This window comes from Photobacterium sp. S4TG1, assembly GCF_036040035.1.
GTDB lineage: Bacteria > Pseudomonadota > Gammaproteobacteria > Enterobacterales > Vibrionaceae > Photobacterium.
Genome location: NZ_JAYXUH010000004.1, coordinates 230,687 through 273,187, shown reverse-complemented (window position 1 = coordinate 273,187; position 42,501 = coordinate 230,687). Strand labels below are relative to the sequence as shown.

The 42,501-nt window shown below is 37.3% G+C and carries 42 protein-coding genes and 1 tRNA gene; 27 read left to right on the top strand and 16 right to left on the bottom strand.

What is annotated here, in order from left to right:
• The first annotated feature begins 12 nt into the window (after window positions 1-12).
• The 13 genes from VXS03_RS08200 to VXS03_RS08140 all read left to right on the top strand — a co-directional run bounded on the left by VXS03_RS08200 (window position 13) and on the right by VXS03_RS08140 (window position 11,151).
• A tRNA-Leu gene (locus VXS03_RS08200) sits at window positions 13-97 on the top strand.
• A 413-nt stretch (window positions 98-510) separates the two neighbouring features.
• Window positions 511-1,710, top strand: a complete 1,200-nt coding sequence (locus VXS03_RS08195) for a site-specific integrase (protein WP_327763128.1) — start codon at window positions 511-513, stop codon at window positions 1,708-1,710.
• 75 nt (window positions 1,711-1,785) lie between these two features.
• Window positions 1,786-2,163, top strand: a complete 378-nt coding sequence (locus VXS03_RS08190) for a hypothetical protein (RefSeq protein WP_327763127.1) — start codon at window positions 1,786-1,788, stop codon at window positions 2,161-2,163.
• 11 nt (window positions 2,164-2,174) lie between these two features.
• Window positions 2,175-2,720 carry a hypothetical protein gene (locus VXS03_RS08185; RefSeq protein ID WP_327763125.1) on the top strand — a complete coding sequence of 182 codons (546 nt, stop codon included), beginning with the start codon at window positions 2,175-2,177 and terminating at the stop codon, window positions 2,718-2,720.
• 71 nt (window positions 2,721-2,791) lie between these two features.
• Complete coding sequence (locus tag VXS03_RS08180; RefSeq protein ID WP_327763124.1) at window positions 2,792-3,229, top strand: DUF2787 domain-containing protein; 438 nt, start codon at window positions 2,792-2,794, stop codon at window positions 3,227-3,229.
• Window positions 3,230-3,391: 162 nt separating this feature from the next.
• Entirely contained in the window at window positions 3,392-3,604 is a 213-nt protein-coding gene (locus VXS03_RS08175) for a glycine zipper domain-containing protein (RefSeq protein ID WP_327763122.1), read from the top strand.
• An 898-nt stretch (window positions 3,605-4,502) separates the two neighbouring features.
• A complete protein-coding gene (locus tag VXS03_RS08170; protein ID WP_327763121.1) occupies window positions 4,503-4,703 on the top strand; it encodes a hypothetical protein in 201 nt (66 codons plus the stop codon).
• 170 nt (window positions 4,704-4,873) lie between these two features.
• Window positions 4,874-6,760: a DNA polymerase gene (locus VXS03_RS08165; RefSeq protein WP_327763120.1), complete on the top strand. Its 1,887-nt coding sequence runs from the start codon at window positions 4,874-4,876 to the stop codon at window positions 6,758-6,760.
• Window positions 6,761-6,774: 14 nt separating this feature from the next.
• A complete protein-coding gene (locus tag VXS03_RS08160) occupies window positions 6,775-7,032 on the top strand; it encodes a hypothetical protein (protein ID WP_045044074.1) in 258 nt (85 codons plus the stop codon).
• Complete coding sequence (locus VXS03_RS08155; protein ID WP_258191546.1) at window positions 7,022-7,153, top strand: hypothetical protein; 132 nt, start codon at window positions 7,022-7,024, stop codon at window positions 7,151-7,153. Before VXS03_RS08160 ends, VXS03_RS08155 begins: the two co-directional genes overlap by 11 nt.
• Before the next feature lie 16 nt (window positions 7,154-7,169).
• Entirely contained in the window at window positions 7,170-7,841 is a 672-nt protein-coding gene (locus tag VXS03_RS08150) for a hypothetical protein (protein ID WP_327763118.1), read from the top strand.
• A gap of 393 nt (window positions 7,842-8,234) precedes the next feature.
• The gene (locus VXS03_RS08145) at window positions 8,235-10,124 is read left to right on the top strand and encodes an N-6 DNA methylase (RefSeq protein WP_327763116.1); all 1,890 of its coding nucleotides are present in this window, start codon (window positions 8,235-8,237) and stop codon (window positions 10,122-10,124) included.
• Window positions 10,114-11,151: a hypothetical protein gene (locus tag VXS03_RS08140; protein WP_327763114.1), complete on the top strand. Its 1,038-nt coding sequence runs from the start codon at window positions 10,114-10,116 to the stop codon at window positions 11,149-11,151. Before VXS03_RS08145 ends, VXS03_RS08140 begins: the two co-directional genes overlap by 11 nt.
• A gap of 33 nt (window positions 11,152-11,184) precedes the next feature.
• Here VXS03_RS08140 and VXS03_RS08135 read toward each other — a convergent pair whose 3' ends face one another.
• From VXS03_RS08135 to VXS03_RS08125, 3 genes are all read right to left on the bottom strand, one after another.
• Complete coding sequence (locus tag VXS03_RS08135) at window positions 11,185-11,463, bottom strand: hypothetical protein (RefSeq protein ID WP_327763112.1); 279 nt, start codon at window positions 11,461-11,463, stop codon at window positions 11,185-11,187.
• Window positions 11,464-12,223: 760 nt separating this feature from the next.
• Window positions 12,224-13,276, bottom strand: a complete 1,053-nt coding sequence (locus VXS03_RS08130; protein WP_327763111.1) for a D-cysteine desulfhydrase family protein — start codon at window positions 13,274-13,276, stop codon at window positions 12,224-12,226.
• Between the two features lie 403 nt (window positions 13,277-13,679).
• Window positions 13,680-14,567, bottom strand: a complete 888-nt coding sequence (locus VXS03_RS08125) for a LysR family transcriptional regulator (protein WP_327763110.1) — start codon at window positions 14,565-14,567, stop codon at window positions 13,680-13,682.
• A 271-nt stretch (window positions 14,568-14,838) separates the two neighbouring features.
• Between VXS03_RS08125 and VXS03_RS08120 the strand changes: the two genes are divergently transcribed.
• From VXS03_RS08120 to VXS03_RS08105, 4 genes are all read left to right on the top strand, one after another.
• Window positions 14,839-15,180, top strand: a complete 342-nt coding sequence (locus tag VXS03_RS08120; protein WP_327763109.1) for an ArsR/SmtB family transcription factor — start codon at window positions 14,839-14,841, stop codon at window positions 15,178-15,180.
• A 113-nt stretch (window positions 15,181-15,293) separates the two neighbouring features.
• Window positions 15,294-16,349, top strand: a complete 1,056-nt coding sequence (gene arsB, locus VXS03_RS08115) for an ACR3 family arsenite efflux transporter (protein WP_327763108.1) — start codon at window positions 15,294-15,296, stop codon at window positions 16,347-16,349.
• Window positions 16,350-16,509: 160 nt separating this feature from the next.
• Entirely contained in the window at window positions 16,510-17,007 is a 498-nt protein-coding gene (locus VXS03_RS08110; protein ID WP_327763107.1) for a hypothetical protein, read from the top strand.
• A gap of 213 nt (window positions 17,008-17,220) precedes the next feature.
• The gene (locus VXS03_RS08105; RefSeq protein WP_327763106.1) at window positions 17,221-17,733 is read left to right on the top strand and encodes an RNA methyltransferase; all 513 of its coding nucleotides are present in this window, start codon (window positions 17,221-17,223) and stop codon (window positions 17,731-17,733) included.
• 73 nt (window positions 17,734-17,806) lie between these two features.
• Here VXS03_RS08105 and VXS03_RS08100 read toward each other — a convergent pair whose 3' ends face one another.
• On the bottom strand, window positions 17,807-18,664 hold the full coding sequence (locus VXS03_RS08100) for a DMT family transporter (RefSeq protein ID WP_327763105.1): 858 nt from the start codon (window positions 18,662-18,664) through the stop codon (window positions 17,807-17,809).
• A 261-nt stretch (window positions 18,665-18,925) separates the two neighbouring features.
• Between VXS03_RS08100 and VXS03_RS08095 the strand changes: the two genes are divergently transcribed.
• From VXS03_RS08095 to ald, 9 genes are all read left to right on the top strand, one after another.
• Window positions 18,926-19,534, top strand: coding sequence for a 2OG-Fe(II) oxygenase (locus VXS03_RS08095; RefSeq protein ID WP_327763103.1), 609 nt, complete (start codon window positions 18,926-18,928; stop codon window positions 19,532-19,534).
• A 113-nt stretch (window positions 19,535-19,647) separates the two neighbouring features.
• Window positions 19,648-20,433, top strand: coding sequence for a metalloregulator ArsR/SmtB family transcription factor (locus VXS03_RS08090; RefSeq protein ID WP_327763102.1), 786 nt, complete (start codon window positions 19,648-19,650; stop codon window positions 20,431-20,433).
• A 14-nt stretch (window positions 20,434-20,447) separates the two neighbouring features.
• Window positions 20,448-20,969, top strand: coding sequence for a phosphatase domain-containing putative toxin (locus VXS03_RS08085; RefSeq protein ID WP_327763101.1), 522 nt, complete (start codon window positions 20,448-20,450; stop codon window positions 20,967-20,969).
• Window positions 20,970-21,143: 174 nt separating this feature from the next.
• On the top strand, window positions 21,144-22,142 hold the full coding sequence (locus VXS03_RS08080; protein WP_327763100.1) for an ArsJ-associated glyceraldehyde-3-phosphate dehydrogenase: 999 nt from the start codon (window positions 21,144-21,146) through the stop codon (window positions 22,140-22,142).
• 40 nt (window positions 22,143-22,182) lie between these two features.
• The gene (gene arsJ, locus VXS03_RS08075) at window positions 22,183-23,415 is read left to right on the top strand and encodes an organoarsenical effux MFS transporter ArsJ (RefSeq protein ID WP_327763099.1); all 1,233 of its coding nucleotides are present in this window, start codon (window positions 22,183-22,185) and stop codon (window positions 23,413-23,415) included.
• 183 nt (window positions 23,416-23,598) lie between these two features.
• Window positions 23,599-26,529 carry a bifunctional diguanylate cyclase/phosphodiesterase gene (locus VXS03_RS08070; RefSeq protein WP_327763098.1) on the top strand — a complete coding sequence of 977 codons (2,931 nt, stop codon included), beginning with the start codon at window positions 23,599-23,601 and terminating at the stop codon, window positions 26,527-26,529.
• 96 nt (window positions 26,530-26,625) lie between these two features.
• Complete coding sequence (locus VXS03_RS08065) at window positions 26,626-27,294, top strand: HAD family hydrolase (protein ID WP_327763097.1); 669 nt, start codon at window positions 26,626-26,628, stop codon at window positions 27,292-27,294.
• Between the two features lie 75 nt (window positions 27,295-27,369).
• Complete coding sequence (locus VXS03_RS08060) at window positions 27,370-27,636, top strand: hypothetical protein (RefSeq protein ID WP_327763139.1); 267 nt, start codon at window positions 27,370-27,372, stop codon at window positions 27,634-27,636.
• Window positions 27,637-27,829: 193 nt separating this feature from the next.
• The gene (gene ald, locus VXS03_RS08055; protein WP_327763095.1) at window positions 27,830-28,939 is read left to right on the top strand and encodes an alanine dehydrogenase; all 1,110 of its coding nucleotides are present in this window, start codon (window positions 27,830-27,832) and stop codon (window positions 28,937-28,939) included.
• Here the strand turns inward: ald and VXS03_RS08050 are convergent.
• From VXS03_RS08050 to VXS03_RS08025, 6 genes are all read right to left on the bottom strand, one after another.
• The gene (locus VXS03_RS08050; protein WP_327763094.1) at window positions 28,915-29,484 is read right to left on the bottom strand and encodes a cysteine hydrolase family protein; all 570 of its coding nucleotides are present in this window, start codon (window positions 29,482-29,484) and stop codon (window positions 28,915-28,917) included. The two genes, ald and VXS03_RS08050, sit on opposite strands and share 25 nt — an antisense overlap.
• Window positions 29,485-29,629: 145 nt before the next feature.
• A complete protein-coding gene (locus VXS03_RS08045; protein ID WP_327763093.1) occupies window positions 29,630-30,268 on the bottom strand; it encodes a murein L,D-transpeptidase catalytic domain family protein in 639 nt (212 codons plus the stop codon).
• Window positions 30,269-30,771: 503 nt separating this feature from the next.
• The gene (locus tag VXS03_RS08040) at window positions 30,772-33,927 is read right to left on the bottom strand and encodes a chitinase C-terminal domain-containing protein (RefSeq protein ID WP_327763092.1); all 3,156 of its coding nucleotides are present in this window, start codon (window positions 33,925-33,927) and stop codon (window positions 30,772-30,774) included.
• 414 nt (window positions 33,928-34,341) lie between these two features.
• Entirely contained in the window at window positions 34,342-34,971 is a 630-nt protein-coding gene (locus tag VXS03_RS08035; RefSeq protein ID WP_327763090.1) for a YccT family protein, read from the bottom strand.
• A 180-nt stretch (window positions 34,972-35,151) separates the two neighbouring features.
• Complete coding sequence (locus tag VXS03_RS08030) at window positions 35,152-36,342, bottom strand: class I SAM-dependent methyltransferase (protein ID WP_327763089.1); 1,191 nt, start codon at window positions 36,340-36,342, stop codon at window positions 35,152-35,154.
• Between the two features lie 103 nt (window positions 36,343-36,445).
• Entirely contained in the window at window positions 36,446-36,619 is a 174-nt protein-coding gene (locus VXS03_RS08025; protein WP_327763140.1) for a hypothetical protein, read from the bottom strand.
• Between VXS03_RS08025 and yccX the strand changes: the two genes are divergently transcribed.
• Window positions 36,554-36,826 (top strand): acylphosphatase, encoded by a 273-nt coding sequence (gene yccX, locus VXS03_RS08020; RefSeq protein WP_327763087.1) that lies wholly within the window; start codon window positions 36,554-36,556, stop codon window positions 36,824-36,826. The genes VXS03_RS08025 and yccX overlap by 66 nt on opposite strands.
• 74 nt (window positions 36,827-36,900) lie before the next feature.
• Here the strand turns inward: yccX and tusE are convergent, their stop codons facing one another.
• From tusE to VXS03_RS07990, 6 genes are all read right to left on the bottom strand, one after another.
• On the bottom strand, window positions 36,901-37,230 hold the full coding sequence (gene tusE / locus VXS03_RS08015; protein WP_327763086.1) for a sulfurtransferase TusE: 330 nt from the start codon (window positions 37,228-37,230) through the stop codon (window positions 36,901-36,903).
• A gap of 146 nt (window positions 37,231-37,376) precedes the next feature.
• Window positions 37,377-38,045, bottom strand: coding sequence for a Bax inhibitor-1/YccA family protein (locus tag VXS03_RS08010; RefSeq protein ID WP_327763085.1), 669 nt, complete (start codon window positions 38,043-38,045; stop codon window positions 37,377-37,379).
• 227 nt (window positions 38,046-38,272) lie between these two features.
• The gene (locus tag VXS03_RS08005; protein ID WP_327763084.1) at window positions 38,273-39,046 is read right to left on the bottom strand and encodes an amino acid ABC transporter ATP-binding protein; all 774 of its coding nucleotides are present in this window, start codon (window positions 39,044-39,046) and stop codon (window positions 38,273-38,275) included.
• Between the two features lie 13 nt (window positions 39,047-39,059).
• On the bottom strand, window positions 39,060-40,157 hold the full coding sequence (locus VXS03_RS08000) for an amino acid ABC transporter permease (protein WP_327763082.1): 1,098 nt from the start codon (window positions 40,155-40,157) through the stop codon (window positions 39,060-39,062).
• 2 nt (window positions 40,158-40,159) lie between these two features.
• A complete protein-coding gene (locus VXS03_RS07995) occupies window positions 40,160-41,359 on the bottom strand; it encodes an amino acid ABC transporter permease (RefSeq protein ID WP_327763081.1) in 1,200 nt (399 codons plus the stop codon).
• Between the two features lie 84 nt (window positions 41,360-41,443).
• The gene (locus VXS03_RS07990; RefSeq protein ID WP_327763080.1) at window positions 41,444-42,475 is read right to left on the bottom strand and encodes an amino acid ABC transporter substrate-binding protein; all 1,032 of its coding nucleotides are present in this window, start codon (window positions 42,473-42,475) and stop codon (window positions 41,444-41,446) included.
• Window positions 42,476-42,501: the final 26 nt, after the last annotated feature.

Genomic DNA, 42,501 nt, shown 5'->3' with positions numbered 1-42,501 from the left:
AAGAGAATAAAAGCCCGAGTGGTGAAATTGGTATACACGACGGATTCAAAATCCGTTTCCTTCGGGAGTGACGGTTCAAGTCCGTCCTCGGGCACCAAATTTCAGAAGAAAGCCTTAATCGTAAGATTGAGGCTTTTTTTTTGCTTTATCGTTATTCTAAATTTCTTAAGTTCGCTTTTCACCTTGTCATCAATCAAAGGAAAGCGGGTTTAAGTCCCTTCGTTACATTTATTCCTACTTCATTGCACACCATATTCAACGTCTGGTTCATATCCTGTCTTTAACGGGCGATTTTCTGCACCTGTCATTTACCAAGTGAGTTAAGGCTTTCTGGTACGGCTGAGAAATTAGCTGGCTATCATGTGAGTATTAGCATGAGTGGCTGGTAAGTGGGTTCCTGAACTGCTCTGGTAAATTTGTGGGAAAGTCCTGTTACATTACGTTACCGTCACAACCCCAATTTCAAGCACATATTACTTCTTTGATATTGCTATCGAAATTGGAGTTAGCATGAAGAAGAAATTTAAGTTCACTACTACCAACCTAAAAGCCCTTCCACGTAATCCATCTGATTCACCATCCACTGAGTTAGAATTTTCAGATACCGAAGTCATTGGCTTGAAATGTTTATCAGGTAAAACTGATAGCAAACGCTTCTTACTGCGTTATCAATTTAATGGCAAAAAGAGAAGTATCGCTATTGGTCGCTTTCCAGATGTAGATCTTAGTATTGCAAGGAAGATTGCTCGTCAGTACAAAGTCCAAATTGCACAGGGTCAAGATCCGAAGCAAGAACGAGATATGGTTAAAGCAATGCCAACAGTGGGTGAGTTCTTTGACCAGACCTACTTGCCGTTAGCTAAGAAACGTAAACGTACATGGAAAGATGATATGCAGCGATTTAATGATCACTGCCATAAGATAGTCCACCTCAAGTATACGGATATGAATGCTACTCATGTGCTGCAAATTCAGTTAGCCATGAATAACGACACTACATTGCGAAAAGCCTATGCTCCTGCAACGTGTAACCGAGTAACAGCATTGCTCAAGACAGTTGGGAAACTAGCGGCACAATTATTAGATATACCCAATGTGGCTGAACGTGTTTCATTGCTACCTGAGAACAATGCAAGAACCCGTTATTGTGATGTGGCTGAAACTAAGCGCATCATCAGGGCTGCATTAGCTTATGACTGCAAAAGCATAGGGCCATTTATTGCTTTGCTGTTTCTGATAGGTTGTCGTGAATCTGAATTGCGGCTGCGTAAATGGGATGAGATAGATTTGGTGCAGGGTGTTATGAAAATACCACGGACTAAAAATGGTTCATCGCATACTATTTACTTATCAGAGTACATGATTGAAATCTTCAAACATATCCCTCGCATCATCACTAATCCTTATGTATTTGCTGGCAATATTATTGGCAAGCCCATAAGCCGTCCTAAATATGCTTATGAAATTATCAAACAACGCGCCAATATTAAAAATCCTGATGAAGTAGTGTTACATACGGCTCGACATTCTGTAGCCAGTAACTTGATTTCTAATGGTGCTGACATAAGTGCAGTGCAGAAATTGTTAAACCATCGTTGCATCGAAAGCACCTTACGTTATGCCAAGCTAAGTGAGGGTAAACAACGTGAAACAACCCAACAATTATCAAGTTTAATCACCAATTACAATCCATTAGATATTGATAAATAGCACAACCCATCAACTTAAATATTGCCCCATGTTCATAGCGAGCATGGGGCATTTTTATATCTGGAGAATCTGAAAATGAAACTAATTAATAACCTGCAAGACATTGCTCAACTGGGTTTAGCACCTGATATTGAGCAAGCGTTAATGCACAATCTTACTGAGCCGTTTGATTTTGATATTGAAGCAACACAAGCAACATGGGATGAAATCAATACCACGCTCTACTATATCGAGCCAAGTGATAGCGATGAGTCATTAAGCAAGGAAGATGAAGCTGAACAATCAATGCTGCGTTTTGTAAAAAACTATCCTGAGTTTGTTGATGCTATTAGTAATAGTCACTTGCTTGCACTCGCCATTATCACCAGTGATGGCGGTGGCTGTTATGTCTTTGCACCACTATCAAGCCAAACCCATATCGTTACTGAATTAAAAAACCACCTAAATAATTAAGGAGAATTACCATGCCGACCAAGAAGAAAAATGATGTAGTACAGGAAAATAACGTGACTGAAATTGATGCGCCAGAAATGGAAGCCACACAAGATGAAGTTGAGATTGATGAAACCGTATCAAAGGACGTTAAACCTGAAGTACCTGCTATTGATAAACATCTATTGGGTTACTCATTAATTGTTGAAAATGGTAAAGCATTAAAGTTAAGCCCTAAGACGCAAAACCATGTGTTTTACCAGATTGCTACTCAAGATGATGATGAGTCACTTCACATTCGTTTAAGTGGTAATGAGGGAGGTGGTTTGCACTCTAAAGAATGGATTTCAGTGAATGCCATTATTGAAGTGCTTGATGCAATGAAAGATCAACCCGTTAAAAGCACCATCTTAAAATCAGTCTTTAAAGGTGGTAGTACAAATAATGCTGCGTTCCTTGCTGCCGTGTTACGAAGTGATGAAATTGGCTTGCTTACACAATCTGAAAAGAGTGTATTCATCCATAAATTATCGGCCGATTATGAGGAGCGAAAAACCACACTGCTTAATCTGAAGTAACCACATCATCACTATTCATACCACTCACGTTCGCTGAGTACCTTCCACCCCAAAATCAAAAGAGAAAATGTATGCACTTAACTTTTAACGTTGAGCGATTGCTGCTGCCTGTAACAGCAAATTTGCAGCAGAAATTACAAACCATCGCTACCCAACATAATTTACCTACCACATCAACGTCAGCATTAACCTTTAACTTTCGTGACACTGGATACAGTGCTGAAAGTGGTGGCTGGCATCCTGTTGAAATCCGTATCGAGCAGGAAAATGGTCAATGGCATTTCAGCTACATCACTGACTTTAGCTATGTAGGCTACCCATATCCTGAGCTGGCTAAGGAAGTTGATTTTGACTTTGATAACGGTATTGCTTCATTTCTGTTTATGAATCAAGTACCCATTAGTTGTGATGATGTAATGGGCTTCTATCAGGTGTGGGAAATGAATTTCTTGGCTTATGTAGACATGGCGGTGTTTGACGAAATCAAAGTAACAGTAGAAAACCAATGAGAAAGTAAAAGACCAGAGCATGACAGGAGTAACAGTCATGGTCGATACCATAATTTGCGCCAGTTCATTAGCCCACAAGTTACAAGGGTTAATGGGCTGGCGTTTTTAGTTTTAAGGCAAACTCCCACGGATACGTCACCCGTGAGTAACAAGAGGTAAGTAATGAATAATTTAGGACGCTCATTAACGGCTGCGGTCATTATTAATAAAAATGAGGGGGAAACGCGTTATGAAGTTAAGCCATCACGTAAAGGTGCTATGAAAGGGGCTGCAACAGGAATGGTAATTGGTCGATTCTTTGGCCCAGTCGGAATGGCGACTGGTGCATTGGTCGGTGGAACATTGGGCTATGTGTTGGGGAGTGATGAAGATTAAGTAATACAGCTATTAATAATATTCATTTATTGGAGGAAGAAGATGGCAACGTCTTCTTTTTTTTTCGATGATGTAGTCAGGTTTGTAGCAGCACAATGATGAATACTAAATAGTTGCGCATAAATTTGGCTAGCAAAATGAAGCGCAGGAAGCAGCATATAAAGATGGAGAAATTAATATTAATAGGTGTGGGATAATATTCATTATCCATTACGGTGAAGTTACTCCTATTGAAAATAATGGTGAAGGTGATAAATGATATCAAATGACCCGAAGGTGTATTTTTCAGGGTATGGGTATGTAACTTGGTATACCCACCTATATCGATTTCAAAATTTAGCAGTGTGATTTTGTGCTGCAACATGATGGGCATGAAATAAACAGGTTAATTGAAGGTGTAAGTAGAGGGTATACACCCGAACGATATAAATTGCACTTTTGGGCCTGATCGTTATTGGTGTACTTTTGTGATATTAGGTGTGTTGAAGAATGTCACACCCCTTATCTAGCTAATCTTATCCAATTTATTTCATCGCCTCAATGTTCAGGCACCTCATGTTTGCGCATTTATGATGTGCTGATTATGTCTGGCTCGATATTAATGAGCTTGAAATTCTTCGTAATGACTATTTACTGGGTCTGTTTAGTTGATCTATATCAAATTAACGCATGTTTAAAATGTTTTTTTAAGCCCATTATTTTCTTGACAAAACGTAGAAACGTTTATATTCCCGATTAGAGCCTGAGAGGCATATTATAGATTTATCAAGCTTTTTCTATTAAATATGTGCTTTTTTTATGGGGTTTCAATTGTCAGAATCTTGAACTAGATTATGCACATCCCAGTCGCGACGGGTATTAATAACTTAATCTTATTACCTCATCTGGAGTGTTCGTAATGTCTACGAAAACAAATTTTGTAAAAGTTTCAACTGGTGATGTTATTGCTAAAGCCCTTATTGGCGCATGTAGTCACTATCCTGATCATGGAATAATGGTCCTCAACATTAAAGGGGATAAATTACTCTGGATCTCAGAACCAAGTAACGAGAAAGCTCGTGTGATTCGTGACGAGATTAACGCACAGATAATGGCTTAATAGTCTCTACTTAGTTCCTACTTTTTTACTAGAAATGTAAAGCGCTCTGCTAATAGGGCGGGACGCTTTACACCCTATTAAACCTGAAAATATAAAACGAATCACCCTCACTATTTTGTGTTGTTGGTGAGGGTGCTTCACACCTTAAATTCATGCTGGAATCTGAATAAATGAGTGAAGTAAAGCTCTTTAATAATATGGTGGCTATTGATGGTGAGCCTGATTTAAGTGCATTTATGCGCAATATGACAGCATCTACCATAATACCAGACACCCAAATGTCGAACGATGTTTCTGACGATATTAAGTCTGATTTAATGACGTTGGAAAATGATATTCCCGTTGCGTTCAACCCAATAACGGAGGCTATGGGTTATCAACCTATAACTCTGGAATGGGCGAGTGGTGAGACACTGTATGCAGGTTTCGATACTGAGTATCAGCATAACGCCATTACAGGTCAAAACGAGATAATCAGCTATCAAGTTGTTGGTCAAACTCAGCGTGGGCAATGTTCAGTCATTGTTTACCCTAAGAGTGGGGCTAAACATCATCGCTGGACATTTGAAGCCTTGGTTGGTCATTTGATTGCTGAGATGTTCGAGCAAGAACTACTCGATGAAGTGCCTAAGCAGGTTGTTGTTTTTGGTCACTTCTTGCGTGCTGACTTAACTACGTTCAGTGACTTCTGGAAGAACCAGAAGACAACGTTACGTGGTGTTAGTCGTACTGTGACATCTGCGATGCAGGATTATGGCGTTGATGTTCAAGCGCTTGGTAAACGTAAAGCAGGTAAAGATCCGCATGTTGTAGAAGCACCATCTGGTGAGAAATATCGCACTAAAGTTCGCTTTGTTGACACGTTAGCACTCAGTCCAAATGGGTCAGGTCTAGCTGTTATTGGTGAGCTTATTGGATTGCCGAAATTAGAGCTTCCTGATGGTTATGCCAAGGATGAAATGCGCCGATTTAAGGATGAACAACCTGATTTGTTCTATTCGTATGCAATGCGGGATGCTGAGATTGCTTTAGCTTATGGTTTGCGCATGTTTAAGTTCGCTACGGTTGATCTTGGGCTATCTAAATGCCCAATAACACTTGGTGCAATGGGCGTTGCTGTGTTCCAGAAGATGCTAAAAGACTCTGGTACTGATAAGCGTGATGTTTTTGGTGAGCGTGAAATTACGACTCAACATTGGAATGCCAAGTTAGGGCGACCTCATACTAAGAAGGAATTAGTGCCTACTGATGCTCGCGAGTTATTTGAGCATCTAACTATTCGTTGTTATATGGGCGGGCGCAATGAGTGCTTTTCATGTGGGCCGTCTGATGTTGGTACGTTCTATGACTTTGACTTATCAGGTGCTTATACGACTGGCATGGTTGATATCCGTCCTTTGGATTATGACAAAGCGTATATGACAACCAACATTGATGCTTTCTGTGGTCATGTTTGTGGTTTTGCTCGTGTCCGCTTTTCTTTTCCTGACGGTATTCGCTTTCCATGTATTGCTGTTCATCACGACTTATATGGGCTGTATTTTCCACTTACTGGTGAAACCTACACTACTGCGCCTGAGATTGAGGTCGCTCGTAATATGGGCGCAACAATCGAGATTTTGCAAGGGGTTGTGATCCCATGGCAGCCTGACAGTAAAGCTTTATTTCTATCATTCGTGCAGTTGATTCGTGAAAAGCGAACTTCTTATCCGAAGAAAAGCTATGAAGAGTCAATGTGGAAGGAGATCGGCAACTCACTTTATGGCAAGACAGCTCAGGGCTTGAGATCGAAGACGGCTTTTGAGTTGGCTAGTGGGTTGAGTAAAGACATTCCACGCTCTGCTGTAACTAACCCTTATTTCGCTGCTCATACGACAGGGTTCATTCGTGCAGTGATAGGTGAGTTACTCGCATCAGTACCTACAAACCGACAAGTGATTAGTGTCACTACAGACGGTTTCTTGACTGATGCACCAATGAACGAATTAGACCTAACAGGTCCATTATGTGCCCGCTTCAAGGCTCACAATGAGCTTGTCACTAACTATTTAAATTAAGACTGGAGAATATTATGAACTTTTTAACATCTAAAAAACTAGTGCAAATCTTTACCGAGATTGCAGGGAAAAAAATGTGTTACGGTGCGAAAGAAGCACCAAAACTGTTATTACAAGCATTTGAATCGATGGAGGGTGCTATTGATGATTCCACCATGCAGCGTATCTATAGCCGATTCTGTATCAAACTGAATGATAAGCCTGGTTGGGGATACAAACAATTAGCCACCATGTTGTCAGGTATCTTAGAGGAATCGATGAATGTTGGTTGAAAAACACCGTATATCGCAGGTGATAGCGATGAAGACACGAGGACAGATAACAGCTCAATCTATTGATGGACATCCAGCATTGTTGGCTAAAGCAGGTATTAAACCACCATGTCCGCCCTGACGGGCATAATCGTTACATGATCGATTTGTACTTGGATCGACAACCGAACCAAATGACAGACAATAGCCACCTAATATCAACGTCAGAGCAATGGCTTGCTGAATCTGATTTGGTGATGTTAAAGAAAGAAAGGCGGCTGAATCTGGAGTTTGATTTTAAGCGCAAGCTAGTAAACCCAAGAATGGTTGAAGTTGATGGTAAAGAACACATTAGCTTTGATTCAGTGCCGTGGCGAAGTGCGGAAGAAGCTCAGCAGGCTCGTGTTTTATTCGATGGATGGCGACCTGATAATTGTTTGAAGACAATGGCTGATTGGGAGTCTTGGGAAGATTACTACGAGTCAGCTATAACTACTAAAGGGACTGGAATTAAAGTTACTGCTGAAGGTTCTGTTGGGGTATTACGGCGAATATTCATACGGGCAGCAGTTCACAAGCAATGGGGGTGTGACTGTGGTTTAACCTACAAACTATTGTCTGAGCAATTGACTGGGCTTGGTTATGCAACCACTGTTGATGAGTGCAAGAATGCTAAGCGTGCCAAGTTACCTGAACATGCTGTGCCTGTGACTGTGGGAACTATTACGTTCGTTAAGATGTTGCTGGAACATTATCCTGCAATGGACTTGTTCAAGTTATTTCCATTCGGTCGCATGGATGAAATAATGCAACGGTTAACTAAGGTGTAAGATGGCTGTTTTGGATATGGTGTTAGTTCCTAACACCATATCACCATTCTTGCTATTACCATGACAGTGCGCTAATCCTTCTGTGATGTTCGTGCTGCTAATTAGCTGGCTATTCAAATTAAATGGGTTAGGTGTCTTCGTGATGCCTTGCCCATTTTTTTTTAGTTGGGCATGGTGTTTCACCCTGACAGGGTTGAAGTAGTATTGATATTAGAAGACTACAACCTGAAACGTACTGAAAAACTTACTGCTTAGTATGTGATAAACAAAATGGAAGCCTGATTCTGTTAAGGAGCAGGATTTTATCTTAAATGAGATGACAATTCAGCTTACGAACGGAGGGAGTACCTGTTAAAATGAGAAAAGACGTCCCCGTCACTTTTGGAGTTAATAGTGTTAATAACGATAGAAAATGATAATCAAATCAAACATCTGGTATCTAAATTACACGATTGTATTTGGAACTTAGAATCTAATAGTAATATCGTTGATAGGTTTGATGAGTTGGTTAAAGTAATACTTATTTCCAGTGAGATATCAAAAGAAGGTAACAACCTAGGTGTTGACTCTGTTAGAAACTACTATGAAGCTTATGTTGAAGGTTTAGAGTTTATTGTTCCTGATAATTTTAAACTAATTAAACTTAAAGATAATACAATAAATGAAGTTGTAAAAATAATCAGAAATTATGATCTAAGAAATTTAGTGACTGATTTTAAAGGTATGATGTATGAAGAAATAATAAAAAATACCTTTGAAAAGGGTGATAATCAACAGTTCTTTACGCCTCCTAGTATTGTCAAGTTTATGTGCGATATATTGAGCGTGGTTTCTAGTGGTGACGTGTGCGATCCTGCCTCTGGAACAGGAGGCTTCCTTATTGAGCTAATAAAGAGAAAAGGACATTTCAATTCTTATACTGCAATGGAAATTGATGATCGTTTAGCATGGGTTTCTGGCGTAAATATGCTTTCTCATGGTGCGTCTAATTTCTCAACGTTATATCACCCTGATGGCGGTTCTTTAGGGCTAGAAGCAGAAAAATATTTTGATACGTTTGATGCAATAGTAACTAACCCTCCGTTTGGTAGTGAATATAGTGATTCAGAACAACTTGATAAGTATGAATTAGGTAAAGGCAAGAGCTCGAGAAGAAGAGGTGTTCTTTTTATTGAAAGATGTCTTAAGTTTCTAAAAGAAAACGGACATCTGGCAATTATTATCGATAATAGTGTATTAAATGGTAAAGCTAATAGTGATGTTCGAGATTTAATTATTAGTAACTGTGAAATCGTTTCCATCATTAATTTGCCAGAAGAAACCTTTAAACCCTATGCATCGGTTCAGTCTTCTATTTTACTATTAAGAAAGACAAAGCGACCAAGTCGTGACGCTAAGACGTTTTTTGCATCTCCAGAAAAAGTTGGTAAAAAAGGTAATGGTGATGCTGACTATACCTTTGATGATAAAGGTAATGAAGTTCTAAATAGTGATTTAGAGCAGATATTAAATGCTTTTAAAGAGTTTTTTGTCTTAAATAAAACTAATGATAGTGAACTTTTTTATTCCACTAGCGTAATTGATACATTTAAAGTGAGTGACGGGGATAACCGACTTGACTTTATGTATCATCATTACTCTAGAGCTGTTGTTTCAGATTTACTTAAGATCCATTCAGATAACCTGTATAAACTTTCAGATGTGTGCGATGAAATTACATATTCAGTAAATCCTTCACAAGACTTGCAAGGTGATTATATAAAATATACAGGATTATCTAATATTGAAGCGAATAGTGATATTTTCTACCAATCAACAACTCACGCCAATTCAGTCAAGAGTTCTGTTAAAAAATACACTTATGGTGATGTCTTGTACTCAAAGTTAAGGCCTGAGCTTAGAAAGAGTGTAGCAAGTAAATTTGAAGACGGGGTATGTTCATCTGAGTGTTTTGTTTTCAGGATCAAAGACGAGTTTTCTAACCTTACACCTGAGCTTTTAGCTGCGATCTTACGTTCTGATTTCGTATACGGTCAGATTGTTCACAAAATAACAGGAACAGGAAGACCCAGAATTGGTAAAAAAGACATTATGAATGTTCTAATTCCATATGATGGTAAGTTAGAAAAAACTATTGTTGAATATACATACCTTAAAGATATGAACGAAATAAAACGCTTAAAGTTAGAAATAGCAAGCATGCTGCGTAAAGTCGAAACATTGAAAGGTGATGCAACATTAAAGGTTGTAAATAAGCTGCTAGGTGTAAATTATGATAAATAAAGAACAGATTTCAGAGATTCTATCCGTTGCTATAAACAACATCAATCAAGGGATTTCTAAAAAAATCACTATTAGAAAGTCAGATGAAAATCCACCAAGAGACACTCGTCATTTAACTGATACAAGAACTCGAGTCTCAACATTATTAGAATACTCTTTGACGTATGAAGTAAATAAAGTTTTTCAAGAGAGAGGGACATCAAATTCTTTATCTACAGTTTTATGGAATGTTTTCCCTGATCTTATTGTTCGTGATGGCAATATGAATAATATAGCCGGGTTAGAAGTTAAAGCTCTGGATTTGGCTGCTGAAGAAAAGTCGGCAAATTTACATACACCGATATCATATATAAGAAAAGGTAAAGACTTTTTGGTTATATTGTCATGGGGTTGGGTAAGAGAAGTAACAGATAATTACGATATATATTATCCTCATGTTTATGATGTTGGTATTTTTGATGCTTGGTTAATTGCAAAAATTAGGGATACTACATGGTTGATTAATAATAATGAACGCTGTAAAGGCTTTGATATTAACACACCAATTATCAGTGATGGCAGTGCCTTTGACTCCTTTAAAGCAGAAGAGGGTAACTTAGGTAAGGTTATGCGCATAAAAATGAGCAATGCCACTAGTGATAATGTCTCTTATTATGCTGAAATGGTTGCGGAAGCTGAAGATTATAGTCAATTTACAAATCTAGTTTTGGGGCGTAGTATTGTAGAAACTGCAAGAGAAGTTATAAACTTTTTAGATTCTGAAGTTAGTATTAATATTGATCTTACTGAGTATCCCGAAACTGCAACCGTAGTTGCCGAAACAACGTATGATGATCGTAATATTTTGTTTGTTGCTGGTAACAAACAAACTGCACAGCTTCGAGAGAGTTTTAATGAGTTAGATACTTATATTTTTATTGGTTCTAAATTGAACTGGAAAGTATTTAATTACAATAATGGTTGGAAAGAAATTGCAAATGGTAAGAAGCCATCTATTGAACTTGATAATATAAAGAGCTGTTTGTAATAAAAATGCACTCATTAAAGAGTGCTTTTTTATTTATTGTTCAAGACCTATTTCGTTTCTCACTCTATAAAATTCAGTGTGTATATCTTCATTATATGCTATTCCTGATGAGTGACGAATTATTTGAAATAATTGTTCCAGACTTTTATCTCTAAAAAGAGTTATTTCTTTTATATCCTTTATTAAGAAAAGTTCATCGATGCGATTTATTAAGAAAACATAACCTACATTTTCATTAGGTGTACCGACAGGTGTTATACATATTGAGAAAGTATCATCACCATCAGGAATAGATCGTTCTAGTTCTTCCATTGTAAAAGACGAACAGGTGAATGCTATTCGCGTAGCAGGCAGATCTTTGTGACCAGAAAAGTATTTAGGCAAAGCAAAGTTCCTAGTTGATAAAAGTTCATATAGTATATCTTTACGTTGAAGTTTCTAGCAATTTATCCCAGAATCTAGATGTGGTGTTAGTTGGTTAGTGATTCTCGATACGACTTGTCGATGAAATTCCGTGGTAAAATATGGTAAAACGGGATAGGACTATGCGAGCCTGCTTACGCTATAGGGTAGTTACCATGTATTCAGGTATGGATATAACTTCTAGTGATTGTCCATACGCTGAATTAGCCCGGCGTTAAGGGATTCAAAATCCGTGAAGGATCATAACCGCACTGAGTTAGCCATAATGTGATTTTCTGGCTGCAATAATGGTTGAGAAATAGCTGCTGGCTAACATGGTTGATGTTATGAGTGTGAGTGCGTATTACTGGTAAGGTATACACGTTTTTTGAGCGAAGCGTTAAGGGATTCAAAATCCGTTTCCTTCGGGAGTGACGGTTCAAGTCCGTCCTCGGGCACCAACTAAAATAATAAAGCCTCAGCTCACGCTGGGGCTTTATTGCATCTATCTTAATCAAAAACTTAGCTCTGTTTTTTTCTGGTCAACTTCCTGTTCCATTCTGTTAAAGCCCCTCTGTAAAACTGTTGCTCTTGTTCTATTTGATACGGTAAGAACCTCGTTGGTCGAGTTGTGATTGATAGGGTGTAATCAGATAAGATAATTACTGCTTTAAAATAAATCGCCCAAGATATCTTTCTCAGCGAATAAAGCGGTCGCACCGCCTGTATGTAAAAATATAACATTACTTCCTGATTTTATTTTACCGGTATGGATATCATTAAGTAATCCAGCAAATGCTTTACCTGTATACACGGGATCTAATAATATTCCTTCTTGCTTCGCCAGCAATTTAATAGCAGCTGAAGAAGCTTCACTTGGACATTCATAGCCTGGCCCTAAAAAATTTCTATTTAGATCAAAATCACTTTCTATGACAATGGGTTCTGCGCCTATATATTCAAGAGCACTATTTGCATTTTTTACATTGCTGGAAATATAATTATCACTTTCACTTAGGGTGATAACGGATTGAACATTAATATTTGAACTGATGAGTTTTTTACCGGCTACTAGTCCAGCCATCGTCCCGCCAGATCCTGATGCATGATATAAATAGTCGAAATCAATGTTCATTTTCTCTGCTTGTTCTTCAATTTCAACAAATCCAGAAATATAGCCAACGGTCCCAATTTCATTTGCTCCACCAACAGGAATATTCATACATTTCTTTCCTGTAGCTTCCAGTCTTCTAATATGTTCAGATCCTAATTTAATTGCTCTTTTAGTCGCATCACCAAATGATTCGTTCTCTTTTAGATCAACAATATGAAGTTCAGCATCAAATATTTTATCGAGTAACAAGTTAGATTTAATATCATTCTCATCAGGGTCAACAACCGCAGCAAGGTATAATACGCTCTTAAGGTTACTTGCTGCTGCCGTCCATGCTGTCTGCATAGCGTGGTTTGATTGTGTAGCACCATAGGTAAAGACATATTCACACTTATCCTCAATAGCTTTGCCTATTAGAAATTCTAATTTTCTTGTTTTATTGCCTCCAAATAAGTTTTTTCCAGTAAAGTCATCACGTTTAATATAAAGATTAATGCCAAGTGCCTTTGATAAACGTTCAAGCTTATGCATTGGTGTTGGAAGAAAACATAATTCAACTCTAGGAACCAGAGATATGAGTTGCTTTGCTTTCTTAATATTTAATGACATTTAATTTCTCCGTTTCATATTCTGTATTAAGTGGATCTATTTACAGAAAATTTATTAAGGGGTTATAAGCAGCTTTGTATCATAATGTTTACTCTAGCATTGCTACTTATAGCAGTAAAATTCATATTTTATCGTGTTAATAATTCCAATATGGAATAATTTAAGTGTTAATACTGAGTAAAACTTATTCGCTAAATAATAGATAGAACTAATACTGTATTTAAGCTCATAATTTTAAAGCAGGAATTCTAAATTGATGGAATGATAAAAATATAATGTACTTCAGTAATAAGTTGGCTTTTAGTACTTTCAGACTAGGGGAGAAGATAGATAATTTACCTTATATCTTATTATTATGTTTTGTGCCGATGTAAAGTAGAAGAGGTATTGTTATATCTAGGCATTAATATGCTTTTATATTTGAATCTGACGATAACGTTTCTTTTATTGTAGAGAGTAAATCATCGATTAAAACATTAGCGTTGTTTGCCTTTACTGCATAATATATTAATCTTTTAGGGGGCTCATTTTTTAATGGGATAATTGAAATATCGTTATTTTTGGAAATATATTCTGCAACTGAATATGGAACAATCGACCATAATTCAAGTTTATTTACATACCTTTCAACTTGAGATATAAGATCACATTGAATTAGTGGTCTTTCGTTATTAAATGTTAATTTAAACCAAGAAGAAAATTCCGTAGAATAAGCTGAATAGACAGATTTAGATACATCAAGACTATTTAGGTCAATAACTGAACCATATTTATTCTTGTTATGGCATATAAAGACCATTTTTTCCTCATATAAAGGATATGTATTTATGTGTTGTCGGTAAATATTATTGCCAACAAATGCAATATCAATAATATTAGCCTCAAGTGCGTCAAAGCATTCTTTATAAGAAATGTTTTTTATTTTGAATATAACATTATTATTTTTTGAATATAATTTTTCTATTGCATCATCAATCGCAAGTGTATATGGGCCATCAGATGAGGCTATTTTTATTAAAGATTGAGATGAAGTGTGTTTTACTTCTAAAGCATCTTTATTTAATTGTTTTATTTGATGGAGAATGGGAATTAGTTGGTGCGCTTTTTCACTTAGCTCAATAGATTTTATTCCTCTATTGCGCATGAAAATTTTATAACCTAATTTATTTTCAATATCTCTTACTTTTTTACTTAATGCTGGTTGTCCTATATATAAGATTTTTGCTGCTTTTGTGAAATTACGATAATCGCAGATCGTTAAAATAGTAACAACTTCATCATAGTTTAACATTCCCTCTCCTGTCATCATGATCATAAAGAATTATTATCTGTATTAAATCTCAATTTTACAACAAAAAATCCTGTTGATTGTCTGAGTTTGGATATAGTTAATTAATAAAAACCAAAATAAATCATAAAAAACAACAACATTAATAATTTATTTAGTGATGACTCATGAAAATAAGTATTACGGTGAAGGATTGTCATATTATAAATTGATAATTGCGCTGTACGTAGAGATGTAGTATCGTTAATCGACGATTAACGAGAGGAGCAATAAAATGACAACTAAATGTCCTGATTCTTGCCAAATATCTTTTGCGGCAACAGAACAACAATTGGCAACAGAACAAACATTAGCGCTACAGGCTAAAGCATTGTCACATCCTGCGCGTTTACGTATTCTCTATATTCTTCATACCTTAGATGCTATGGATAGCTGTTTAAACAGTGAGCTAGTGTCTGAGTTAGGATTAGCACAATCAACAGTTTCTGAGCATTTACGGATTCTAAAGCAAGCTAATTTTATCAAAGCAGAGCCAAACCCTCCTAAAGTGTGTTATCGCATTAATCGTGAAGCACTAAATAAATTTAACGCTAAATTTTCAGATTTCTTGTCTTAATATTTTGTTAAGCATCTTATAGGTTATAGGCAAGATTAACTTTTTTCATCATTATTAATCGCAATTCGACGATTAACGATTATGTTATAAATAATAAAAATTGGAAGATTATCATGACAACAAAGGTTTTAAACAGCCCGAACAGCAAAATGCAGTTTCTTGATCGCTACTTAACGGTATGGATTTTCGCTGCAATGATCATTGGAGTGGGGATCGGCGCTATTTTTCCTCAGGTGTCTCAGTGGAACCAAGCTATGTCGGTTGGAACGACCAATATTCCGCTAGCGATTGGTTTGATTTTAATGATGTATCCACCACTTGCAAAAGTAAATTATGGCTTAATGGGAAAAGTAACCAAAGATAAACAAGCCCTTACGTTATCTTTGGCTATGAATTGGATCGTTGGTCCTATTTTAATGTTTGTTTTAGCATTAACCTTCCTTGGTGATCACCCTGGATATATGGTGGGGATTATTCTTATAGGCTTAGCTCGTTGTATTGCTATGGTATTAGTCTGGAATGATATTGGAGGCGGTAATAAAGAGTATGGCGCTACATTGGTTGCATTAAATAGCGCATTTCAAATTCTGACTTACAGTGTTATGGCGTGGTTGTTCATTACTGTCCTGCCGCCATTATTTGGCTATCAAGGTTTTGATATTAATATATCTATTTTTGATATTGCGGAAAGTGTGTTGATTTATCTTGGTATTCCTTTTCTTGCTGGTTTTATTAGCCGTAAATGGTTGGTCGCTAAAAAAGGAGAGCAATGGTACAACGAGGTGTTTATTCCGCGTATTTCGCCAATTACATTAATTGCGTTACTCGCTACGATTGTGCTGATGTTTAGTCTTAAAGGCGATATGATTTTAGCTTTACCAATGGATGTTTTTCGTGTTGCAGTGCCGCTTGTTATTTACTTTGTTCTAATGTTTTTTATTAGCTTCTTTGTTGGTAAGAAAATGGGTATTCCTTATGACAAGAATGCCTCTATTGCTTTTACAGCTACAGGCAACAATTTTGAATTAGCGATTGCTGTGTCTATCTCAGTATTTGGATTGAGTTCAGACCAAGCATTTGCGGGAGTAATTGGTCCTTTAGTTGAAGTTCCAGTATTAATTGCCTTGGTTAATGTTGCACTTAGAATGAAACAAAAATACTATCCGTAATTCTATTAAATCAAGGTGTATATTAAAATAATGAATAGAGAAGAATTAGAGTGTTTATTTTTTGGTTTTATAATTTGTGTTGTGAATAAAATGTAATCCCGTATAACCCTATCTTCTCTCTTAATTTATTTATATTACACTAAACATTAGGATTACAAGCATGCTGAATCATGTCGCAACAACCTACACCCGCTCTATATTTGATGATGATATTGAGGAGGGATCTATTGATGATTTTTCAGATGAGTCAGCATTAGTCGTCAGTGTTTCTTCTGACCGAGCAGACATGTTATCAATGTTGATTGAAAAAGGTATAGTGTTAACTGAAGGATGTTATCGTACTATAGATAGTGAAAATCAAGTAGGGTATCGTGCGGCTGTTGATTCGAAAGATGCCAATATTATACGTTTTAATTTAGTACACATTACAGATCAAGATTCACGTTATTTAAATGCCTATGATATTGAAGTGATCGCTGCTGCTGATGATAAGAAAGTGTATATTTCAATAATACCTTATATGCCATTTTTTACTACTATTCTTGATATGTATAATGGTAATGAAGCGCAAAAGATAGATGCATCGATACAGCAAGCTATTGACGATTTATCGTTAGGTTGGTTGTGCTATCATTTAGTGGATAATAACGCAAATTAATTACTGTCGTTCATAAATATTGCCGCAATAGTTTCCGCTATAAGTATTTAATATAATGATTAATAAAGCTTCATTCAATATGAGTGAAGTTTTTTAGTTATGGCTCTGACTAGGGCGCTAAGTTTTGTTACTTCTTTCTGTCATGTGGCAATTTCAGTATAATATAGGATTATTTATATTTGCGGTTAAGCTCGAGAATAAGGTATTTCCGACATGAAAGATGCATCAGTAATCATTGGATTAAGTAATCCTAAAAGTCCAACCAATATCGGTGCTGTACTCAGAGCTGCGGGTTGTTATAAGGCAGATGCTGTTATTTATACGGGGACCCGTTACGATAAAGCCGCAAAATTTCAGACAGATACTAAGAAAATGGCACAAACTATTCCCTTATCTGGTGTTGAATCAATGCTTGATGGTTTGCCACAAGATATGAAGATTGTTTGTGTCGATTTTGCTGAGGGAGCAACACTATTGCCACATTTTCAGCACCCAGAAAAAGCAATTTATATTTTTGGTCCTGAAGATGGTTCAATTTCACAAGATGTAGCAGACAGAGCTGATCACGTGGTCTATGTGCCAACGGTTGGTTGTATGAACTTAGCAGCATCTGTTAATGTTGTTTTATACGATCGTCTTGCGAAACAAGAAAATATTATTCAGAGTGATGAACATATTCGCCAAAATCGTGATAATAAAAATAATCTACGTGTAAGTATTAAATAAATTGTAATAAAGCTATCGAAATATTATCGCCGTTGTAAATATTAACGGCGATAATTTTAGTGGTGGTATAATACTACGCAGATTGTTTGACGTCCCAAATAGTATAAAGCCCTAATGTAATTAATATGATGGCTCCTCCTAATATATCGTTTAAAGATGGCTGTTCACCCATAACTAAAAAGACATACAGTGGTCCTAATAAAATCTCCATCAATAAAATTAAACTTGTTTGAGCTGCGGGAATATAAGCAGCGGATTTTGAAATACACAAATAAGAACCTGGTACAACAATTCCGCCTAATATTAATAAATATAGCATTTGAATATGTGATAACGAAAACGGCTGTGCTCCTCTAATATAAGCAAATACGGCAATCATAAAGCCTGCAATAATAAGAATATTTGCGGCTTGTTCCCCTTTTGTTTTACGCATTGCAACAAGATAGATAGCTGTAGCTAAAGCCGTGATTAGTGCTAATGCATTACCTACCCATTGTCCGCCAGCTGGAGCAAAAGCAAAGATAATCCAAATGCCACTGGTAGCAACGCCAATCGCTAGCAATGTTGGCCATTTCAGTTTCTCTTTTAATATGAGCCAGCCTAAAATAGCGGTGAAGAATGGAGCGGTATTGATAATAACTAGTGTGCTTGCTACTTGGGTGTAATGTAAAGACTCAATGAAACACACCGTCGAAGTGGCGAAAATAAACCCTAATCCGAGTAATGATAATGAAGGGCGAGTAATTTCAGTCGTAAATTGCTTACGGTTATAAAATAATTGAAAAATGACTAGTGCAATACATTGAAATGCTCCACGCCAAAAAAGGACATTCCATGCAGTAGAATTAGATAGTTTTACAAATAAACTATCAAAGCTTAATATCATTATGCCAATAAAAGCCAATAATAATCCGCGATTTTTATCGCTCATAATAATAGTTTCCTATAGATCTCGTTCAGTGAATTAATCTTTTTACCAATATTTATTGCTTAATACGTGATGCGTGTTCAATAAACAATATGTTTATTACGTATTAGTCACTATCTTTTGGAATTAATCAACAGCTGAATCTAATATTGTCTGTGCTATAGTCTATTTAAGCAGAAAATTTCATAGTTATGATGATTTTTGCGATTTGTCGTAAAGTATGTCTGCCTTTATAACGTTTTTTTCTTTTAGATTGGAACGTTTATGAATAACGGTAAGCTTATTGATGCTTTATTTACCCAAGGGTGGTTTGTTTGGGATAACTTTTTGTCTCCGCATGAAGTCCGTGAATTAAAGGCATGTATTCCGCCGGATTGGAGTCAAGCTGGTATCGGTCGTAATGATGAGTATATGACTAAAAAAGCAATTCGAAGTGATAAAATTCAATGGCTATTATCTGATATGGGGCCACCAGTGACTGATTTTTTGCAGCGAATGAATGATATTCGTCTTGAAGTAAATCGTCATTTTTTCTTGGGTTTATTTGAATATGAAGCCCATTTTGCTAAGTATGAACAAGATGATTTCTATCAAAAGCATTTAGATTGTTTCCGTGGTCAAGAAAATCGTAAATTAACGACTGTTTTCTATTTAAATGATGATTGGCAACCTGAACATGGTGGTCGTCTCAAAATGTACGATCTGAATGATAATGAATTGGCAACATTGGATCCGAAAGCGGGCAGACTTGTCGTATTCTTATCTGAAATGTTTCCTCATGAAGTGCTTCCCGTAACACAGCAACGGTTCAGTATTGCTGGTTGGTTTAGAACCAATGGCGTCAGTGGTAACCAGCTTGATATCGCTCGTTAATAAACAATAATCGTAATCATAGATATTAAGACTTATTTTTAATTGTTTGAACTTGTTATATATGATTTATCGTATATTCTAATGTATTCAATGTCAGTTATAAGGTTTTTACTGTGAAACGTATTTTGTTTCTTTGTACGGGGAATTCTGCGCGGTCGCAAATTGCAGAAGCACTAATGCGCCATATGTGTATCGACAGTGAAACTACCACCGATCAATTTGAAATTATGAGCGCGGGGATGGCACCAGAGACTGTTGATCCCCGGGTATACGAAGTTCTTAATTATCATGATGTTAATTCTGATAATTTAACCAGTGTATTGGCATCGAGTTTACAAAATCAACATTTTGATGTTGTGATAACTTTATGTGATAAAGCTAGTAAAGAATGCGCTCTTTTTCCTGACTCTGATGCATTAATACATTGGGATTTTAAAGATCCTAAACCACAAGCTGGCTCTCAAGGATTTTACGATGTTTTTGATGGTCTAAAAGCAAAGATAGCATTATTTTTGATGCTTAATGGTGATAACCCATCAGATACGATTGGTGCGGTTGAGTTATTTAAAATTATGAGTGATCCATTACGATTACGGATTTTAATGCTTATTGATGATGAAGTTGCTTTATCTGTCGGTGATTTGACCAAAGCACTACAGGTTAGTCAGCCTAAAGTTTCCCGACATTTAGCATTGTTACGTGACAGTGGTGTATTACAGGATCAACGTGAAGGCGTATGGATTTTTTATCATTTCCCTCGTGAGCTACCACAATGGATTCGACATATATTTGATACCGTACGTAATGGTCAACCTGCGCTAATTAATCAAGAAAAAATACGGTTAAGTGCAATTAAAAATAGAAAAAAAACACAATTAACTAATATATTAACTAAGTAGGAGTTGTTACTTTTATGGACAATTTACATCCCGTTTGGTCACTACCACTAAATGATACTACACCTTTAAAAGGTGGCTTATTATTAACACCATGCCCAGGAACTAAAGGGGTGGATGTGATCACGAGTTTACGTCAGTTAAAAGCAGCGGGAGCAACAGTGGTATTAACTGCACTAGAAGAAAATGAACGTCCAGAGCAAGGCGTTCAATTATTAGCAGAAGCGTGTAAGTTATTAGGTATGCAATGGTTTCATGTGCCTATTGAGGATGATTGTGCGCCTAGCGCTGATTTTGAGAAAAAATGGCAACGAGCCAATGATGCTGCTCAAATAGCGCTTAATAATGGCGAATTTGTAGTGGCTCATTGCAAAGGTGGTTCTGGGCGTACAGGTATACTTGCTGCTCGTCTTCTGCTTGCTCGTGGCATGCCTTTTAATGCAACAATTGCTTCTATTCAAGCACAAAGACCTGGTGCTTTTGCTCGCCAATCACATATTGATTATATTAAGCAATGGAATAACGACGTTAAGCATTAATTTCACTTTATAATGACCTACTATTAAACCTCGCAGATGCGGGGTTTTTTGTTTTGTGGCTGTTAAAAATATTTCGTACAAAAAAGGTTTATTTTATTTTTCATGGCTGATATATTTGATTATCCATATATACGGGTAATCGTATGTTTACTACTAACAAGCTGAGGAAGGATCATGACAATTAAAGTAGGGATTAATGGTTTTGGGCGTATTGGTCGGTTAGCATTACGCGCAGCATTTGACTCACCTGATATTGAATTTGTGTTAATTAATGACGTTGCAGGAGATGTTAATACTCTATCTCATTTACTTGAATTTGATTCTATTCAAGGCCGGTGGGGGCACGCAGTAACTGTGGATGGTAGTAAAATGATGATTAATGGCCAAGCTATTCATTATTGTCAGCAGCAACATATTGCTGACGTTGATTGGTCTGGTTGTGATGTCGTACTAGAAGCAACAGGTGTTCACCGTGACACTCAGTATCTTAATCAATATTTAGAGCAAGGCGTTAAGCACGTTGTGGTTTCTGCACCCGTAAAAGAAGAGGGCATATTAAATATCGTGGTTGGTGTTAACGATCATTTATTTGATCCAGAAAAACATCGCATAGTGACCGCTGCATCTTGTACTACCAACTGTATCGCCCCTGTTGTAAAAGTGATCCACGAACACCTTGGTGTAAAGCAAGCATCATTTACCACTATTCACAATTTAACCAACACCCAAACTATTTTAGATGCACCACATAAAGATCTACGTCGAGCTCGAGCATGCGGCATGAGCTTAATTCCAACGACAACGGGTTCAGCTAAAGCTATTGTGGAAATATTTCCAGAGTTAGCAGGAAAAATAGATGGTCATGCAGTACGTGTACCACTCGCAAATGCCTCACTGACGGATATTATTTTTGATGTTGAGCGTGATACCTCCATTGATGAGGTTAATCAATTATTAAAAACAGCATCAGAAACAGATCTAAGCGGTATTTTAGGCTTTGAAGCGCGCCCTTTAGTATCGATTGATTATCGCGGCGATCAACGTTCAACCATCATTGATGCATTATCTACAATGGTTGTAAATCAGCGAATGGTTAAAATTTATGCGTGGTATGACAACGAAATGGGTTATGCAACACGGACAGCTGAATTAATACATAAAGTCGGTTGTTAGTTATTAAGTATAAATTGTATTGAAATGTAGTGAGTATTTTATGTTAGCAAAGCTGAGCCAGTTACCCAATGACGTGCGCCAATATATGTTGGTGACATTTAATTATTGGAATTTTACTCTCACTGATGGTGCATTACGAATGTTGGTGGTTTTACATTTCCATCAGCTTGGTTATAGCCCGTTAGAGATAGCCTCATTATTTCTATTTTATGAATTTTTTGGTGTAGTAACCAATTTAGTTGGTGGCTGGCTTGGTGCGCGATTAGGTTTAAATCGAACCATGAATATTGGTTTATTAATGCAAGTTATTGCGTTATTAATGCTGGCTGTGCCTTCAGCAAATCTTACTGTAATATGGGTAATGTTTGCTCAAGCATTGTCAGGTATTGCTAAAGATTTGAATAAAATGAGCGCAAAAAGTGCGATTAAAACATTAGTGCCGAATGAAAAACAAGGTGCATTATATAAATGGATCGCATTACTAACCGGATCAAAAAACGCGCTTAAAGGTGTCGGCTTTTTCTTAGGAGGAGCATTGTTAGCATTGATCGGTTTCCAAGGCGCTGTGATTTCGATGGCTTGTGTACTTGCAGTTGTTTTTATATGTAGTGTGCTATGGCTTGATAAAGATCTTGGTAAAGCGAAGAGTAAGGTAAAATTCAGTCAAATCTTTTCAAAAAGCAGAAGTATAAATATACTCTCAGCTGCAAGAATGTTCCTTTTTGGCGCACGTGATGTTTGGTTTGTGATTGCGTTACCACTATATTTGGGACAAGTTTTTGGTTGGGACCATTTATTGGTTGGTGGCTTTTTGGCTCTGTGGGTCATTGGTTATGGTTTTGTTCAAAGTATCGCGCCAAGAATTACAGGAAAAACGGAAGGTATCGTACCTGATGGGAGAGCTGCTTTTGGATGGGCAATGATCCTGGCTGTTGTTACAGGAATCATTGCTATTGCATTACAATTTAATTGGTATCCACAATTAATTATTATTATTGGTCTAATGATTTTTGGTGCTGTTTTTGCAATTAATTCCTCATTACATTCTTATTTAATAGTAAGCTACGCTAAAGGCGATGGTGTGAGTTTGGATGTTGGTTTTTATTATATGGCGAATGCAATGGGGCGTTTAATCGGAACTTTGCTTTCAGGAATGGTATATCAACTATATGGATTGGCTATGTGTTTATGGATAGCATTTATATTTATTATGATAACAACAATTATATCTTTATGGTTACCACGGCGTAGTACAACAACAGCATCTATTTAGGCTTATTGTATTATAGCTCTTAGTGTTTAAGTGATATTCATCTGAAAGATATTAAATAAAGTTTATTATCAATACTGACCTTCTTTAATTATGTTACAACATACGGTATATTAGTAGGTCATTATTTATATAGATTAAAGATAATTAATTTTCCAGATATATTGCTTAGGCTACTGATTACTTATGGTTACAACACTAAGAGCATTAAAACGAAATAGTTATGGTGGTGAGTTCATACAAGAAGCACTTCATACTGTTTATGAAACGTTAAAGCCTACACATTGTTATATTGCTTATTTTGATAAAAATCATCATAAAGCGACATCTTTAGCCTATTCTATCGATGATCGTTTTTCAAATACTGTATTTACCTATTTAATCAATAATTCTCTTTGCGAAAAGATGATATCTTCTGGAAAACCTTACTCTTTTTCTAATGACATATCACAAACATACCCATTTAATCAGATAATAACTTCCCATTTGTTACAGCATTACCTTGGTATACCTATATTTTCTAGGCGTGGTGAAATAGTCGGAGTGATTGGATGTTTATTTGAACATCCTTATTTTTATTCTGAACTACAACATGGTGAATGGTGTCAAGTTCTTGGCGATATTCTTGGCTCTGATGTCGAATATTTGGCACTGCTCTCAGAACAAAAAAAGCTACTTTGCGAAATGGAAGAATGCCAGCAAGAAGCGAAACTAGGTAATTTTCAAGTCGATATCGCAACGGGCAGCGTCTATTGGAGTAAAGAAATTTATCGAATATTCCAATGTGATACTGAATGTTTTACTATCAATGAAACAACGACAAATAAATATATTCACCCTGACGATCGTAAACGTGTTGTCGAATTAAGACGTGACATGCTTGATAGCGCTAGTGTGAGTTATAATGTTATTTATCGTATTGTTTTAGCTGATGGTAAGAATAAATACCTACGTGAAAATTGTCATATATTGCGTGACATTAATGGTATCGCAACTTTAATAAAAGGTATTGTTCAAGATATTACTGAATTTTATTATCTATCAAATAAATTAGATCAAGCATCTGATAAATTAAGTGTAACATATAATGCGGTTAGTGAAGGTGTTTGGGAATATAATTTAGAAACACAAGCATTATTAACATCACCTAAGTTTTGGGATATTTTAGGTATTAATGAAACACATGTGAATAATATATATGACTGGGTGATGATGATTCATAAAGATGATCGTTCAGCTGTTATTGACTGTTTTTCAAATTTACGAAATGGTGATGCAAACTCAATTGATGTTGAATTTCGATTACAATCAGGAAGCCATGAAAAAAATTGTCGCTGGTTTAATTGTAAGGGAAATGTTATTGAATCGAGTGGTATTAATTATTACAGTCGTATTGTCGGTGTATTAATTGATATAACAGATTCAGTGGTCGCTGAGCAGCAATTAACTCTCGCTAAAACTGTTTTTGATAATACTTCTGAGTGTATTGTTATAACCGATAAAGATAATAATATAATTTCAGTCAATAAAGCCTTTGAAAAAGTAACTGGTTACAGCCATGCTGATATTATTGGTGAGAACCCACGTGTATTAGCATCAGGTTATCATAACGCTGATTTTTATAAACAAATGTGGCATAGCCTTGAAACAACAGGATCATGGCAAGGGCAATTAAAGAATCGTCGCAGCGATGGTGTTGTTTATCCTGAAGAAATGACAATTAATAAAATTGAAGATGATCATAATGTTATTAATTATGTCGGGGTTTTTCATGATATTAGTTCTCGAAAGCAGACAGAACAAAAGTTAAAACGATTAGCAAACAATGATACTTTGACGGGCTTAATGAATCGCCGTCGTTTTATTGAAAAAGTAGAAAAATACATCGCACAAATTAATGATATTGCACCGAATAATTCAGCGACATCAGTGTGCTCACTTTTATTTATTGATCTTGATGATTTTAAGATTTTTAACGATCTTTATGGGCATGATTTTGGCGATAAAGTACTACAAAAAGTGGCTAATATTATTAGAACGACAGTATGTGAACATAGTGTTATTTGTCGTTATGGTGGTGATGAGTATGCGGTTTTAATTCAAGAGCAAGATGTTAATTACGCTCAACGTATTGCTAATCAATTAGTGAATATTATTTCACAGCCGATTAAATGTAACGAAATTGATATAAATTTAACCGTAAGTATTGGTATTTCATCATACCCAGAAAGTGGCACCACTCACCAAGCCTTATTAAAAAATGCTGATTATGCTATGTATGAGCAAAAGTGGTTAGGCCGTAATGGTGTTTGTGTTTATGACCAGCAATTACAGCATGAGTATATTCGTAAATTGATATTACGAGATAAACTAAAACATGCCATTAACGCTCAAAAAATAATCGTACATTACCAACCTATTATTGATAATAAAACGGGAAGAGTCTGTAAATTTGAAGCATTAGCTCGTTGGTATGATGATCATGAGGGCTTTATTTCACCGGGGATTTTTATTCCTATTGCTGAACGCTACGGTTTGATTGGAATGTTAGGCCAACTAGTCTTTGAAAAAGCATGTGCTGATTTAGATCGTATTCATCGCAGTGGTTTTACCGATGTCGTTTTTTCAATTAACCATTCAGTGAAAGAGTTTTCTCAGCATAATCAAGAGTATATTTTTGAAACGATCAATAATTTCAATTTACCGTATAGCGCTATAATGATCGAAATTACCGAATCAACAGCCCTTGACGATGGTAAAAACATTATTGATATTCTCTCTGCATTTAGATCGCGAGGTATTGCGATTTCATTGGATGATTTTGGTACGGGTTACTCATCGCTAGCGGCTATTATTGATATCAAACCCGATATTATTAAAATTGATCGTAGCTTTATTGTTGATATTGAACACAGTAAAGAGAGTCAAATGTTGGTTTCACTCGTTATTGATCTCAGTCGTAAATTAAAGGTTGAGGTAGTTGCTGAAGGAGTTGAAACACAAGCCCAGTTAGATATTTTGTCTGAAATGGCATGTCATTATATTCAAGGTTTTTACTATAGCCCTGCAGTAGCGATTGATGAAGCAATTACGATACTTCAAGTACGTAACCAATAATGTAGGTTAGAGTGATAAACTGCGCGCTGTTATTTGTAAAATTAGGGTGCTATAAATGCAGCTCTTTTATTCATAGAAATTATCATTTGGTAAATAATGCAAACTCTTTTTTTTGATTTTGATGGCACGTTAGTTGATTCTGAAACGTTTCATGCTAACAATTGGAGTGACTATTTAGCGACATACGGTGTTACACTAACCGCTGACGACTTTATTGAATATTATGCGGGGGTTACGTGGCCAAAGATAGCGAAGCATTTTATTGATAGTTACCACTTGAATGTAGATATAGCCACTATTACGACAGAGATGGAAGCACTGACAGATAGGAAAATTCGTCAACAAGGGATCCCTGCATTACCTGGTGTTGATTCTGTGCTTCAAGCGTTTTCAGGTAAAGTGCCCATGGCGGTTGTGACTGGTGCTCCACGTGACTATGTTGAAGGCGTTTTAAAATTGCATGGCTGGTTAGATTTATTTGATCAGGTATTTAGCGGTTATGAAGTTGCAAATAATAAGCCGTCTCCTGATGTATACTTACATGCTTGCCAAGCGATGAAAGTTCATCCTTATCAAGTTGTTGCGGTAGAAGACAGCCGTACAGGCTTACAATCAGCAAAAAATGCCGATATTTGCTGTCTACTGATTAATGGCCATCCTTCACTGACGTCTACAGATGCTGATCATTCATTTATTTCAATGATTGAGGCCAAACCATTACTAGATTCATTATTTAAAGATAAATTATCGTTTGTACCTGCGTGAAGTAAGCAATAATTTTGCGGTATGAATACGTTATGCTAAATTATGCACGATTGAAATAATTCAGATAGGTTTATGATGGAAAACGAAGAAATCATGACGGGTGACATGCTGGTTGAAACTGTTGAAAATCAGCTAGCAGACGGTAATCCATTAGTGGTGAAAGAAACATTAATGCGCTTAATGATGACGGGCACTGCACGTGATGAAGCGGTGCAGATGATTGCTTGTGCATTATCTATCGAAGTCTTTGACGTAATGAAAAATGACGGTAAATTTGATTTAAAACGTTACCGTGAAAATTTAACAGCGTTACCAGATATGCCTTGGGAAGATGATATCTAATTCATACCTGTAATGATAAAAAACCGTGATAGTCATCGCGGTTTTTTTGTGCCTTTTTTTATGGATTATTATTTTATATTTTTGTCATTAGTTAGTGGGTGATATTAAAATTACTCTAAAAAATAGTGAGAAATAACTATTATTGTTAACTATTGTATATATATGACTAGTACTAATAGGTAAGGGCATAATAATGAAAATTGGTATTCCTAAAGAGATCAAAGTTCATGAGTATCGCGTAGGTATGGTGCCGGCTTCGGTAAAAGAAGCAGTATTACATGGTCATACAGTTTATATCGAAACTCTTGCTGGTGCTGGCATTGGATGCAGTGATGAAGACTATATTGCTGTTGGCGCACAAATTGTAGATTCAGCACAAGCCGTGTTTGAATTAGCTGATATGATCGTCAAGGTAAAAGAACCACAATCTTCAGAACGGATGTTGTTACGCAAAGGACAAATATTATTTACATACCTTCATTTAGCTCCAGATAGAGAACAGACGCAAGATTTAATTAATAGCGGAGCAATATGTATCGCTTATGAAACTGTCACTGATGATAATGGACAATTACCATTATTAGCGCCTATGTCAGAAGTTGCAGGTCGAATGTCTTTACAAGCGGGTGCTTTTGCGCTTGAAAAATCACGAGGAGGGCGAGGTATATTATTAGCTGGTGTACCAGGTGTTGCTCCTGCAAATGTGGTGATTCTTGGTGGGGGTGTTGTTGGAATGAATGCTGCGCAGATGGCCGTAGGGTGTCGTGCAAATGTGGTTATCATTGATCGAAATATAGAAGTGTTACGTCAGTTAGATCGCTTATTTTCAGGTGCTGTAACCTGTATTTATTCAACGAATGATGCTATTGAGGAATATGTTCTTGCTGCAGATCTTGTCATTGGGTGCGTACTTGTAGCGGGAGCGCAAGCGCCCAAGTTGGTTACAAAAGACATGATAAGTCGAATGAAAAAAGGAGCGGCAATTGTTGATGTAGCGATAGATCAAGGTGGATGCATTGAAACCTCGCATCCAACATCCCATGATGATCCTACTTATATTATTGATGATGTTGTGCATTATTGTGTTGCTAATATGCCTGGCGCAGTTGCTAGAACATCAGCATTTGCACTTAATAATGCAACCTTACCTTATATTCTGCAGTTAGCTGATCTGGGGTATAAAACGGCCCTTACCACGAATAAACATTTATTAAATGGCTTAAATATTTATCAAGGTCAAGTCACTAACTATAGTGTAGCTCAAGCGTTAGGTTATCCTTATATATCAAGTGTTTTTGCTTGATGTAAGATCGCTATTCTTGACAGCATTGCTAAAGAGCGTTGATGATCTTGTTCTGTTGCTGATGTGCATGCATCACTAATAATATGGGCACAATAATCACGATCATGAGCATCTCTGACAGCAGATTGAATTGCCCAACAAGTACTCACACCACAAAAGTAAACATCAGTTATAGCATTAGCACGTAAGACGCTATCAAGTGCTGTGTTATAGAAAGGGTTGACGCGTGATTTTATGATCACCATATCATGTTGAGCTATTTGAAGATCAGGGTGAAATTCAGTGCCCCATTGGCCTAACTCTAATGCTCGATATTGTTGAGCCTTGCCAAACATTGGAGATTGATGCGGCAATTCAAGGTAGTTAGGCTGAAAGCCAACTTTGACAAAGATACAAGGTAGGTTGTGTTTTCTTGCCCACTGGATAGCAATATTTGCATTATGAATGACATGGTGGGCGCTGACTTGTGCTGCACAACTTGGAATTTTGCCATTTTTATCAACGATGTCATTAATGAAGTCAATAATAACTAATGCTTGTTTCATAATGGTTCCTTGAACACGATATTTGATAGAGTAATGTTAATAAGCATACGATTAAACACTTAAGTTTAATGTTGTGAAATCTTAGATATAAAAAAAGCTTTTAGTCGTAAGACTAAAAGCTTCTTGATCAAATCGAGGTATTACATTATTTAGCGTATGCAAAAATCACACTACCACCTTTGATGGTATCAATAATTTTCTTCGTCAAATACGTTGGTATAGCTGGGCATCCCCAACTACGGCCAAGATAACCATTCCGTTTTATGAATGATTCAGAAACATACTTAGCACCGTGAATAACAATATAGCGTTTTAATGCATTATCATTTTCACCACGCGTTAATCCATTTAGTTTTAAGGAATAACCATTCCCGCCATGGTAGGTGCCTTCAGTTAGAAAGGTACCTAACGATGTTTTATGTGAATTAACACGGTTAGAAAAATTGTCTGCCATTAAACGTCCACTGTTTTCACCGTGTGATACATAAGTACGGTAAAGCAATTTATTTGATTTTAAATCAATGACATAAAACCTTTTTTCTGTAGAAGGCATGCTGTAGTCAATAATGGTTAATAAAGATTTCTTTTTTCCGCGGGTTTTATTGTAAGCAATAAATGCTTTTTTGAACACGCTGTAATCAATTTTGCCCTTTAAATCAGCTTTTTGATAGACATAATCAGCGACAATATCTGCATTCTTACGTTCAGTATGAAGAACGCGCGCAGACGCATTTAATGGTAATAGGCATACCATTAATAGAAATAGGTAAATAAATTTTTTCATTTAATTCGTTCTATTCTTAAACAAGTTGCAAAGTTGGTTAGCAATTAAGCGAGATAGTACTTTATCATAAATAAGAATTAAAAAAGAAGATTTAAATGGTCCAGCAAAAGGGGATTTTAACGTTATAAAATATGATAGTTGTTAAGTGGAAGGTCAATTTAGCCATTGATAACAATAGCTTATTAATATGAACATCATTTAATTAAGTAGAGGAAGTTAGATTAAACTAAAGCTAAAAAAAGCTTGTCTATCAGTAAAGAGTTGCATTTAAAGTGTTGATTTTATTGATTGTTTTTATTCAATTATTTTAGTTATAAATATTTAAAATATATTGTAAATAATAATATTAGTAACGTATTGAACAATGCTTATTAGTAACGAAATAAAATGGAAACAAATAAACATGAATATAAGATGAAGAAAAAGAAATAATGACTATTCATATTGTCCAATATAAAAGAGCAGCACCGACATTATTAATAACATCGGTGCTGTTTTATAGATTAAATATTACAGATTTTACTCCAACTACCATCACTCCCTGGTATTGATGAGGTGTACCAGTTCGCTTTGTAAATCACGTTATTATAAATGATTCGATCACCAGATCCTGCGTGACTAGGATTACCTTGCCAGTCAGTTTGTGGCCAGTTAGGGTAGGTATTTATACCATCAATCGAACAGTCCCCACCTTCACCACCGCCACCACCTGTATTTAAATCACCCAGTGGTAAATTAGGTTGTTCAAATTTAAAGGCATATTCTTTACCATTTACAGTAACGGCATAGTTTGCAGGGCCAGTGATTGGTAGATAGTACACCATGTCTAATTCATATTCGCCACCAACAGGAAGTGCTTTCCACGCTGGCAAAGAGAAAGCGACACGATGCATAACACCATCTAAACCACCGATGTTATCACTACGACTATGTCCCGATGCAATCACTTTTAAACCACCACCCGATTGATCTTTTGCATTGTCAGGTGCTGATACTGGTATGTCAAATTGGAATTCCGTGCCTCCGGGGATCTCGATACCAGTGTTGTTAGTGAATGTGATTTTCGGATTAATGGGGTAATTTTGATCACCAACCTTAAAACCAGCAATTGCTACGCCGATATCAACGGCTTCTGTTGGAATTGCCGCAACGGCAATAGTATTACCGTAAGGTGCTGCTGATTTAAATTTATCGTAAATGGCTTTGGTCATGGTATTACCCATGTGGTATTCACCTTGGCCTGTTTGACAGGACTGTTCTGATACATCGATACCGGCGCGATTACCATTAGCATCAAATTGATAGCAGTTGTAATCACCTGCTAATTCCCAGAACATGATCCCGCCAATTTCTTTATCTATAATGTAGTCGGCTTTAATATTGATAGATTGTTTATCTTCAGTAGATAAGAAGACTTTTTTATCCGCATTCCATAACCAAGGTGAAACTGCGATGTTATCAAAGTGACGTTGATAGCTTCCCACAAATTTATCTTGTGGGTCATTAATCGGGTCAAGACCATATGCCGCAGTATATGAACCATAGATACCATTGGCTAAATTCATCGCATGCCACATTGGGTTTGATCCCGCCCCCATTTCTTGACCTGCGGCGTTTTTGTCATGCCACATGTTATCGATACCGACAGCACCGTTACCACAGTTGTTTTTCTCACCTTCCCCTGTATCCGGAGCACATTCTGATTGGTTAGGCAGGGCAGCTTTGCCCCACAAACCATTTTCCCCTCCGGTTACACCTTGCCAACCACGCGTATAATAGGGCACGCCAATATTAATACGTCCTGCTGGCATAGAGCCTCGAAAATAATGGTAAGCCCAATCGGTGTTTAGATACCCTATGCCGCCATAAGCTTCTGTACCATATACATTCCATGCTGCAAGTTCTGAATCTTTACCTGTATCATATAATGCCGCATTATGCCCAACATGATCATTCCATGCTCCATGGAGGTCATAAGACATTATGTTGACATAATCGAGGTATTGAGTAATTGCCATCGTTTCCATACCACGTAATAGATATGCAGATGATGGTGCTGCGATAGTTAACATATAATGTATGCCGTCAGCGGCGCTTGCTGCATCGACTTTGGCTCGCAATACACGCATTAGCTCATGATAAGAACGCATAAGGTATGGACGACGTGATTCTGAAAAGGCTTTATCGTCTGGATTACCGGCACCAGCCATTGAGGTTGGGTATTCATAGTCAATATCAAGTCCGTCAAACTTGTATTTCTTCATCATGTCGACAGCGGAGTTTGCAAATTTCTCAATGGCGGCATGATTGATACTGCCATCTGCATTAGTGGTCATGGTATAGAAACCACCATCAGCGACACGATTACCTTCAGTATCGAAGTGACCGCCCGTTTCAGCCCAGCCACCAATTGATATCAATGTTTTAACCCCGTGTTTTACTTTTGCTGTTGCAAGAGCACCAAAATGGCCTTTAAAACCAAGAGTTGGATCAACTTCAACATCTGGCCATTGTAGACTTACTGCTGGGTTACTTGGGTCGTTAATATCACCAATATTGACTTTGCCATCAGCGCCAATGCTCACAAAAGCGTAATTAATATGGGTTAATTGTTCCCATGGAATATCATTAACAAGATAACTGCTTTGCGGATCATCGCCTGCACGCCAACTTGTAAAGTAGCCAATAACACGACGAGGGTGATCGGCCCCCATTTTTTCACGGCCGTCTTGATCGTAAATTGTGCAGTATGGAACAGTAATCCCCTCAGTTTGGTAGAGACCATCAGGGCGACAATCTTTTGCAGTTTCGCCACCATTAACTGTAATAGTTGTGACAGTAGAATCGGTTGTTTTACCTAGATCATCAGTCGCACGCGCATAAAGACGAGTGATACCGGCTTGAGTCGTCGTATAGGCAAAATCATAAGGAGCAGTCGCTGTAGTACCAACTAATGTACCATTAGCAAAGAAATCAACTTTATCAACCCGCCCATCACTGTCTGCAGCATCTGCTGTGACAGTAATAACATCACCGAGCTCCACGGTCGCTGCTGATGTTGTAATACTAATTGTTGGAGCTTGATTTTCAGGATCACTATCACCCACAACAATAATAACGGTGGCTTTATTGCTCACCGCATCATCATTATCATAAGCAATTGCGGTTAATGTGTGCTCGCCTGCAATAGCAAGCCAAGCTACATTGTATGGGGATTGAGTACTAGCACCAATAATTTTACCATCAACGCTGAATTCAACTTTGGCTACTGTACCATCGCTATCTGTAGCATTTACGCTGATAGTAATATTATCACCAGTTGCAATTTCAGTGGTTGAGGTTGGTGAAGTAATGCTAGCTGTTGGTGCAATATTATCAATTGGGGGAGGTGTTCCAAGGCAAGTATCGAGGGTTAACCAATTACTGTATTGTCCGTTGTGAGTTGCTGGACTGTTATTTTGTGTCCAATAATTTGCTTTATAAGCCGTGTTATTTTGTTGTACTTTATCTCCTCCTGTATAAACTTTATTGCTTTCCCATTCAGATATATCAGTACAATCGATGGCTGCCTGGGCATTAAATGCAAATAAGCAGGATAAACTAAGGGTACTTAGCGTAAAAATTCCTTTTCTTGTTATTCCATGTTTCCCACGGTTCATATGTGATCCTTTCGTTTAGTTATTGAAATAACACCAGTAATAAATCTGTGTCTATTTACTTTTTGCGTGTCATAAAAAAACTATAAGTGCAGTTTGGTTATTTGCATCAACGAATGTTGCTATCTTCATACGGAGTCGCGAAAAATGTTACTATTATGTAAATCTTTATTTGTTTATTGAATTAAGCGCACTTTATTGAGTTGTACGTTAATGCGATGAGAGTATGTAACTGGCAGGGTAGTAAAGAAAATAAAACTGAGGTGAAAATAAAGTTAGTTATATAACTTAATAATCAGTGGTTATATTCACTTCCCTTATTTTTAACGGTAGAGGTGAAGAATAAGGGAAGGAAAAGGTAAAGAAAGAACGCATTAGTCCTTTACGATATAAGATTGATGATTAAACAATAAAGTTTTATTTATTAATACTTGCTTTGAAATTATCCTGAGTTGTAGTATCTGCTTTATTGTACCAATAATTCAACATCTTAGTGACATAGGCTTGGTCGACTTTATTATCTTTTGTTGCAGGTATTGCTGGCTGCATGCGTTGTATTTCACTTGCCGTAACAACCGATGCTAATGCTGCAGGAGCTTTACTTAAATTATATTGTGCGATTTCTTGTGGAAAGTCGCGATTAATTTGTAGTCCATTTTTAATTAGCACATCATGCTTAAACGGAACCTCACTACCATCAGCTGATAACAATGACATTGTTGGGTGGTTATTAAATTTCTGTGCTTGGTAGGCACTTGATATGTGAGGGAGTTGTAATGTGTATGTCGCGTCATTACCAGCGAACGTCATTACCACTACTTCTGAACGAAATAAGTGTGTATCACCATTTTCACGGTAATTTTTGTCATAGCGAAAAGCAATTTGATTACTACCATTATTTAATGTTTGAGGTGCATTACCTTCCGCATTTACGCCATTGACGAGAACCAGTTCAGCAGAGTTAGGTAGGTTAAGTGTTACATCTGCAAATGACGAAAAGCTGATGCTACACGCAGCTAAAGAGAAAAGGGCTGTACGCAGTTTCATGTCGATTCCTTTTGAGTACGAATATATGAATAATGTGTATTAGGTATAGTACTGCTATTGTATTCTGATCTTTACGATGTTGACAAATAACCGTCGAAATAAATACCTAATAATAGTTTTATGAGTATAAAAAAACCCAGCATTGGCTGGGTTTCGTGTATCTCTATATTAGATTGCGCGTTACTTGACGTAACAAGCAAAACCTTTAAGGTAGAAACCTTCAGGGTAAGCACTGTCTAATGGGTGATCTGCCGCTTGGCTGAAACGCTCGATAAACTGTACATCACGATGTGCATCAAGTGCAGCATCGGCAATGATTTTTTGGAATAAGCCGTTATCCATTAAACCAGAGCAAGAATAAGTTAATAGCATACCACCTGGTTTTAGAATTTGCATCGCTAACATATTGATGTCTTTGTAACCACGGCAAGCACCAACTAGTTGAGATTTAGATTCAGCAAATTTTGGTGGATCCATAATAACAACATCAAACAGCTCGCCACGTTCACGGTATTCACGTAGTAATTTGAATACATCAGCGTTTACAAACTGTGCATTTTCAACAGGGTAACCGTTAATTTCTGCATTAAGTTGTGCTGTATCAAGTGCAGGTTGAGAAACGTCAACGTTAACTACTTCACTTGCGCCACCTTTTAGTGCGTACAAGCCAAAACCGCCAGTATAGCAGAAGCAGTTTAATACACGCTTACCGTTAACATATTTAACTGATGCTTCGCGGCTATCGCGTTGGTCAAGGTAGAAACCTGTTTTGTGGCCACCAACGATGTCAACGTTAATTTTCACGCCATTTTCTTCGATAGTAACAAACTTAGGTGGCTCTTCACCATGCAGAACGCCAGTACGTTGTTTTAAGCCTTCTTTTTTACGAACAGAAACGTCTGAACGCTCATAAATATTACAGCTTGGGTAGCATTGTGTTAATGCTTCAAGAAGTACTTCACGTTGAGCTTCTGCACCGGCACTCAATAGTTGACACACTAAGTAGTCTTGGTAACGGTCGATAGTGATACCTGGAAGACCATCAGATTCTGCAGCAATTAAACGGTAGCCAGTAAGGCCATCACGAGCGGCTAGAATATCACGTAGATTTTGTGCTGCATTTAGGCGGTTAACAAAGAAGTTAACGTCAATGGCTTCATTTTTGTTGAATGTCCATACGCGAACGCGAATTTGTGACTGCGGAGAATACGCACCTCGTGCTAACCATTCGCCTTTATTATCGTAAACATCAACGGTCTCGCCTAATTCTGGTTTTCCTTCGATGCGATCAATACCGCGAGAAAAAACCCAAGGGTGGCGACGGCGAAGTGATTTTTCACGGCCTTTTACCAAATAAATAGAAGCAGTCATGACATGCCCAGTATGGAATTCGAGTGGGGGCATATTATGTTGTGCTGGCTAAGTAAAATCAAATGAAAAAGCCTAAGTTGGTATATAAACCTGCGATTGCATACTAAATAAACCCTGAAACAGCATTGTTTTTTGCCAGACAACCATCAAAACCTTGTAATAATACCGCTAAAATAGAATCAAGTTCAGCATAAACAGAAGAGTATATATTATGGCTCGATGTTGCATAAAAACGAAGGTAATAGGACATGTACAAGGGGTTGGTTTTCGATTTCATACCGCTCATCAAGGTTTGATGCTTGATTTAACTGGGTATGCAAGAAACTTAGCCGATGGCAGTGTTGAGGTCTTCGCCTGCGGTGAACAAGAGAATATTGATAAGCTTATTGAATGGCTACAGCATGGGCCAAAAACAGCCACTGTTGAGTGGCTTACAACTGAAACTTTAGCATGGCAACATTTGACTGGGTTTAAAATGAATTAGAGTGCTGATAATAAAACCAAACCAAACATATGGGTAAGGATCACCGATTATGTTTGGTTTGTTGTATTGTTATATTAGATACACTTAACCGGTTTGGGTAATCCTGCTAATTTTGTTGCTTGCTTTGCTGGTCCTTTAGGAAATAAGCGATAGAGATAACGCGAGCTACCTTTTTCTTCACCATATTGCTTTGACATGGCTTTTACGAGCATACGAACAGCGGGTGAGGTATTAAATTCAAGGTAAAACTCACGAACAAAGCGAATCACTTCCCAATGGGCTTCAGATAATTCAATCTCTTCTTCTGCTGCAAGTCGTGCGACTAGATCTTCCGACCAATCATCCACATTCTTTAGATAACCTTGGGCATCGGTATCGATTTGTACACCATTAAATTCAAGCATAGTAGACCTCTCTATTTCTAACGCTGCAAGAATAGTGATTCACTTGTCTGCCTGCAAGTAAAAAACAAAAAGCCCGCATTAAATGCAGGCTTTTTTAGTTCGTTCTTTGTTACGATAAGTCGATTATCGTAAGTGCATCGCTATGATTAATTATCGCTGCTGTTTACTACACCTAGAATCTGAAGCAAGCTTAAGAATAGGTTGTAGATAGAAACGTATAATGTAACCGTTGCTGAGATGTAGTTTGTTTCACCACCACGTACAATTGACTGTGTAGTCAATAGAATCGCTGCTGATGAGAACAAGACAAACATACCGCTAATAGCAAGTGATAGCATTGGCATCTTTAAGAAGATATTTGCTACAACTGCAACAATAATCGCAATAAAACCAGCCATTAACATACCATTAAGGAATGATAGGTCGCGTTTCGTTGTTAATGCGTAAGCTGAACAGGCAAAGAATGTTAGTGCGGTACCACCAAGTGCTGTCATTACGACGTGCCCCATGCCTGCACCCACATACATATTTAAAATAGGACCAAGGGTGTAGCCCATAAAGCCTGTTAATGCGAATACAAAGACTAGACCAAGGCTGCTATCACGGTTACGTTCTGTTAAGAAAATTAGACCATAGAAACCGACAAGAAGAATGATCCAATGAACAGGTGGAACATTCATAACCATTGCTGCACCAGCTACAACAGCAGAGAACAACAACGTTAGCGATAGTAAGAAATAAGTGTTACGTAAAACCTTATTGGTTGACAGCACGCCTTCGTAACCATTGTCACGGTTGACCATACGTTCGTTCATAAGTGTTCCCCTTAGGGTAGTTATGTTAATTCTATTAAAGCTATATATGAGGCTAAACAATACGAATTGCAAGCGTAAACTCAAGCTTTATATTGATTTGTCTGCCATCAAGCATATTATAAGTGTTTGAACATTAAAATACTTTGTTCATTAATTTTCATGTATCTTTAAGTTGTAACTAAGTGTTACATCAATAAGGCTTACTTTAATGGTGGCAGTTTCAGCCATTAGTGCAATATTTGCTGTAAAAAAAGTTGAGTTCGATCGGATTTTGGATTATCAAAAAAGTCATGAGGATTGTTTTCTTCAATGATTTCACCTTGATCCATAAAGATAACCCGATCAGCGACTTGGCGCGCAAACCCCATCTCATGAGTAACGCATAACATTGTCATGCCTTCATTCGCCAGTTCAACCATAACATCCAATACTTCCCGTACCATTTCTGGATCAAGTGCAGACGTTGGTTCATCAAATAACATGACTTGTGGATTCATACATAACGAACGGGCGATAGCAACGCGTTGTTGTTGCCCACCAGAGAGTTGACCGGGATATTTATGGGCTTGATCTGGAATTTTAACCCGCTCTAAATATTGCATAGCCAATGCATTAGCTTCTTTCTTTGGCATTTTTTTTACCCAAATAGGGGCTAAGGTGCAGTTTTCTAGTACGGTTAGATGAGGGAAAAGATTAAAATGCTGAAAACACATCCCGACTTCTTTACGTACAAGCTCAATGTTTTTCAAATCGCCGGTAATGTCTTGTCCTGCTACAGAAATTTTACCTTGCTGATGCTCTTCTAAATAATTAATGCATCGGATCATGGTTGATTTTCCTGATCCTGAAGGGCCACAAATAACGATCTTTTCTCCTTTACGGACTTTTAAATTAATGTTTTTAAGTACATGAAATTGACCATACCATTTATTTACATCCGTAAGTTCGATAACCCACTGCGTATTATCTGGTGTGATTGAAGTGTTATTGGTCTTTGTCATTATGCAATCCTTGCTAATGTTGATGCCCAGTATGTAATTTATTTTCTAGATAGATACTGTATCTAGACATACTAAAACAAAAAATCCAGAAGACGAAAGCGACAAAAACGTAGCTTTCAGTAGCAAAACCTAACCATTCCGGATCGCTGGTGGCTGCTTGTCCTATACCTAATACATCAAACATGCCAATAATAAGTACTAGACTGGTGTCTTTAAATAGCCCGATAAAGGTGTTAACGATTGAAGGAATAGTGATTTTTAAAGCTTGGGGTAACACAATAAGATACGTTTTACGCCAGTAACTTAACCCTAATGCATCTGCCGCTTCATATTGACCCTTAGGTATCGCTTGCAAACCGCCTCGAATCACCTCTGCCATATAAGCTGCACTGAACATGACTACGCCAATTAAAGCTCTAATCAGTTTATTGGTTTCTAATTCTGAACTTAAAAACAGCGGTAACATTACTGAAGCCATAAATAAGACAGTAATTAACGGCACACCTCGCCAAATCTCAATATAAACAGTACAAATACTGCGAATGATAGGCATTTGTGAACGCCGTCCTAGCGCTAATACAATGCCGATGGGTAACGATACGACTATGCCAACAATGGCAATGATCAAGGTAATTAGTAATCCGCCCCATAAATGCGTTTCAACGATGGGAAGGCCAATAACCCCGCCGTATAAAAGAAAGCCAGCAAGAAAGGGATAGATATTTACGAAAAATAGCCAAATCCAACCACGACAAGGGGTCTTTTCATAGGCTAATAAGGTAATAAAAATAGCCAATGTGGCATAAAATAATTTCGGTCGCCATAATTCTGTATTGGGGTAGAAACCAAACATAAATTGATTAAAACGTACTTTTATAAAGGTCCAACACGCGCCTGTATGCGTACAAGCATCACGTGAGTCTCCTTGCCAATTGGCATTAATCAGCGCCCAATCAAGAATTCCCCATAAGCTAACGACTACAAAATAGCCTAAAAGCAGCGTGATTATTGTATTGAAAGCCGAAGAAAATAGATGTTGCCGTAACCATCCAATAACACCCACAGTGTTTGCTGGAGGGGGTAAATCGGGAAGAAATTGATGTTTAGTCATGTTTACCTCTCAACCAGAGCCATTTTTTTGTTGTAGATATTCATTAGCAAAGAAGTGATTAAACTTAGGCTTAAATATACCGCCATTGTCATCGCAATAATTTCAATAGCCTGTCCTGTTTGATTTAAGGTGGTGCCAGCAAAGACAGAGACTAAATCAGGATAACCAATTGCCATTGCCAACGATGAGTTCTTTGTTAGGTTTAGATATTGGCTAGTAAGGGGCGGAATAATGATTCGCATTGCTTGTGGAATTACAATTAAACGTAGAGTTTTATTACGGGTTAACCCTAGTGCTTCTGCGGCTTCTGTCTGCCCGTGACTCACGGCGTTAATCCCTGATCTTACAATTTCAGCAATGAAGGCGGCCGTATAAATACTCAGGGCAAGTAAAAGTGCAGCAAGTTCAGGTAATACGGTAATGCCGCCACTGAAGTTAAATCCTTTGAGGGCGGGATAATCGATAGTTATTGGTTTTCCACTAATAAAGAACGTTAATAATGGCAGTAAAATAATAACCATGAGGCTAACGAGAAACACAGGGGATTGTTTACCGGTATTTTGTTGTTTTTTCTTAGCGTAATAGCGATAACTGCTCGCTATGATTAGTGCAATCAAAAGGGAGATAAAAATTACGCCAGAGCCTTGTTCAAAAATTGGGATTGGCAGCGATAAGCCTCGAACATTAAGAAAAATGCTTTCGCCTAATTGAAGGCTTTGTTTTGGGGATGGTAAAACTTGCAATACCGCGAAGTACCAAAAGAAAATTTGTAATAATAGCGGAATATTACGAAAAATCTCGATATAGAAAGCAGCAAAACGACTGACTAGCCAATTAGGTGATAAGCGCGCAATACCGATAATAAATCCCAACATTGTGGCTAGCATAATACCTAAAACAGCAATCAATGCGGTGTTAAGAAGGCCAACAAAAAAGGTACGCCCATAGCTAAAGGTTTCATCATAATTAATCAAGGTTAGCCCAATACCAAAACCTGCTTCTTGATCAAGAAAATCAAAGCCCGTCGCAATCCCTCGTGTTTCAAGATTGGTTAAGGCGTTATTGATAATACTGTAAAAGAAAAAAAATAGAGCAATAATGGCAATAATTTGAAAGATAATGGCGCGGAAAGTGGGATTATAAAATAAATTGTTAGTACTAGATTTTGTTTGCGATTGATTAGTCTTCGTTGGAAATGCCATACAACATCCTCATATCCATTGAGATGGATAGGGGGAGCCATAACCGCTCCCTTCCTTTATATACGAACTTAAAATAAGCGGTTATTAACGGATAGGAGGTGCATATTGGATACCGCCATTGCTCCATAGTGCATTCAATCCACGTTCAATTTTAAGCGGGGATCCTAATCCAACAGTACGCTGGAAGCTTTCGTCGTAGTTACCCACTTGTTTGATGATTTGGAAACCCCAATCATCATTTAATCCTAGGCCTTTTCCTTTAGGTCCATCAACACCAATAAGACGACGAATGTTAGGATCTTTTGAGTCTTTTTTTAGTTGTTCAACATTGGCAGAAGTGACGTTAAATTCTTCAGCATTGATCATGGTAAATAGTGTCCAACGGACAATGTTGAACCATTGATCATCACCTTGACGAACGACAGGGCCGAGAGGTTCTTTTGAAATGATTTCAGGAAGAACAATGGCTGAAGTTGGATCTTTTAGATTTAAACGTAAGGCATATAAGCCTGATTGGTCGGTTGTAAGTACGTCACAACGCCCAGAATCAAAACCTTTTGATGTTTGAGGGGCTGTATCAAATACGACGGGTTTATATTTCATCCCATTGACCCGAAAATAATCAGCTAGATTGAGTTCTGTTGTCGTCCCTGATTGTACACAAACAGCGGCACCATCTAGTTGCTTTGCACTTTGTATACCCATATCTTCTTTTACCATAAACCCTTGGCCATCGTAGTAGTTCACACCAGTAAAGTTAAGGCCAAGTGAGGTGTCGCGGTGCAGTGTCCAGGTCGTATTACGTGATAAAATATCAATTTCACCTGATTGCAAGGCTGTGAAACGTTCTTTAGCTGTAAGAGGAATATATTTGACTTTGGTTTTGTCACCTAATGTCGCAGCGGCAACTGCTTGACAGAATTCAACATCAAGACCTTCCCATTGACCTTTAGCATTAGGGTTTGAAAATCCAGGTAGGCCAGCACTAACGCCACATTGGACGTAACCCTGTTTCTTGACTTTATCGAGTGTGTTGTCAGCAGCATTGACATTTACTGCAAATAGCGTAGCTGATGCAGCAAGTGCCGCCAATACGCCGGTTATTTTATTAGCCATTAGTAAGTACCTTCCTTGTCTGGTCA

Bases quoted from the DNA above. Each gene is read 5' to 3' on its own strand.
- arsJ (WP_327763099.1), top strand. From the start codon at position 22,183: ATGTTAGCAAAGCTGAGCCAGTTACCCAATGACGTGCGCCAATATATG.
- VXS03_RS08010 (WP_327763085.1), bottom strand. From the start codon at position 38,045: ATGAACGAACGTATGGTCAACCGTGACAATGGTTACGAAGGCGTGCTG.
- VXS03_RS08000 (WP_327763082.1), bottom strand. From the start codon at position 40,157: ATGACTAAACATCAATTTCTTCCCGATTTACCCCCTCCAGCAAACACT.
- VXS03_RS08095 (WP_327763103.1), top strand. From the start codon at position 18,926: ATGAATAACGGTAAGCTTATTGATGCTTTATTTACCCAAGGGTGGTTT.
- VXS03_RS08125 (WP_327763110.1), bottom strand. From the start codon at position 14,567: ATGTTAAACTATGATGAAGTTGTTACTATTTTAACGATCTGCGATTAT.
- VXS03_RS08185 (WP_327763125.1), top strand. From the start codon at position 2,175: ATGCCGACCAAGAAGAAAAATGATGTAGTACAGGAAAATAACGTGACT.
- VXS03_RS08175 (WP_327763122.1), top strand. From the start codon at position 3,392: ATGAATAATTTAGGACGCTCATTAACGGCTGCGGTCATTATTAATAAA.
- VXS03_RS08120 (WP_327763109.1), top strand. From the start codon at position 14,839: ATGACAACTAAATGTCCTGATTCTTGCCAAATATCTTTTGCGGCAACA.
- ald (WP_327763095.1), top strand. From the start codon at position 27,830: ATGAAAATTGGTATTCCTAAAGAGATCAAAGTTCATGAGTATCGCGTA.
- VXS03_RS08060 (WP_327763139.1), top strand. From the start codon at position 27,370: ATGGAAAACGAAGAAATCATGACGGGTGACATGCTGGTTGAAACTGTT.
- VXS03_RS08100 (WP_327763105.1), bottom strand. From the start codon at position 18,664: ATGAGCGATAAAAATCGCGGATTATTATTGGCTTTTATTGGCATAATG.
- VXS03_RS08190 (WP_327763127.1), top strand. From the start codon at position 1,786: ATGAAACTAATTAATAACCTGCAAGACATTGCTCAACTGGGTTTAGCA.
- VXS03_RS08140 (WP_327763114.1), top strand. From the start codon at position 10,114: ATGATAAATAAAGAACAGATTTCAGAGATTCTATCCGTTGCTATAAAC.
- VXS03_RS07995 (WP_327763081.1), bottom strand. From the start codon at position 41,359: ATGGCATTTCCAACGAAGACTAATCAATCGCAAACAAAATCTAGTACT.
- yccX (WP_327763087.1), top strand. From the start codon at position 36,554: ATGGCTCGATGTTGCATAAAAACGAAGGTAATAGGACATGTACAAGGG.
- tusE (WP_327763086.1), bottom strand. From the start codon at position 37,230: ATGCTTGAATTTAATGGTGTACAAATCGATACCGATGCCCAAGGTTAT.
- VXS03_RS08165 (WP_327763120.1), top strand. From the start codon at position 4,874: ATGAGTGAAGTAAAGCTCTTTAATAATATGGTGGCTATTGATGGTGAG.
- VXS03_RS07990 (WP_327763080.1), bottom strand. From the start codon at position 42,475: ATGGCTAATAAAATAACCGGCGTATTGGCGGCACTTGCTGCATCAGCT.
- VXS03_RS08050 (WP_327763094.1), bottom strand. From the start codon at position 29,484: ATGAAACAAGCATTAGTTATTATTGACTTCATTAATGACATCGTTGAT.
- VXS03_RS08005 (WP_327763084.1), bottom strand. From the start codon at position 39,046: ATGACAAAGACCAATAACACTTCAATCACACCAGATAATACGCAGTGG.
- arsB (WP_327763108.1), top strand. From the start codon at position 15,294: ATGACAACAAAGGTTTTAAACAGCCCGAACAGCAAAATGCAGTTTCTT.
- VXS03_RS08105 (WP_327763106.1), top strand. From the start codon at position 17,221: ATGAAAGATGCATCAGTAATCATTGGATTAAGTAATCCTAAAAGTCCA.
- VXS03_RS08130 (WP_327763111.1), bottom strand. From the start codon at position 13,276: ATGTCATTAAATATTAAGAAAGCAAAGCAACTCATATCTCTGGTTCCT.
- VXS03_RS08080 (WP_327763100.1), top strand. From the start codon at position 21,144: ATGACAATTAAAGTAGGGATTAATGGTTTTGGGCGTATTGGTCGGTTA.
- VXS03_RS08025 (WP_327763140.1), bottom strand. From the start codon at position 36,619: ATGAAATCGAAAACCAACCCCTTGTACATGTCCTATTACCTTCGTTTT.
- VXS03_RS08085 (WP_327763101.1), top strand. From the start codon at position 20,448: ATGGACAATTTACATCCCGTTTGGTCACTACCACTAAATGATACTACA.
- VXS03_RS08155 (WP_258191546.1), top strand. From the start codon at position 7,022: ATGTTGGTTGAAAAACACCGTATATCGCAGGTGATAGCGATGAAGACA.
- VXS03_RS08160 (WP_045044074.1), top strand. From the start codon at position 6,775: ATGAACTTTTTAACATCTAAAAAACTAGTGCAAATCTTTACCGAGATT.
- VXS03_RS08135 (WP_327763112.1), bottom strand. From the start codon at position 11,463: ATGGAAGAACTAGAACGATCTATTCCTGATGGTGATGATACTTTCTCA.
- VXS03_RS08195 (WP_327763128.1), top strand. From the start codon at position 511: ATGAAGAAGAAATTTAAGTTCACTACTACCAACCTAAAAGCCCTTCCA.
- VXS03_RS08150 (WP_327763118.1), top strand. From the start codon at position 7,170: ATGATCGATTTGTACTTGGATCGACAACCGAACCAAATGACAGACAAT.
- VXS03_RS08040 (WP_327763092.1), bottom strand. From the start codon at position 33,927: ATGAACCGTGGGAAACATGGAATAACAAGAAAAGGAATTTTTACGCTA.
- VXS03_RS08030 (WP_327763089.1), bottom strand. From the start codon at position 36,342: ATGACTGCTTCTATTTATTTGGTAAAAGGCCGTGAAAAATCACTTCGC.
- VXS03_RS08035 (WP_327763090.1), bottom strand. From the start codon at position 34,971: ATGAAACTGCGTACAGCCCTTTTCTCTTTAGCTGCGTGTAGCATCAGC.
- VXS03_RS08065 (WP_327763097.1), top strand. From the start codon at position 26,626: ATGCAAACTCTTTTTTTTGATTTTGATGGCACGTTAGTTGATTCTGAA.
- VXS03_RS08045 (WP_327763093.1), bottom strand. From the start codon at position 30,268: ATGAAAAAATTTATTTACCTATTTCTATTAATGGTATGCCTATTACCA.
- VXS03_RS08180 (WP_327763124.1), top strand. From the start codon at position 2,792: ATGCACTTAACTTTTAACGTTGAGCGATTGCTGCTGCCTGTAACAGCA.
- VXS03_RS08170 (WP_327763121.1), top strand. From the start codon at position 4,503: ATGTCTACGAAAACAAATTTTGTAAAAGTTTCAACTGGTGATGTTATT.
- VXS03_RS08070 (WP_327763098.1), top strand. From the start codon at position 23,599: ATGGTTACAACACTAAGAGCATTAAAACGAAATAGTTATGGTGGTGAG.
- VXS03_RS08110 (WP_327763107.1), top strand. From the start codon at position 16,510: ATGCTGAATCATGTCGCAACAACCTACACCCGCTCTATATTTGATGAT.